Annotated in this window: 51 protein-coding genes and 1 tRNA gene (2 of these 52 cut by a window edge); 23 read left to right on the forward strand and 29 right to left on the reverse strand. The window is 32.8% G+C overall.

All coding sequences use genetic code 11. The annotated features are described in order from the left end of the window. The 5 genes from BLV91_RS12560 to dcm all read right to left on the reverse strand — a co-directional run. Nucleotides 1-423: the 5' portion of a S1 domain-containing protein gene (locus BLV91_RS12560; protein ID WP_091433845.1), read on the reverse strand. It extends 198 nt beyond the left edge of the window; the window shows 423 of its 621 coding nt (coding positions 1-423); it begins with the start codon at nucleotides 421-423; its stop codon lies off the left edge, out of view. Nucleotides 424-630: 207 nt separating this feature from the next. Next, nucleotides 631-1,632, reverse strand: a complete 1,002-nt coding sequence (locus BLV91_RS12565) for a hypothetical protein (RefSeq protein WP_091433847.1) — start codon at nucleotides 1,630-1,632, stop codon at nucleotides 631-633. 185 nt (nucleotides 1,633-1,817) lie between these two features. Continuing rightward, nucleotides 1,818-3,215 (reverse strand): Sau3AI family type II restriction endonuclease, encoded by a 1,398-nt coding sequence (locus tag BLV91_RS12570; protein WP_091433849.1) that lies wholly within the window; start codon nucleotides 3,213-3,215, stop codon nucleotides 1,818-1,820. Nucleotide 3,216: 1 nt separating this feature from the next. Beyond that, on the reverse strand, nucleotides 3,217-4,377 hold the full coding sequence (locus BLV91_RS12575) for a hypothetical protein (protein ID WP_091433851.1): 1,161 nt from the start codon (nucleotides 4,375-4,377) through the stop codon (nucleotides 3,217-3,219). Nucleotides 4,378-4,380: 3 nt separating this feature from the next. Beyond that, nucleotides 4,381-5,649 (reverse strand): DNA (cytosine-5-)-methyltransferase, encoded by a 1,269-nt coding sequence (gene dcm, locus BLV91_RS12580; RefSeq protein ID WP_091433853.1) that lies wholly within the window; start codon nucleotides 5,647-5,649, stop codon nucleotides 4,381-4,383. A 213-nt stretch (nucleotides 5,650-5,862) separates the two neighbouring features. Between dcm and BLV91_RS12585 the strand changes: the two genes are divergently transcribed. Together BLV91_RS12585 and BLV91_RS12590 are read left to right on the forward strand one after the other, a co-directional pair. Further along, nucleotides 5,863-6,105, forward strand: a complete 243-nt coding sequence (locus tag BLV91_RS12585) for a hypothetical protein (RefSeq protein ID WP_091433855.1) — start codon at nucleotides 5,863-5,865, stop codon at nucleotides 6,103-6,105. 3 nt (nucleotides 6,106-6,108) lie between these two features. Continuing rightward, nucleotides 6,109-6,366, forward strand: coding sequence for a helix-turn-helix transcriptional regulator (locus tag BLV91_RS12590; RefSeq protein ID WP_091433857.1), 258 nt, complete (start codon nucleotides 6,109-6,111; stop codon nucleotides 6,364-6,366). Between the two features lie 44 nt (nucleotides 6,367-6,410). Here BLV91_RS12590 and BLV91_RS17260 read toward each other — a convergent pair whose 3' ends face one another. The 3 genes from BLV91_RS17260 to BLV91_RS12600 form a co-directional block, all read right to left on the reverse strand. Then, complete coding sequence (locus BLV91_RS17260; protein ID WP_262488622.1) at nucleotides 6,411-6,542, reverse strand: hypothetical protein; 132 nt, start codon at nucleotides 6,540-6,542, stop codon at nucleotides 6,411-6,413. A 408-nt stretch (nucleotides 6,543-6,950) separates the two neighbouring features. Continuing rightward, nucleotides 6,951-8,762: a hypothetical protein gene (locus BLV91_RS12595; RefSeq protein ID WP_091433859.1), complete on the reverse strand. Its 1,812-nt coding sequence runs from the start codon at nucleotides 8,760-8,762 to the stop codon at nucleotides 6,951-6,953. Between the two features lie 180 nt (nucleotides 8,763-8,942). Then, complete coding sequence (locus BLV91_RS12600) at nucleotides 8,943-9,941, reverse strand: DNA cytosine methyltransferase (RefSeq protein WP_091433861.1); 999 nt, start codon at nucleotides 9,939-9,941, stop codon at nucleotides 8,943-8,945. Nucleotides 9,942-10,138: 197 nt separating this feature from the next. On the opposite strand from BLV91_RS12600, the gene BLV91_RS12605 reads away from it, so the two are divergent. Both BLV91_RS12605 and BLV91_RS12610 read left to right on the forward strand, forming a co-directional pair. Beyond that, entirely contained in the window at nucleotides 10,139-10,450 is a 312-nt protein-coding gene (locus BLV91_RS12605; protein WP_091433863.1) for a hypothetical protein, read from the forward strand. Nucleotides 10,451-10,604: 154 nt separating this feature from the next. Then, the gene (locus BLV91_RS12610) at nucleotides 10,605-11,234 is read left to right on the forward strand and encodes a recombinase family protein (protein ID WP_091433865.1); all 630 of its coding nucleotides are present in this window, start codon (nucleotides 10,605-10,607) and stop codon (nucleotides 11,232-11,234) included. A gap of 27 nt (nucleotides 11,235-11,261) precedes the next feature. On the opposite strand, the gene BLV91_RS12615 is transcribed toward BLV91_RS12610, so the two are convergent. Continuing rightward, nucleotides 11,262-12,635 (reverse strand): hypothetical protein, encoded by a 1,374-nt coding sequence (locus BLV91_RS12615; protein WP_091433888.1) that lies wholly within the window; start codon nucleotides 12,633-12,635, stop codon nucleotides 11,262-11,264. 375 nt (nucleotides 12,636-13,010) lie between these two features. On the opposite strand from BLV91_RS12615, the gene BLV91_RS12620 reads away from it, so the two are divergent. The 10 genes from BLV91_RS12620 (at nucleotide 13,011) to BLV91_RS12665 (ending at nucleotide 24,354) form a co-directional block, all read left to right on the forward strand. Then, nucleotides 13,011-13,481: a hypothetical protein gene (locus tag BLV91_RS12620; RefSeq protein WP_091433890.1), complete on the forward strand. Its 471-nt coding sequence runs from the start codon at nucleotides 13,011-13,013 to the stop codon at nucleotides 13,479-13,481. A gap of 213 nt (nucleotides 13,482-13,694) precedes the next feature. Beyond that, a complete protein-coding gene (locus BLV91_RS12625) occupies nucleotides 13,695-14,840 on the forward strand; it encodes a DUF5131 family protein (RefSeq protein ID WP_091433893.1) in 1,146 nt (381 codons plus the stop codon). A gap of 175 nt (nucleotides 14,841-15,015) precedes the next feature. Continuing rightward, complete coding sequence (locus BLV91_RS12630) at nucleotides 15,016-15,606, forward strand: hypothetical protein (protein WP_139262328.1); 591 nt, start codon at nucleotides 15,016-15,018, stop codon at nucleotides 15,604-15,606. Next, nucleotides 15,606-15,947, forward strand: coding sequence for a hypothetical protein (locus tag BLV91_RS12635; protein WP_091433898.1), 342 nt, complete (start codon nucleotides 15,606-15,608; stop codon nucleotides 15,945-15,947). Before BLV91_RS12630 ends, BLV91_RS12635 begins: the two co-directional genes overlap by 1 nt. A gap of 32 nt (nucleotides 15,948-15,979) precedes the next feature. After that, entirely contained in the window at nucleotides 15,980-17,257 is a 1,278-nt protein-coding gene (locus BLV91_RS12640) for a tyrosine-type recombinase/integrase (RefSeq protein ID WP_091433900.1), read from the forward strand. 187 nt (nucleotides 17,258-17,444) lie between these two features. Continuing rightward, the gene (locus BLV91_RS12645) at nucleotides 17,445-18,395 is read left to right on the forward strand and encodes a HamA C-terminal domain-containing protein (protein ID WP_091433902.1); all 951 of its coding nucleotides are present in this window, start codon (nucleotides 17,445-17,447) and stop codon (nucleotides 18,393-18,395) included. Beyond that, nucleotides 18,392-20,902 carry a DEAD/DEAH box helicase gene (locus tag BLV91_RS12650; RefSeq protein WP_091433904.1) on the forward strand — a complete coding sequence of 837 codons (2,511 nt, stop codon included), beginning with the start codon at nucleotides 18,392-18,394 and terminating at the stop codon, nucleotides 20,900-20,902. Before BLV91_RS12645 ends, BLV91_RS12650 begins: the two co-directional genes overlap by 4 nt. A 44-nt stretch (nucleotides 20,903-20,946) precedes the next feature. Further along, nucleotides 20,947-22,770, forward strand: coding sequence for a DUF262 domain-containing protein (locus tag BLV91_RS12655; protein ID WP_091433905.1), 1,824 nt, complete (start codon nucleotides 20,947-20,949; stop codon nucleotides 22,768-22,770). A 40-nt stretch (nucleotides 22,771-22,810) separates the two neighbouring features. Beyond that, nucleotides 22,811-23,911 carry a hypothetical protein gene (locus BLV91_RS12660; RefSeq protein ID WP_091433907.1) on the forward strand — a complete coding sequence of 367 codons (1,101 nt, stop codon included), beginning with the start codon at nucleotides 22,811-22,813 and terminating at the stop codon, nucleotides 23,909-23,911. 38 nt (nucleotides 23,912-23,949) lie between these two features. After that, nucleotides 23,950-24,354, forward strand: a complete 405-nt coding sequence (locus BLV91_RS12665; RefSeq protein WP_091433909.1) for a hypothetical protein — start codon at nucleotides 23,950-23,952, stop codon at nucleotides 24,352-24,354. A gap of 107 nt (nucleotides 24,355-24,461) precedes the next feature. Here BLV91_RS12665 and BLV91_RS12670 read toward each other — a convergent pair. Then, nucleotides 24,462-24,538: transfer RNA gene (locus tag BLV91_RS12670), tRNA-Ala, on the reverse strand. A 114-nt stretch (nucleotides 24,539-24,652) separates the two neighbouring features. On the opposite strand from BLV91_RS12670, the gene BLV91_RS12675 reads away from it, so the two are divergent. The 3 genes from BLV91_RS12675 to BLV91_RS12685 all read left to right on the forward strand — a co-directional run bounded on the left by BLV91_RS12675 (nucleotide 24,653) and on the right by BLV91_RS12685 (nucleotide 26,866). Further along, nucleotides 24,653-25,420: an enoyl-CoA hydratase/isomerase family protein gene (locus BLV91_RS12675; RefSeq protein WP_091433911.1), complete on the forward strand. Its 768-nt coding sequence runs from the start codon at nucleotides 24,653-24,655 to the stop codon at nucleotides 25,418-25,420. 210 nt (nucleotides 25,421-25,630) lie between these two features. Beyond that, nucleotides 25,631-26,083 (forward strand): 6-pyruvoyl trahydropterin synthase family protein, encoded by a 453-nt coding sequence (locus tag BLV91_RS12680; protein WP_091090936.1) that lies wholly within the window; start codon nucleotides 25,631-25,633, stop codon nucleotides 26,081-26,083. A 24-nt stretch (nucleotides 26,084-26,107) separates the two neighbouring features. Then, entirely contained in the window at nucleotides 26,108-26,866 is a 759-nt protein-coding gene (locus tag BLV91_RS12685; RefSeq protein ID WP_091433914.1) for a UDP-2,3-diacylglucosamine diphosphatase, read from the forward strand. Here the strand turns inward: BLV91_RS12685 and BLV91_RS12690 are convergent. The 6 genes from BLV91_RS12690 to BLV91_RS12715 form a co-directional block, all read right to left on the reverse strand. After that, nucleotides 26,863-27,219, reverse strand: a complete 357-nt coding sequence (locus BLV91_RS12690) for a hypothetical protein (protein WP_091433916.1) — start codon at nucleotides 27,217-27,219, stop codon at nucleotides 26,863-26,865. The genes BLV91_RS12685 and BLV91_RS12690 overlap by 4 nt on opposite strands. A 65-nt stretch (nucleotides 27,220-27,284) precedes the next feature. After that, entirely contained in the window at nucleotides 27,285-28,553 is a 1,269-nt protein-coding gene (locus tag BLV91_RS12695; RefSeq protein ID WP_091433918.1) for an MFS transporter, read from the reverse strand. A gap of 13 nt (nucleotides 28,554-28,566) precedes the next feature. Continuing rightward, nucleotides 28,567-30,255, reverse strand: a complete 1,689-nt coding sequence (gene recJ / locus BLV91_RS12700; protein WP_091433919.1) for a single-stranded-DNA-specific exonuclease RecJ — start codon at nucleotides 30,253-30,255, stop codon at nucleotides 28,567-28,569. A 109-nt stretch (nucleotides 30,256-30,364) separates the two neighbouring features. Next, complete coding sequence (locus tag BLV91_RS12705) at nucleotides 30,365-30,709, reverse strand: HopJ type III effector protein (RefSeq protein WP_091433921.1); 345 nt, start codon at nucleotides 30,707-30,709, stop codon at nucleotides 30,365-30,367. Nucleotides 30,710-30,719: 10 nt separating this feature from the next. Beyond that, nucleotides 30,720-31,442 carry a 16S rRNA (cytidine(1402)-2'-O)-methyltransferase gene (gene rsmI, locus BLV91_RS12710; protein ID WP_040473721.1) on the reverse strand — a complete coding sequence of 241 codons (723 nt, stop codon included), beginning with the start codon at nucleotides 31,440-31,442 and terminating at the stop codon, nucleotides 30,720-30,722. A gap of 100 nt (nucleotides 31,443-31,542) precedes the next feature. Further along, nucleotides 31,543-32,652, reverse strand: coding sequence for a hypothetical protein (locus tag BLV91_RS12715; RefSeq protein WP_091433923.1), 1,110 nt, complete (start codon nucleotides 32,650-32,652; stop codon nucleotides 31,543-31,545). 242 nt (nucleotides 32,653-32,894) lie between these two features. On the opposite strand from BLV91_RS12715, the gene BLV91_RS12720 reads away from it, so the two are divergent. Next, nucleotides 32,895-33,488, forward strand: a complete 594-nt coding sequence (locus BLV91_RS12720; protein WP_091433925.1) for a thymidine kinase — start codon at nucleotides 32,895-32,897, stop codon at nucleotides 33,486-33,488. A gap of 104 nt (nucleotides 33,489-33,592) precedes the next feature. Here the strand turns inward: BLV91_RS12720 and rpoN are convergent, their stop codons facing one another. Together rpoN and asnS are read right to left on the reverse strand one after the other, a co-directional pair. After that, on the reverse strand, nucleotides 33,593-35,059 hold the full coding sequence (rpoN, locus tag BLV91_RS12725; RefSeq protein WP_091433928.1) for an RNA polymerase factor sigma-54: 1,467 nt from the start codon (nucleotides 35,057-35,059) through the stop codon (nucleotides 33,593-33,595). Between the two features lie 91 nt (nucleotides 35,060-35,150). Beyond that, complete coding sequence (asnS, locus tag BLV91_RS12730) at nucleotides 35,151-36,587, reverse strand: asparagine--tRNA ligase (protein ID WP_091433930.1); 1,437 nt, start codon at nucleotides 36,585-36,587, stop codon at nucleotides 35,151-35,153. Nucleotides 36,588-36,900: 313 nt separating this feature from the next. On the opposite strand from asnS, the gene BLV91_RS12735 reads away from it, so the two are divergent. Both BLV91_RS12735 and BLV91_RS12740 read left to right on the forward strand, forming a co-directional pair. Next, entirely contained in the window at nucleotides 36,901-37,359 is a 459-nt protein-coding gene (locus BLV91_RS12735) for an RNA methyltransferase (protein WP_091433932.1), read from the forward strand. A gap of 32 nt (nucleotides 37,360-37,391) precedes the next feature. After that, nucleotides 37,392-38,165, forward strand: a complete 774-nt coding sequence (locus BLV91_RS12740; RefSeq protein ID WP_091433934.1) for a TlpA family protein disulfide reductase — start codon at nucleotides 37,392-37,394, stop codon at nucleotides 38,163-38,165. 81 nt (nucleotides 38,166-38,246) lie between these two features. Here the strand turns inward: BLV91_RS12740 and BLV91_RS12745 are convergent, their stop codons facing one another. The 3 genes from BLV91_RS12745 to BLV91_RS12755 form a co-directional block, all read right to left on the reverse strand. After that, entirely contained in the window at nucleotides 38,247-40,877 is a 2,631-nt protein-coding gene (locus BLV91_RS12745; protein WP_091433936.1) for an MGH1-like glycoside hydrolase domain-containing protein, read from the reverse strand. 343 nt (nucleotides 40,878-41,220) lie between these two features. Continuing rightward, complete coding sequence (locus BLV91_RS12750; protein ID WP_091433938.1) at nucleotides 41,221-42,045, reverse strand: mechanosensitive ion channel family protein; 825 nt, start codon at nucleotides 42,043-42,045, stop codon at nucleotides 41,221-41,223. A 263-nt stretch (nucleotides 42,046-42,308) separates the two neighbouring features. Then, complete coding sequence (locus BLV91_RS12755) at nucleotides 42,309-44,723, reverse strand: efflux RND transporter permease subunit (RefSeq protein WP_091433939.1); 2,415 nt, start codon at nucleotides 44,721-44,723, stop codon at nucleotides 42,309-42,311. Between the two features lie 198 nt (nucleotides 44,724-44,921). Between BLV91_RS12755 and BLV91_RS12760 the strand changes: the two genes are divergently transcribed. Further along, a complete protein-coding gene (locus tag BLV91_RS12760) occupies nucleotides 44,922-47,192 on the forward strand; it encodes a cation:proton antiporter domain-containing protein (RefSeq protein WP_091433941.1) in 2,271 nt (756 codons plus the stop codon). A gap of 61 nt (nucleotides 47,193-47,253) precedes the next feature. Here the strand turns inward: BLV91_RS12760 and frr are convergent, their stop codons facing one another. The 3 genes from frr to BLV91_RS12775 all read right to left on the reverse strand — a co-directional run bounded on the left by frr (nucleotide 47,254) and on the right by BLV91_RS12775 (nucleotide 49,449). Further along, on the reverse strand, nucleotides 47,254-47,817 hold the full coding sequence (gene frr, locus BLV91_RS12765) for a ribosome recycling factor (RefSeq protein WP_091433943.1): 564 nt from the start codon (nucleotides 47,815-47,817) through the stop codon (nucleotides 47,254-47,256). 76 nt (nucleotides 47,818-47,893) lie between these two features. Beyond that, a complete protein-coding gene (gene pyrH / locus BLV91_RS12770; protein ID WP_091433945.1) occupies nucleotides 47,894-48,601 on the reverse strand; it encodes a UMP kinase in 708 nt (235 codons plus the stop codon). A 68-nt stretch (nucleotides 48,602-48,669) separates the two neighbouring features. Beyond that, nucleotides 48,670-49,449 (reverse strand): patatin-like phospholipase family protein, encoded by a 780-nt coding sequence (locus BLV91_RS12775; RefSeq protein ID WP_091433947.1) that lies wholly within the window; start codon nucleotides 49,447-49,449, stop codon nucleotides 48,670-48,672. A 110-nt stretch (nucleotides 49,450-49,559) separates the two neighbouring features. On the opposite strand from BLV91_RS12775, the gene BLV91_RS12780 reads away from it, so the two are divergent. Continuing rightward, nucleotides 49,560-50,177: a thioredoxin family protein gene (locus BLV91_RS12780; protein WP_091433949.1), complete on the forward strand. Its 618-nt coding sequence runs from the start codon at nucleotides 49,560-49,562 to the stop codon at nucleotides 50,175-50,177. Here BLV91_RS12780 and BLV91_RS12785 read toward each other — a convergent pair. The 5 genes from BLV91_RS12785 to BLV91_RS12805 form a co-directional block, all read right to left on the reverse strand. Further along, complete coding sequence (locus BLV91_RS12785) at nucleotides 50,174-50,704, reverse strand: hypothetical protein (protein ID WP_245709700.1); 531 nt, start codon at nucleotides 50,702-50,704, stop codon at nucleotides 50,174-50,176. The two genes, BLV91_RS12780 and BLV91_RS12785, sit on opposite strands and share 4 nt — an antisense overlap. A gap of 1,227 nt (nucleotides 50,705-51,931) precedes the next feature. Further along, complete coding sequence (truB, locus tag BLV91_RS12790) at nucleotides 51,932-52,630, reverse strand: tRNA pseudouridine(55) synthase TruB (protein ID WP_091433951.1); 699 nt, start codon at nucleotides 52,628-52,630, stop codon at nucleotides 51,932-51,934. Next, a complete protein-coding gene (locus tag BLV91_RS12795; RefSeq protein WP_091433953.1) occupies nucleotides 52,630-53,415 on the reverse strand; it encodes an undecaprenyl-diphosphate phosphatase in 786 nt (261 codons plus the stop codon). Before BLV91_RS12795 ends, truB begins: the two co-directional genes overlap by 1 nt. Beyond that, nucleotides 53,416-53,658: a DUF3098 domain-containing protein gene (locus BLV91_RS12800; protein WP_091433955.1), complete on the reverse strand. Its 243-nt coding sequence runs from the start codon at nucleotides 53,656-53,658 to the stop codon at nucleotides 53,416-53,418. A gap of 63 nt (nucleotides 53,659-53,721) precedes the next feature. Beyond that, nucleotides 53,722-54,597, reverse strand: coding sequence for a cell division protein FtsX (locus BLV91_RS12805; RefSeq protein WP_091433958.1), 876 nt, complete (start codon nucleotides 54,595-54,597; stop codon nucleotides 53,722-53,724). A 252-nt stretch (nucleotides 54,598-54,849) separates the two neighbouring features. Between BLV91_RS12805 and BLV91_RS12810 the strand changes: the two genes are divergently transcribed. Then, nucleotides 54,850-57,671: the 5' portion of a class I tRNA ligase family protein gene (locus tag BLV91_RS12810; protein WP_091433959.1), read on the forward strand. It continues 232 nt past the right edge of the window; only the first 2,822 of its 3,054 coding nucleotides appear in the window; it begins with the start codon at nucleotides 54,850-54,852; the stop codon falls past the right edge of the window.

Here is a 57,671-nt window from a genome sequence, read left to right on the forward strand (position 1 = left end):
ATTTAGTTCCCTTAACACCTCAGGATATCCGATTCTGTATGTTCCATTTCCACCATCAGTTGCTCCGAAAGGAACAGACATTCCATTTTTAATTCCCGATACTGTTCTAGTTAACGAGGTAGTATCATATTTTAAATCAATTATTTTTACTTTATAAACATCTTTTATTGACTTATCATTGAAAATTTGATTTGTCATGCTTATATCTATGGCATTGAAACCTTTTTCAGTTTCAATTACTTTAAAATCAATAACAAAACGATTTCTATCAACCCAATCTGTATAAAGATAATTTGTTACATTATTTAAAAATTTTTCTTTCTCTCTAAATTGTGAAATATGGAAAAAGCATCTATTTTCGTTTTCATCTTTTATGAATCCAAATCCTTTTTCTTGAATATAATCTATTATAATTCCTTTCATATAATGACTTACTGGATTGTTTATGGTAAAATAATATTTGCCTAATTTATAAAATATTAAAGCAAATATATAATTAAATCACATGGAAAATTATTGGTAGGTTTAACTGAAAACAAAAGCCATTTTAAATAAAATTTTTCGGAAGATAATTGGGAAATGATTCTCAAAATTTTTTACATTATTCAAAAATTCTCAAGTATAAAAAAATTATGCGTTGCGTAAATTCCATTTGTGCGTAGCTGTAGTATCTAGCTTATCATTTAATTCAACAAGCTCAAATAAATATGAAATAACTTGAGGTCTGTTTGCAGTAATATTTTCTCTGTATATAGAAACTGAATTGTTGTCAAAAAATTTATACTGTAATTCTTCCGCAATATTCATTGCTTGAATAAAAATATCTCCTTGGTCAGTTGTAAAGCCTCTGTTTTTTCCATCTAAAACTTGATTGCAATAATGTGTTAAAACTATGATGAAATTTGTTAATCGAATTGCTGGATGCGGATGAGTTTTTTCAGCGTAATATAGATTATCTGAATTTCCTTCAAAAGATAATAGATACAAAATTATTGGAACTGAGAACAATACAATCATAGCTTCAACCAAAGGCTTTGAAACTTCTTCACCGAATAACTTTTCAGAATATTGCATTATATGAGTTCCTAAACACAGAGCACTAAAAGTATCTGCATCGATTTCCATTAGATGTCTGTTAATGTCGAAAACTTCTATTGTTTCGGGATTCTCTTCTAAATTAAGTTCAAGGTAATCTGATTTTTGAATTAGATGAGCTAATTCATGATAAAAGGTAAAATGCAAACCAGCTTGATACATTAGATTATTTATAGGAGTATCTGTATAGGGAGCTAGTTTTTCAAATAAAAAAATATCGGATTCAATAATTAATGTTTCGTTAGTTTTAAAATTATTTATTAACCAATTTATGGTTCCCATGTAGATTCCAATAAGATAATAGCCATTGTCACTTAAACCAGCTTTAGCATTAATTGAGAAATTATTAATAAAATATAAATAAGCGGGCACAATCCCATAAACACTATTAATCTGTAATGTTTCTCGATAGAAACTGAAAACATTTAAAAACTCTGATTGATTAGGCGAAAATTCAAGGTCATAAAACTGACTTACATTGAACCCTAGGTCATTCATTATACTATCAATATTTTCATTATAATCCTGTAAAGTCATATTTTAAATTATTAAAAACAGATATAAAATAATAAGGCGATTTTTAATCTCTTAATTATAGATGGATAGCTTTGAGCAAGAAGTGAAAAGTATACTTTTCAGAACGAATAAAAAAAAGTTTAGTTTTATTTAAGCTTACCATCTCTTCCAATAATAATTGTTGGAGTTGAACCTTAATAATTGATTTACTTTTTCAAATAAATTTCATCTCGAATATAAGTATCATTTAGCCAAAAAGAATGTTTGGTATATCTATCAGATTTAGTAACAATGTCGATAACTGGTAATACATAAGTATCATGAGTAGTTACTGCATGAGGTCTTACGTGTGAAATATCATTCTCACTTTTCTTGGGAAAATTTGTATAGCGAATGCTATTTTTAATTTCTTTTACAATTTTTCCTGATGCAACTACTTCTTGTGTTTTGTCCCAAACAACTTTTACTTTTTCTATGTCTGAAACAGGCATGTTCCAAAACTTCGTCTTTCTTAGTATAATTTTGTTATTATCAAATTGAAAAAAAACAAATAGAAACTTACGTTCTAAAATTTCCCTAAATTCAGAATTTTCCCAATTATGAGATACAATTTCCATATATTCAAAAGCAGGAAAAGACATGTTTTCTTTTGGCAATGAATCTTCTCTTAATCTAACTGTCTTGATTTCGATGTCTGCTTTTGCAAATTCTTCGATTTCTTTATCTACTGCAATTCCTAAAATTAGTTTAGTAATACTTGAAAAATAATTTTTAGCTAACTTATTAAGTTCTACTCCAAATTCTGCTTGGATTTCATCAACACTTGCATTATAAAATTTACTGAATTTAGATAAAACTATTTGTTCAATTGTTAGCTCGATAGGCAGATTGCCTGGAATTATTTTCCCATAAACCTCGGTTGGCTCATTAGCAATTGAAGCAATTATATGGTTGACATATCCTTGTTTTAATGAATATGCTCTTTGTTTAGCTAAAGTGTCAACACCGAATTGTTTTCTTAGATTTCCACCTTTGCCTCCTTTTGTACAGGCGCCTAAATAAAACGTGTCTCCTTCGGATAATTCATGTGCATGACCTGAAGCAATTTTGTTGGTTATTATCTGCCAATCATTTTTTATTATCTCTAAATCATGAGCAGGAAAAGTCCATTCATTAACAAGCTTTATCATATAGTCTAAAATGTCTATTCCCTCTTCCCTAAAATAAAAAATTAAAAGGAGATGTGCATTTTTTTTCCAAAATGAACTCGTTTCGAATTTTTGAGTCGCAACTTCTAGGTAATTAATTATATTAAGTACTAATCGCTCTTTAGAGCGATATTCCTTATTACTTAGTTTCTTTAATGGAGAAGACTTCAATTCCATACCAATTTCCGCAAAATCTGGCAAAGCATCGGAATTGGGCTCATACATGAAATAAAATTTTTCCAAAATCTGACCAAAGTTACCTTTGCCTGTATAGCCGTGTTCAATTATCCCAACATCACATGATGTTCTCAATGAATTTCCTGCTAGTTTTTTAGCGTATTCTAATACAGAATCTTTGTCTTGCGGATTATACGGAAGGTTTTGGTTAGAGCTCATCTTAAATTATTTCATAAATTAAATTCTCTTTAGTGATATCAAAATTATAAGTAACTAATCTTACATTGTTCCATGTTTTAGAAACTGAAGGTCTTACTCCATTAATGTATTTTCTTTCAACAATATCCTGATAAGTATCTATTGCTTCTTGAGTATAACTATGCCCTAGTAAAAAGGCATTTATCATACTATAGTCTCCATATGTGTATTCATTTTTAATCCAATCCACATACTTCATTAATTGCATTACATCTTGAACTTCAACTTGACCTTTTTTTATTTCAATTACCAAGAAATTGGAAATTGTCGGTTTCTGATTTTTAATGTATTTGTATCCAAATATGTCCATTTTGTCCATGTAATCAATTGGTTTAAAAGGGGAAGCTATGATTTGATGGGTTAAGTAATCCCATTTTCCAAATACTTCGACTGCATTTTCTTCTAAGTTTGTTAATTGATGTATAAGTGAAGCTTCGATTGCCATCTCATGCTTTAAACTACCATTTGGATTGTTAATATTATTTAGAAAAGGTACTGTTGTTAATCTATAATCTGAATTATTTGATACTAAAGCTTCTATTTGTAAATGTGATTTGACAAAATCACTTTGAATAGTATTTATTATACTAGAATTATTAATTACTTCAATATTACGTCTCAATATTATATTTTTAAAAGCTTGATTTTCTTCATCAGAAAATTTTATAAAACTTAATTTCCAAAATGCACGTAAAATTTTAAATTGATTTGGTGCTGATGCTAAAGTCTCATCCATGTCTATACCATCTTTGAAAAAATATGGACTGGGTTTAAATGTGCAAACAAATCTATATTGTAAACTTTCTTTGCTGCCATTATCAAGTATTAACTTAGATTTAATAGTATCATAATCTGGAGTATCTGGGTAATTTGCTTTTGGATAATTTAGAAATTTACATTCGCCACTAATATTTATTAATATTCCGATGCCATAAATTTTTCTCTTTATGAAAAAATAAACATTATCTCCTTCTGCCATAGAACTGTAATCTGCAAAAGTACCTTCATGATGTATTTTCCACAATCCTCCTGACGGCAATGATAACCTGGTTGAATAGGTGCCTTTGTCAATACAATTCATTAAAGAATCTATACTGTCAAGGCTGAATAAATAGCCTGCCATAAATTAGGGGATGTTTATCTTGTTCTGTAATGAAATTCCAATTTTTTCTATAACTCCTACAACTAAAGCATTTCCCATGAAAAAAGCTCTTTTAGTATCTAAAATACCTTCAAGTTTTGTGTGATTATCTGGAAACATATTCAAGCGTTCAAGTTCAATTGGTGTTAGTCTTCTTAGGCCTTCTTTTGTTGCAATAACATGTTTGAATCTTGATGGGGATTTGCCACCCTCACCAGTAATTATCGTTCTCGAAGACTTATCTAATGGGTCTGGGAAATTCATACTTCCCTCACTATATTTGTATTCAAATCCTTCAGAATTTATTTTAGAATGACTTTTAGAACCTTTTAAATAGCTCCATTTGTCTAAGTCATTTTCGTTAATATAGAAGTCTTCATCAACTTTTCCAGACAACATTATATCTTTAATTGTTGTTTGTTTACCATCGTAACTTGGTATAGAATGAATAGTGGTGACCTCTCCATTTATCATTACTCCAGTATTTTCAAATAGACTTTTAGCGGTTCCTTTATTAAATTCATTTGAAATTTGCACAATATCATTATCCAACGTGAAGAATTTAAAATTGTTTACGTTTTCAACGGAAACAGGGAAAGCTTCTGCTATTGTACCATTATTAAGAACCCATTCTGTTGGGGTAGATTCAATTATTTGATTGAAAATTCTAGATGTGCTGTGGTATGCCAATATAAAAACTCTTCTTCGTCTTTGGGGTAATCCATATTCAGCAGCATTTATGACTCTCCATTCAACTGCATATCCTAATTCATTTAAACTTTGTAGTATAATTGCAAAATCTCGACCTCTTTGACCAGATGGGGATTTAAGTAATCGGTCAACATTTTCAAGAAATAAAAACCTTGGTTTATTTTCTTTTTCATTCAGAATCTTATGGATTGACCACCATAAAACACCTTTTTTACCAATTAATCCTTTTGAGTTTTTCAAAGTTGTAGCTACAGAATAATCTTGGCACGGAAATCCACCCACTAATAAATCATGGTCAGGAATCGTTTCAACATCTACTGATGCTATATCTTCATTGCTGTGATTTATTGTACCCCACCTATCTTCATAAACTTTTGAGGCGTGCTGAGCTTTTGTTGAAGGCTCCCACTGGTTACTCCATACTACTTCAAATTCAGAATTAAGGTCTTCGCTATATCCACTAGTAGCTGATTTATTATCCCATCCCTCTAATCCAAGCCTGAACCCTCCTACACCAGCAAATAATTCTGCAACTCTAGTCATTTTTATTCCTTTAGTATAAATTAATTTTAACTTTCTTCACAAAAGTATTCAATTAGAAATAAAATTATTGATTTAATTGGTATAAATATAGTGTTCAATATATTGCACATGTTTAATTGTTAACGTATATTTGTTTAGGACTTAGCAAGATAAATAAACCTTATTTTTTAATCCAAAGTAGAGTAATAAATAGCACATAATTTTATAATTATCATGAGCACATTCATAAATGAAGAAGAAAAACTAAAGCATCCATTTTATAAATTGATGGAATTAAGAGATAATGCTTTGGAATCAGAATTAAATTCATGGTCAAGATTAGATTTAATAGAATGGCTTTGTTGGAATGACCGAAATGGCGTTTACAGGGATGATGAATCGTTGCATGAGTTTGGCAATATAGTTAGTAAAGAAGAAGCTATTGAAATTATTACCAGACAAATAACGAAAGCGTAAATAATGGTAAATAGAGACTCTCAACTAGAAAAGGATTCAATTGAAAATTACATCCATAACAGTCGCTTAAAAATGGGACAGAATATTCGTGAAATCAGAGAAAAAAGAGGTTATAGTCAAGATGAGTTAGCAGAAATCATGGGTGTAAACCGAACTACAATTTCCAAAATAGAAAATGGAAAATTTAGTTTTAGTATTGATTACTTAGCCAAATTCTCTTTGTTTTTAGATTTTAATTTTTCAATAGTTGATAACAAGTGATTTAGGCTAGAGGTATTTTAATACTTTAGCTGTTAGATTCTAACTTAGTAAATTATTTTTTCTTTTTGATAAATCTTGCTCAATACTCCTCCAGTAGTTGAAATTACCTTCCCTTTTGGTACTCCTATTTTGTCAAGTAGCATAAGCATTTGTTTTGATGTTAGTTTTAGCTTCATATCTTTCTTTTAATGATAAATATCTCAGAATGCACCCAAACACCAATTAAAAAATAAATTATTCCGAAAAGTGAGGCTGTGCGCTCACACAACATAATGAATTCATAGCTTTTACTAGTGATTATTAAATAATTCAATAGAACAAATACAGGAGCGTCTGAGCCCAATAGGTACGGATAAACTATTGATTAATGCAAAAAATGGAACCAAATTTTCCCGTAAAATATTTTTTTCGATTTTGACCTCAACTAAAAAATAATTGCCTTTTTTCAGCCAGATATTTTTTTTGGATATCGATGGGGTCTATATATCGATATCCGAAAAAGCCACTAATAGTTAGCGAGTAACGGTTAACTTGATATTACATTAAACAACGGGGGAAGGGGCCTTCCTCCGTTGTTTATACATTTATGCAGAACCTAAAACATGGCTTTGAATAACATAGGTAGCTTTTGGGTTTAGCCTATCTCGAATCATTAAAACTTTGTCTTTAATAGTATCATTTTTTCCAAATACAATGGTGGCATCCACGAAATCCAATTGCTCACCATTATTGATTTTTTCCTGAAGCATTAATTTTACTCTATCGCTGAAATTTATAGCTTCTACATCTATCTCCAATAATGAAGTCTTTTCAACTTTTGGTACATGTTTCCTTTTGATTCCATTCAACACAACTTTGGTTTCTTTTAGACTATCCATGATTGGATTCTGTTTTTCTTCATTAGACAATTTTGCTATTGTCTTAATTCCATATTGCTGAATTACTGTATCCATAACTTCTTTTACTCTCTTTGCATAATCTGGATGAAAAAACAAAGCATCATACACGTACCCAACGAATATCCCTTCTTTATTCAGTTGCTGAATAACGGTTGTCATTACCTCAACTTCTTTTGCAAATAATCTACGTGAAGTAATCTTGTGTTTGTGCTGACTATTATATTTCTCGGAAATAACATTCTGAAGCATTCTCGGTTCATTTTGTTGATAATATGGATAAAGTGGAGATTGTTTCATTTGCCAAACTTCTTTATTAAAGAATGATAAATGTTCTTTTTTTACAGTCTTTACATCAATATTGAGCTCTAAACCTAAATCACCATGAGTTAAATAAGATGTGGACCCATCGTATAATGTAATTGTTATATTTGGATGCAGACAACTATAATCACTTTCTACAAGTGTTTTACCATTTACTAAAACCAAATTTCTTATCCAGCTCGGCATGAGGTCAAAAGAATCGACCACACGACCACCACTAGCCTCACCACCAACTGTGGGAATCAAAAGACCATTATCAGTTAAATATTCAAATATCTCAATAGCATCTTCCACAAAAGAAAGTTCTTTATGATTTTTATAATATGACCTAGCATGTTTATTCAGTTTTATCAGTTTCTTGTTCTTCTTTGTCACGTATCCTGAAGCAATTAACCTTTCTGCTTCCTTATTAATTTGGTCCATAGTTGGTAGGGTAATGTCCTGATAGAATCTGATGAGGTTCTCGCAGATTGGATTCTTTTTGGCTTCACCTAAAACTCTGTAATAATGCTTATTTAGAAGGCTCCTAGCTTCTTTTGTCTTAAGGTCATAACTTACTATACCTTTACCTAAATAAGGCGGTGTTAAGCGATAAAAATGATTCTTTTCACCTTTAATGCTGACATGGTCACATTCAAGTATAGCACCTCTTTTTAAAGGTTCTTCAAGTGCCATGATTACATTTTTATAGGTCATAGGAGACAGACTTAAAAAATCACGTAGATATTCGGCTCGAAGTGATTTCCATCCATTAGGTTGGCTTCCATTTTTGATGTCAAAATAAGTGGAATTTAATTGAGTACAAAATAACAAACACAATTCAATTGCTACATCAATATCCTTATGGATTTCTTTTAATAGTTTTCTCGAGACATATTTTCGGATTACATATTCTACTTTACTAGGTATCTTTATTCTATTATTATTGATTACGAATAGCGATAATTGAGCAGAAATATCAGTAGTGATATTGTCATCATTATAGGCTGTAACCCTTGGTATATCTAGTACTTCTTTATCTTTAGGTAATGTATTATCTAAAACATCATTAATGAATAGATAATATGAATGAAGATAGAATTTCCCTAGTAGTGACTTATAACTAAAGTTATCATGTAATTGGAAATTATTATCAAAAAAATATAAATTTGATAATAGGGATTGGTTTTGTAGCATGGTTTCATAATTATTCTGCTTTTATGTTATTTTTGGATTCTGCTTCTTTAAACTGGGGCAGAACCCAGATAGGAGCTTACTCTATCTGGACCCAGTAATTGCCTGCTACAGCAATATTAACAACGATACTTCTTTATATTGGAATAGTCAATAGGGAAATCATCTAAAACCATGTTTTTTTTAAATTTTCTTTAATGGAGAGACCAAATGAGCAATAACATCAACAGTCATTGCCAATCCAATTGCCTTTAGCTTATTAGTCTTGGAAACTTTTGGAACATCTGAAACATAACCATCAGGAATGGTCATAAGCCTTTCACTTTCTAATACACTAGGTAAACGATAACATCCATTTGGGAAATCATATTCATCAAAGCCTAAACGAGATTTTCCTATGTATCCTGATTTGTGAAGTATAAATGGATATTCTAGTAATTTTTGTTCAGTTGGTTGGTCTGCAAATTTTTTGTCCTTATATATAAGGTTTCCAATATTCATTTTGTAGTATCTAAAAATTCCATTGGTTAGGGTGCAATTACTTCCTAATAATACATTAGCCTTTTCTTTGTCAACATATCCATTGACTACAATGTCTTGATACTTGATTGGTTTTGGTTCTGGAACTCCAACATTAGGAATGTTGGTCCAGTAAAGTCTTCTTCTATTAGCTGGAGCCAAATCTGCTGAATTTATCTTCACTAATTTCACATCATAGAATATTTCTGAAAGTTCACTGGTAATTATGTCTCGGTCCTTTGCAGTCATACTTGCAACATTTTCCATTAGGAAGTATACTTTTTTCTTAATTGGTGCAAATAGATAGATGTCCCGAATGATTCTTTTTGCTTCATAAAACAATTTAGATTCTGTTCCTTCAAGTCCTCTTCTATCAACTGGATTAATGCTCGATAGATTTGTACATGGACTTCCAAAAACTATTAAGTCTATTTCACTTGCCAAGTCTATTCCTTCAATCTTGCAAACATCACCCAATTGGATAAAATTTGTATCACCAGAATAATGATGATTTTGGATTGCAAGAGCATGAGGACATATTTCGCTACTGTAGTATTTATTGATTTTAATTCCTGATTTTTCAAGTGCCAGTTTTGCACAACTTATTCCATCGAATAATGATAAGACATTTAGTCCTTCTTGGTTGGTTTGGGTTTGTTCCATAATATTTATCTGTTTTAGATAAATATTTCCCCATGTCAAAAAAGACTAAAAAAAAGCGGCCCATCATTTAATATTTTTAACAATCACAGTATTCACGGGGGTTAACACGTGAAAAAAAAATAAAATATTTTAATTATCCCTGGCGCAGGATGAAAATTCCTTGTACACTCGCAGTGTACAACTAAACAATTAGAAAAATGAGCACACAAACAAATACAATGGAAATAGCTAAAACAATATTGGAACAGATTCAATATGCGGACCGTTCTGCACTGATGGCTTGGGGAGCACAAAATTTCGCAGCGATTAGTGAATCAAAAGAATTTCAAGGTGGAGTCGCTTTTCAAGTAAATGGATTAACTCATCAAGGTTGGGTTAAAGTTTGCCTTCGTTGGGTAGATGATTATACGATTGTATTCATCAACAAAAAACGTGAAGTAGTAAAAACGTTTGACGGAGCTTATTGTGATATGTTAGTTCCTGTGATTGATTGGATAGAAGGAAAGTAATTCCTTTTTTTTGACTTGTCCGTTTTAGATATAGCCCATGGTTCTTTTCTAAAACGGAAGTTGAAAGTGAAAACCCAACAAAACCGTTAGAATGTTTTAAAACAATTCGGACTCTAAAACTGAAACAAAATTCAACCTAAAATACCTATATATTATGAAATATTATTTTTATTCTCGTACCTCAACTGTTCTTCAAAATTCTGCTAGACAAATTGAATCGTTTAAGTCTCATGAGGGATTTGATACTTCAAAATTGTATGTTGAACGAATTCAAGGAAATGTTCCGTTCATGGAAAGACCCGAAGCGGTTAAAATGTTTGATGAAATCACAAATCAATCTGAAAGATGCACTGTAGTTGTGGATTCGACCGACCGCTTGGGCAGAAATCTACTCGATATTTTAAATACAATATCTGTATTTAAAAAAAACCACATCAACTTAAAATCACTTAAAGAAGGATTTTCAACATTCTTGGATAATGGTGAAGAAAATCCAATGGCTAATCTTGTAATTTCTGTAATGGGTTCAATTGGAGAAATGAGTCGTAATCAAATAAAAACTCGTTCTATGGAAGGGATAAAAATCGCTCAGGCTCTTGGAAAATTCTCTGGAAGAAAAATTGGAGCGGTTCAAAGCGATGAAAAACTATTGGAGCGACACCAAACAGTAATGAAGAAATTGCAAAAAGGTTTAACTGTTCGTGAGATTACTGAGATTACAGGTGCGTCAAGTGCAACAATTATAAAAGTTAAGAAAGTTATGGTAAATCGAAAAATGATTTAGGGTAGTCCATTATATCATACTTCTAAATTAAAAATCGTAAAGAATACCTTCAAAAATATTTTTTCTAACTTTTCCTTTGAAATTGTAGATTTCCTTGTCTTTTTCTCTTGAGCCTGTAAGGTGCAAAAAGTCAAATAGTTCTTTTTTACTTTTAAAATTAAAATGTTCTTTCAATTTCTGAATGGTTGGTTTATGGTCTCCTTTAATTTCCATTATTCTTCTTCCGTACATTATAACGGTCGAAGTAGAAGTTACTTTTTCTGCGTGTGGAAATTTTAAATTCTGCAATGCCTTTTTTATTTCTCTCGATAAACTAGGTTGAGTAAGTGGATTGTATTTATTAGAGATAAATACATTATCCTCTAGATTAGGTATTGTAGAATAAGTTTTTCTGCCTCGAGATTTACTATAAAAAATTACATTTTGAGTAGTTTGCATGGTATGAACATAATGCTCTAAAAGATTTTTTCTGAATTCTGCGTAGATTTTTATCTTTTGATTTTCAAAAATAGGAGACTTTTTAATTTGAATTGTTCTCTCTTCTTGGTTTACATGAATAACTTCATGCCATTTTAAGCTAAGTAATCTAGATGGTCTAATACCATTATATAAACTGATTAACAATAATAAGCGTATACTATTAGTTACGGGGCCTTTATATGCAATGAGTTCAGATTCTAAAAATTTAGAAAATGCTGTAAATTTCTGAAAAGGATAACCATCATTGAAGTTTTTGTCTTCTAGTAAAATCAATGTTCCATTCGCATCCAAATTAATATTATTCAAACTGTATTGAATCTCATCTTTAGACCTATATCCAAGAAAAAAAAACAATTCTTTATTCGTGCGAAATTTGAAGTGTAGCTTAAGAAATTTACTTATATCATTTGTATAGCCATTAACAGCGAAAACCTTTCTACCGAATAGAATTTGCGAAAATATTTCAAAATTAAAGACATTCAAATGTTTAACATTTATTTTGTTAATTTCATTTAAATGGTCACTAGCTGAAGCTCTTAATATCCATTCAGAAAGTCTATCTGTGCCCAATCGTAATGGTATAGTATTTATAATTTCTAGTTCTAAACTTGGATAGTCTAACTTACAATATAAATCAGAAAGTAAAAATTTTACTTTAGGATGAATTGGTATATAGTATTTACGTACTCTTAATTCATCTTTCACAACTGCATTGTTTTCAGTACCTAACATTAATAATTCTTTCCATTTTATATTAAATACATATTTCATCTCTAATCCTGTCGCTAGGCTTAAGACTAAAATGATTCTGTGAATCATTAGGTCATTAGACCCCCTTATAACTTCTAAGTTTTGAAAACAGGAGTTAAAAGAATCATCAAAAGTTATAAACTCTTCAATTGGATGCGTGCTTTTGTACATAAAACGGATTTTATTATTTTTTTTATTGGCTAATTTATCACATAATTAGACATAAAACAAGACAAAAGCATTCGCGTGAAAAATAACCAAAAACGAAACAAATTTTATCACAATGTGCAAAAATCATACATTTGCTATATCAAAATCGGAATAACAAAATAAATTATTAATACAAACAACAAAAGCTATTATGAGAAATTAGAATTTTAATGTTACTTCAAATCTAAAGGTATAATGAAGGCATTAAGAAAACAATTAATTATCTAAGACTTTCTAATTCTAGAAAGCAAAAAAATCAAACAATTTATTACATCAAAAAAAATCTATTGCAATATGGACAGAATGTCTATTGCCTAAACTTTAAAAACAAAAAAAATGAAAAATTCAATGACAACAGCAGAAAACAATTCTATTAAAAGTAAATATATAGTAAGTGTAAACATCCTAAAAATGGATAAAAACGGTAATCATAAAAGTGAAAATTTGGAATATACTTTTGATGAAGGAGAATTATTGGAAAAAAGAAGAAGTGCAATTGAGAAAGCTCAGGAAATTACGGATTCTTTTAACCATGATGAAAGCTTCTCTTCTCCTTCTGAGGCTGAAGACAAAGGCTTTAGAAATTTCAAAGCTTATTCTGTTGATATCTATCTGATTATTGAGGATGAAGGAGAGGAATATGACTATAATATTTATGGAGATGAGGAACTCGTATTTGAATCCTTAGAGGTTGAAGCAAAATTTTTTAAAAAAGAGTGCGAAATCACTAAATTCATCAAAGTTCAAGATAATGAAGATGAAACAATTGAGGTTATAGAAGAAAATCTTTATTTTTTGCTTAGTTAACTAGAAAACAAAGTGTTTTTAAATCTACAGAAAACACTAAATACCTATTATCTAATCTAGTTACAAATATTAGTCGTTAACTAGATTGATTTCTTTCATTCCTGAAAAGAAATTCAAAAACAATTTTATCTAAATAATAATCTACCCAAAAATGGGTACAGGACCTCCTATGTCCTAAACAAATTACTATAAACAATTAAAATAATTAAAATCATGGCTGAAAATAGCAAAATTGAATGGACGCATCACACGGCAAATTTATGGTGGGGATGCACAAAAGTACACGCAGGATGTGACAACTGTTACGCATTAACCTTCGCAAAAAGAGTGGGAAATGATATCTGGGGAAATGACAAACCCCGAAGAATGATTAAAGATGTATGGTCAAAATTTAGAAAATTTCAAAAAGAAGCAGAAAAACAGAATGAGGTCCACAGAGTCTTTGTCGGTTCGATGATGGACATCTTCGAAAAACCAATGCCGTTAGTGGACCATGATGGCAATCCATATTCAGAAGGTGAAAGCGAATTTTGGAATACTGGACAGTTAAGAGATAAATTCTTTAATGAAGTTGTTCCGAATTCACCTAATCTGATGTTCCTGCTATTAACAAAAAGACCTTCGAATATCAATAAGTATATTCCTGAGAGTTGGAAAGAGAATCCTCCTAAAAATGTAATGTTTGGAACCTCACCTGTAAGCCAAGAAACCGCAAATAAGTTAATTCTTCAACTATCGGAAGTCAACGGGTTAAGGTTTCTTTCTGTAGAACCTCAACTAGAAAAAATCGATTTAATGACTATGGTTAATGATGAAACAGATAGGGTTTTATTGGACATGGTTGATTGGGTAATTCAAGGAGGTGAGTCTGGACATCACAGACGACCTTTTGATACAGATTGGGGTAGATTACTAAGAGATGATTGTAAAAAGAAAGGCGTTCCATTTTTCTTCAAACAGATAGATAAAAAGTTGGAAATACCTCAAGATTTATTGATTCGAGAATTTCCAACAACTAAAACCGAAATATTAAACTTGAAAAAAACCGAAATGAAAACAAAAATGAAAAAATTGAAGTGTGTAACAGTAGAAGAACTAAGAGTTATTAATGACAACTCTACTAAAGCTAAATTCAGTGCAACCTATGATATTGATGGCTTAATAAATGATGGAATACTAAGTGATATTCCAGATTTCGCATATAGTGTTCAACTTTGCATGGTTCACGAAAATCAAGATGGCAGTTCAGCAATGAGGGTATATGTAAGTACTAATACAAGATTCAAATCAATAATTTTGGATATGACTGAAAAAGATTATGATGGCTTGTTTAAAATGAAATTTAGAGTAGTCGCTTAATAAAAACGCAGTCTACTTAGGCTGTTTAATACGGGAGAATGGTGCACAATTCTCCAATTTAATCTATCTGGTTTCTGTTCAGAAATCAGTAAATCAAAGTAAAAAAAATGAAATTTTCAAACTCATGTTATTGGGTAAGGATTTCTATTGTTTAAAATTTAAAATAAATAAAAATATGAAAAAATTAGAAGTGTTAGCAGAGAATGAGTTTAATATGATTTGCGATTGTCTTAATGGGGTTGTTATTGATTTAGAACCGATAGAATGGAGAATTAACATAACGGATGATTTGATGGAAAGTGGTTATGCTTTAAAATCAGAATGGAATGTTGATATCGATGATTTAGAATATAAATTAGATAGTTTGTCTAATGTAGAATTCTTGAAATTATTAGTTAAGGTGGATTTGTTTTGGCAGACGGATGATAGTAATTATGAATCATTTAATAGAATTTCCCCAAAAGCAAAAATTTTAGAAATAACTGATGAAACAGAAAAGCATGTGCCAATCATTTGGAATTCTGAACGAGGTCCTCTAGATGATTTTTATATTGTCGCTTTAGGGCTTAATCTTGATTATATAATTTATGTTCATGATTTTGAAGGAGGTAATAAGAGTATTTGGGCTTCATCAGAAGCCGATTTATTGGAGTGTATGTTTAAAATTTCTGAATCTAGTTATTTTGGTAGTATTGATAGCTTACATAATTCTTTAAAAAAAGGAGATTGGTTTTATTTCAACGAAGAAAATAAAATAATTCAATAATGTTTTTTGCTTTACCTAGAATTTATTTGAATGAGATAACCAAGCAAATAAATAAGAAAGACATTCGAACGGCAAGAAAATGGTGTAAAGGAAATTTCCTAAAAGTATATAAGGATTCATCAGGAGAATTTGCGTATCAATACGAATTTGATTTAGTATTTAATATGCCATTGATAAAAGATTTAAAATTAAAGCATGGTGATAATTGGGAGGATTTTTACCATGCTTACAAAAAAAATGAATTGCACAAAATGATAGACTCAACTAAATCAGTTGAAAAAACGGGATATGTTCCAAAAGGTAAATTATCCTTAAAACTATTTGGTGGGTCACTTAAATAAATTACACTCGCATTAAATCTAATTTACAAACTATGAAAATATTGAAATACAAAAAATTTACTGGTTTGCATATTGTATGCAAGAAGTGCAACAAATTAATAGAGGTCTCGCAAGACACATATAAAGGCTGTAAGCATCCAATTGACAGGCAGAAGTATAAAGCGATACTAAGACAAGATGGAAGTCGAAAAACGAGGGATTTGAAGGCATTGGAGTATGATGATGCAATTAAAGAACTGCTTGAATTCAAACATGAATTGTCGAATCCAATTCGGTTTAGTGTTAAGGTTCCAAAAGTTGAGGTTAAAATAGAACTACTTAAGGATTGTATCATGATGTTTGCCGATTGGCTTGAAAATGTTGATGTCCCTAGGCATCAACAAAGACCTCGTTCAAGTGGCTATATAACAACGACAGTTCAGTATATTGTAAGATTTAGTAAGTTTCTAGAAAATAATAAATTCGACCTCAACAAGTTTAAAATCTATGATTTGAATGATGCTATCGTTGGGAAATACTATGATTATTTAGATGAGACATGCAAAATGGCATCTACTCACAATCACAATACTAAGGCATTAAAGAATTTTAATAATTTTTTAATTAACCATAAAGGCTTCAATATTCCAAATTATTTTGGTAAAATAAAATTGAAATATGAAAGTATGAATCCAACTAGCATTAAGGATGATGATTTCAAAAAATTATTAGGAGTGATATCATGTGAAAACTCTATTGAAATACATCCAAATGGACGAAGAAAAAACATGTACAGACCTTATACGAAAGATGCTATTGAGTTAGTTGCCTACACAGGAATGAGAATAGAAGAAACCATGGTTTTAAAGTTTTCCGATATCGTTTTGGATAATGATGGAAATATTCAACATTTAGTTGGAACAGATTTAAAATTTGAAAGGGCTCATAATTGGAATAATACCAAAGCCCCTAAAAAAGTTATGATTCCAACCTCAACTGAGTTAGAAAACTTATTGAATAGATTGGAGTATAAAAAACATTTAGGTGCTGATAAATATCTGATTGCCGATGATTATGATATTTCTAGAAAAACGCTGAAAACTCAAATAAGCCATTCGTTTACTTTTTTTAGAAAGAAAGCAGGACTTTCTGATGATTTTAGTATTAAGCATTTAAGAAAAACATTTTTAACTAAATTGCATACTAAAACTGGTTTCATTGAATCTCTGGGATATCAAAGGTCCGCTAAAGTAACGCTGAACAATTATATTGATAAAGTTCAGGTCGTAAAAGAGATTAATAGGATTGGGTTTGGCTATTTTGATAAATAATCTTTTCTGAGAATTAGAAATGGTTTTCATTTCTATTCCGTAGGAATTTTTAATATATTTGAAAAAAACATTGTGTGTTTAAAATATATTAAATCATTAATTTATTTTATATTTCGTAAGGTTTTTGAAATTGGTAGCTCTAGAGTTATTTATAAGATACAAAACAATTAAGAAATATGAAAACACTATGAGTTGGATTGAAGATTCTATTAAAAACTTACTCATAAAAGGAGAGGGCGAAATATTTTCCCGAATTGAAACTATAGGCATTAATCTTGATATCAGTGGCACGAATGCAAAAGCTTATTGTTATGGTCTAAAACTAGATGCGCAAGGCAACCCAAGAGTTAATGATTTAATAGAATTCGTAACAACAAAATTAATTGATTATTCTATACCCAAGAAATTGCAAGATGAAGCTAAAGAACAATTACTTAAAACAGGCTCGACTTCAAAAATCTTAGAACTTGGAAAAAGAGCAAAACTACTATTTACCGATTTAGAAAAAACAGGTGAATTTGGTGAGATGTTACTATATATATTGGTTCAAGAAATTTTGGAATTACCTCAACTAATAAGCAAAATGTCGTTAAAAACATCTGGGCAATTACATTATCAAGGGGCTGATGGAATTCATGTTAAATATGACAAATTGGATGACTCTTTATCTTTGTATTGGGGAGAATCCAAAATGGAACAAACAATGTATTCAGGTCTAAGAAATTGTTTTATAAGTTTAAAATCATTTTTACTAGACACTTATGGTCATGATTCAACGCAAACGAGGGATTTACATTTAATAACAAGTAATATTTCTGAGAATATTAATAATCCTGAACTTGAAGATATTTTGGTCAGATACTTTGATTTGAATGATGATTTATCAAATAAACTTAAATATAAAGGGGTTTGCTTTGTCGGATTTAATTCTTCTCATTATCCAACTTCTCCTTTGGAAAAAACGACAGAAGAACTAATCAAAACTTTTGAAAAAGAAGTTAGTAATTGGTTAGTCAGTTCAGGTACTCAAATTAAAAATCATGTTAATTTGGAAAAATTTGAAATTCATCTATTCTTAATTCCGTTTCCATCGGTACAGGATTTTAGAACTCATTTCCTAAAGGCTATAGCTAAATGATAGCTCATAAAATTTTTAATCTTGAAAGCTTTAAAAGGCAATACAGGGCTGTTTTAGCATTGTCAGTTTGCAATACGATAAAAAATCTAAAATGGGAAGAAGATGTTGAAGTAATAACTCAACAAATAAATTGGAATAATTTATTAGGTATAGCTAGTGTTTTGAGTTATTCAGATTCAAGTGAGCACCTAGAGGCGGCATTGAGAATCGCACAAACTTGTTTGAATACCAATCCAAATGAAAATCAAAAAACAGCATCTGTAATAATATTAGAAAACTTAACAAATATTCCAGCATTAAAGCTCGCAGTAAAAAGGGGCTTAATTAAAAGTAATTATGAAGATGATTTGCCTCTTCCGTTCAAATTACAAACCAACAAAATAAAAATTGAACATTCAATTTTAATAGACGAGAGTGTTATTTCTTTAAATAGATTTCAGAAAAAAGTTTTCGATTCGTCAAAAATTAATAATTCAATTAGTATTTCAGCACCTACATCTTCTGGCAAATCTTTTATTTTATATCAATTATTACTTGAAGAACTAAAAAGAAAGGGTGTTAATATTGTTTATATTGTTCCAACTAGGGCATTAATTAGTCAAGTAGAGGATGATTTGAGAATTCTTTTAAAAAAGAATAACATTGGAAACGTAAATTTAACAACTGTTCCTCTACAATCCGTTGAGAATGGAGAAACGAATCTTTATGTTTTTACACAGGAAAGACTTCATTGGTATCTTTTGCAATCTGAAAATACAAAAATTGATTTCTTACTTGTGGATGAGGCGCATAAAATTGATAATAGTAATAGAGGTATCCTATTACAAAGAAAAATTGAAGAAGTAATCGATTTAAACCCCGAAGTAAGATTATTCTTTTCGAGTCCATTCACTTCAAACCCTGAAATTCTTTTAGAAAACATCGGGACATCTCAATCAAAAGAAACTATTAATACTGAATTTGTAGCTGTTAATCAAAATTTACTTTATGTAACTCAATTAAAGGGAAAGCCCAAAGAATGGGAGATTGAGCTAATTTTAAAAGAGGATAAAATTAAAATTGGAGTAATAGAATTAGATGATAGGCCCACAAATGAAGCGAAGAAAATAGCATTAATTACTTCTGCTATTTCTAGCGGAAATAGCGGTAATTTAATTTATTCAAATGGTGCAGCAGAATCTGAAAAATTTGCAAAAATATTAACTGAATTAGTAGCTAAGGATTCTAGTAGTACAGAAGTCAAAGAGCTTATAAAACTCGTTAAAACTACAATTCATAGAGACTATGTATTAAGTAAGGTACTTGAATATAAAATAGCTTTCCATTACGGAAACATGCCTTTATTAGTTCGTCAAGAAATAGAGAGGCTTTTTAAAGAAAATGAAATAAAATATCTTGTTTGCACCTCAACTTTACTTGAAGGAGTTAATTTGCCTGCAACGGCAGTTTTTATTAGAAAGCCAACTAGAGGAAAGGGGAAACCATTAAATGAAAATGACTTTTGGAATTTAGCAGGAAGAGCAGGAAGATGGGGTAAAGAATTCAGCGGTAATATTATATGTATTGAACCTAATGAGTGGGGAATAAGACCGTCACCCGACAAAAAGAAGCAAAAAATTGAAAAGGCTCTAGATTTCTTGGAACAGCATAAAGCACCAGAATTATTAAAATATATTAAGGATGGTAGCCCTAGAGAAGAAGCGGAAAACAATCAAGAATTTGAATTTGCATTTAGTTACTATTATTCTAAATATCTGAAAGGAAAATTAATTGGCGACACCAATTTTAACTCAGAGTTGATTACTCAATTTGATTTAATAAGACAGTCCATAGAAATTCCGAACCAAATAATTTTTAGAAATCCTGGTATTTCACCAATTGCTCAGCAAGAGTTATTAGATTATTTCGAAACAAAAGTTAATGAATTAGAAGATTTAATACCAGTTTATCCCGAAGATGTTAATAGTTATGAAGAATATATTAAACTCATTGGGAGAATTGGAAAAACGTTAGCAGCATTCCCTCCTATATTGAATGCTTCTAGAGCTATTTTATTAATTAATTGGATGTCTGGAAAGCCACTTTCATATCTAATAAGCAGTTCTTACAATTCATATAGAAAAAAACAACCAAATATTTCTATTGATAAAGTTTGTCGGGACACAATGGAAGAAGTCGAAAATTTTGCAAGATTTAGATTTGCAAAAGAGTCAAGTTGTTATATTGACATTTTGAAATATTTTTTAAAATCTATTAATAGAGCAGATTTAATTGAAAGAATTCCCGATTTGAATTTATGGTTGGAATTTGGTGTCTCTCAAACAACTCAATTATCTCTTCTTTCACTAGGACTTAGTAGGAATACAGTAATTGCATTAACGGAATTTATCACTAATACTACTTTAAGTAAATTGGAAAGTTTGGAGTGGTTAAAAAATGCCGACTTAAATAAATTGGATTTATCCCCAATTATGATTCAGGATATTGAAAAAGTATTAGTGAAATAGCATTATACTTTTCAAGCGATAGTAATGACTAAACAACATATTAAATGACAAGTGGATTTGAAAAGGCAATAACAATTAAGAATGCCATTAATAAAATTGATAAACGTGAGTATTTATTGCCTGCGCTACAAAGACAGTTTGTTTGGGGGACTGAAAAAATTGAAGTACTGTTTGACAGTATTATGAGAGATTACCCTATCAACTCTTTTATGCTCTGGCAGGTTACAGAGCCTTCCATTAAAAACAATTTAAAATTTTATGAATTTCTTAGAAAGTATCGTCAAAAATATAATGAACTAAATCCTGAGTTCGAAACAAAAGGTCATGACGATTTCTTTGCTGTTATTGATGGACAACAAAGACTGACAAGTATTTATATTGGTCTCAAAGGTTCATATGCATACAAGGGATATAAGAAGTGGTGGAGAAATGATGAAGATTCTTTGCCTACAAGACATTTGTATTTAGACCTTAATTCAGAAATGCCTGAAGATAATGATAAGAAGATGAAATATGATTTTAAATTTTTAACACATTATGACATCCAATGGCACGCAAAGCATCAACCATTTCGGAAGTGGTATAAAGTTGGGGAAATAATGACTGTTAAAAACAGGAATGATTTAGACGACTATATTGAAACGAATGGTTGGTTAAGTGATAAATTCACAAAAGAAACAATTAGACAGCTATGGGCAGTAATCCATGAAAGACCATTAATTAACTATTACTTAGAATGTAATCAGGAATTATCGACAGTACTAGATATTTTTATACGAACAAATAGTGGTGGAGAAGCTCTCTCATTCTCTGATTTATTAATGTCAATTATCACTGCAAGTTGGAAAAAGCTTGATGCAAGAAAAGAGATACCAGACATCATAAATCAAGTATTTGCTGTAAGAGGAAGGGAATTTCAAATTAATAAAGATTTTGTACTTAAAACTTGTTTGGTTCTGTTAAATGATAATATCAAGTTTCAAATCAAAAATTTTGATAAAGCTAATGTCATAAATTTTGAAGAACATTGGCCTGATATCAAGAGAGCAATCATTGCAGGTTTTGAGCTCATTGCTAATCTTGGCTTGAGTAATTATACATTAAGAGCCAAAAATGCAATGATACCAATTATTTACTTCATTTATCAAAAACGAATTACGGACGAAATTAATCATCCACTCAAACATAAAGAAGATAAAGCATTAATTCAGAAATGGCTTCATATTTCTTTATTGAAAGGTGTTTTTGGAGGTCAATCTGATAATGTATTGACAAAAATTAGAAAAGTTATACACAAAAAAACCGAAAAAATAATTTTGCTATTGCAAAACCCATTAACATCAGTAAATGAGAAAAGGAAATTACTCAATTCCTTGAAGACAGTTTCTTTTCCTTTTGATGAAATCGTTGGAGAATTTGCAAAAGACCCCTCTAAAAATTTAACTTTTGACGATGCTTTTATTGATGAACTACTCAAAACGCAGTATGAATCTAATGAAGCTTTTTTAATACTATCATTGTTATATCCTCATTTAGATTATTTCAATCAAGATACACATAAAGACCATCTGCATAATGCTGATTTTTTTAGAAAAATTGATAAAAATATTTCAGTAATTCCACCAGCTGATTTGGACTTCTTTAAAGATGCAAATAATTGGAATAGCATATTAAATTTACAAATGCTAAATAGCACCTTAAATGGAAGTAAAAATGCAAAGCTATTGAAAGATTGGGTGATTGCAAATCATATTGATTTGCAATCTCATATTATTCCTCAAGGAATTAGTTTAGATGTTTCCAACTTTAAGCAATTTATTACTAAGCGTAAAATTGAATTATCATTAAAAATTAAGCAGATTACGTAAGTTAACTATCTCAATTATTATTTTGACAAATAAATATCCTATGAAATATACATTAGAAGAAATTTATGTTTTGGTTGGAAGAGGAGATAAAACTGCTACAGTTACATTCCATCCTGAATCAGAATCATTTAAGACCTATGGAAGACATGTTACTGTAGTATTCACTTATACCCAAAAAGAACGTTTAGCGTTAGATAAATTAATATCGGAAGGAGAGTTTAATACAAGTGGTTTTGCCAAAGCTAAATTTTTGGGATTAGAATTATCTGATGATAAAATTAAAAAACTTAATTCAGAGGGAATAAATTCTGATGACATTTTGGAAATACTATATTTTAATCATGAGAGAGCTAATACTTTTCATTCAAAAGAAATTCGAGAAATAAAAAAGACTTCTATACCAATGAAAACGCACTCAAAGGGACGTGATTTTGATTGGATGTACGGTTTTACAAAGCGTTTAGTTAGAGATAATATAGGAATTACTCCTTATGAACGAAACTTCTATTTAGGAGGGAAGCTTTATTATGAACCCGATGAATTAACCGAAGATGAAGTTAATGAAATTTACGAAGGAGGAATGACTTTAAAAGAAGAAGTTGAATATCAATTTCTTTTTATAAAAATGATGCGGGAAGAAATTAATGAAGAAGAGAAAAAACAATTAGGATTATTGATTAGTAAAAAGCATAAAAGAAATTTTGATATTTTGGATACCTATTTACAGCAAGCAGGTAGTAGTATAAAAAAACTTGCTGAACTAAATATTGGTAAAGCCGTTGAGTTATTTGCTAAAGTAGATGGCTTTACTGACAGGAAACTAAGTCACAATACTGCTAAAATCATTTATATTGACATTGACGGTTTTTTACACATTTATATGAGACACGTTGAAGAAATGAAAATAAATAAGCATTTTGAACATAAAGACAATTTTCAGTGGAAAGAAGAGGATGTTTTTTTAGTAATAAAAAATGTTATTGAACAAGTGGATAAGGAAATACAGGATTTCTTTGTGAAAAATCCTGATGGGCGATATAGTCGTTATGGTGATAAAAGTCTATATTTTGAAGGAGATTATTATACTTTTCATATCGAGAAAAATGGTAGGTTAAGTACATTTCATAAAAATAAAAAGTAATATTTTTTGAAGACAATTATAAAACACACTACACAAACATGAAGCTGACAGAAGATGAGACTATAAAAATATTAATATCACATCTTGAAAAGAATGGTTGGAAGATAGAAAGTTATTGTTTGGGACAAACACGAGGTTGCGACATTGTTTCTGTAAAAGATGATGAGAAACTTTATATTGAAGTCAAAGGTGCACGTGCTAATGATGATTCTCCAACGAAAAGAAGAACATTTTTCGATAGTGGACAAATTAAAACTCATTTCGGAAAGGCAATAGTGAAAATTCTAGATGATAAATATCGACATCCAAAATCTAATTTTGCAATTGCACACCCTGATGATTTTGAAATTAAAAGGGCTATTGGAAATTTAACGCCATTTTTAAAAGGCTTAGGCATAAGACATTTTTGGGTTTCAATAAATGGAAATGTAGAAGAGGACTAATTAAGGGATTGAGTATAATAATTTTAAAAAATTATTTAAAAGTGCACTCTAAAAGAGCACTTAGATAAAATAAAAAAGCCTTACATTTCTGTAAGGCTTGATTTTACTGGTGGAGAATACGAGATTCGAACTCGTCACCTCTTGCCTGCCAGGCAAGCACTCTAGCCAAATGAGCTAATCCCCCAGAAGTGTCGCAAATATAGTATAAAAAAGAGATGTTTCTAAAAACAATCTTCAAATTGTGCAAAAATGTACCGTTTCCTATTTATATTTTTAACTTTACATAAAAACTACTAAAATGGCAGCACAAGACCCAAATGGTTCACTCACTATTACAATCCAAAATAAAATTGCTACCGTTGAATTCGGACATCCAGCCAGCAATTCATTTCCACGTAATTTATTAGATTCCTTGACCTCTGAAATTAATATTTTGAGTGGTAATGGTGACGTTTCAGTAATCGTTTTGCGAAGTATAGGTACAGGAGCATTTTGTGCAGGAGCGTCTTTTGATGAGCTTTTGGCCGTGTCTAACCAAGAGGAAGGGACTGTTTTTTTCTCCGGTTTTGCTAATTTGATTAATGCCATGCGTAAGTGTTCAAAAATAATTGTGGGTCGCATCCACGGAAAAGCTGTCGGAGGAGGTGTCGGTATTGCCGCTGCCTGCGATTACGCTTTTGCAACGGTCAATAGCTCAATAAAACTTTCAGAATTAGCAATAGGGATTGGGCCCTTTGTGATTGAGCCTGCCGTAAGTCGTAAAATAGGGAAAAGCGCTATGTCCGAAATGACCTTGGCTGCACACGAATGGAAAGATAGCAATTGGGCCCAGCAAAAAGGACTTTACGCCAAAGTGCTGCAAGACCAAGTAGAAATGGATATTGATTTGGCCCATTTCACAAATAAATTGGCGTCCTATAACCCGCATGCCCTTGATGAAATGAAAAGAGTGATTTGGGAAGGAACAGATCATTGGGACAGTCTTTTATTGGAAAGAGCCGCCGTATCAGGACAATTAGTACTGTCTGACTTTTGTAAAAATGCATTGGCACAATTCAAAAAGTAATTTTTAAAGCTTATTCCATTTTTTTTAAGGAGCTAATCCTGCTATCCGCTATATTCCCGATATAGAAAAACTACGGCTAAAAAGCCTTGTTTTTCTTATCGGGAGATGCCGCTGCTATCAGGGCTAAAAATCAGAGGTAGCAGGAAAGACGATATTTCCAATTCATTTGTCATGTCAATTTACTAAATTTGCAGACAAAATTATATCTCGATGAGCAATATCAGAATTACAAAAAAATTTAGTTTCGAAACCGGTCACGCCTTATATGGTTATGATGGGAAATGTAAAAATGTTCACGGACATAGTTATAAATTGTCAGTAACCGTTATAGGAAGTCCAATCGAGAATCGAAATGATGTTAAATTTGGAATGGTTATCGATTTTACGGACTTGAAAAAAATAGTAAAAGAAGAAATTGTAGATCAATTTGATCATGCAACTGTTTTTAACGAAACCACACCGCATGTGGAATTGGCGCACGAATTAAAGAACCGAGGACACCATGTAATCTTGGTAGATTACCAGCCTACAAGCGAAAATATGGTAATTGATTTTGCCCAAAGAATAATTGGTAGATTACCGGCAGATATCAGACTTTTTTCTTTAAAATTGCAAGAAACAGATTCGTCTTTTGCCGAATGGTACGCTAGCGACAATTTGTAAATTCACAACCCATACTTTAGCTTCATGCAATTACCTAATAATAAAAAAATATACTTTGCCTCCGATCAGCATTTTGGTGCGCCAACGGCTGAGTTGAGTCTTCCAAGAGAGAAAAAATTTGTCGCTTGGCTTGACGAAGTAAAAGTAGATGCCGAAGCTATTTTTCTATTAGGTGATTTATTCGACTTTTGGTTCGAATATAAAACAGTAGTTCCCAAAGGATTTATTAGGGTTTTAGGCAAGCTTGCCGAAATTCGTGATTGCGGAATTCCTATTTATTTTTTTGTAGGGAACCATGATTTGTGGATGGAAGACTATTTCGAGAAAGAATTAAACATTCCTGTTTTTCATGATAACCAGGAATATACTTTTGCAGATAAGACTTTTTTAGTAGGACATGGGGATGGAAAAGGACCTGGTGATATGGGTTACAAACGCATGAAAAAAGTATTTACAAATCCATTCTCAAAATGGCTTTTTAGATGGCTACATCCAGATATTGGAGTAGGACTGGCACAATATCTTTCAGTGAAAAACAAATTGATTTCTGGTGATGAAGACATTACCTTTCTTGGCGAAGACAATGAATGGTTGATTCTATACTCCAAAAGAAAATTGGAAACAAAACATTACAATTACCTTGTTTTTGGTCATCGTCATCTACCTATGAAAGTAACCGTAGGAGAAAACTCCGAGTATGTCAATCTTGGCGACTGGATCAATTATTTCACTTATGGGGTTTTCGATGGTGAAACTTTCGAGATCAAAAAGTACGAGAATTAATTCATTCCTTCACCGTTCAAATAATCATCTAGATTAATTTTAAACAAAGTACCTTCTACTAGGTCTTTTACCGAGTTTAGCTCTTCCATGGAAACGGCTAAATCAATTTGGGAACAAGGTGTTTTTAGTAAAAATTTGTGGCATTCATTTTTTAGGACGCAATCATCACAACAGTTATTAAGAATGTAACTTTCTTGAATACAACACTGAAACAGTTTCAGTTCGTGTCGACTGAAATAGAAACCAGTTTCTCTAAAAATCAATTGGACTTTATCTGTTAATACTTCGTTCTCTTTTCTCCAGTAGAAAGAAGTACCTGCATCATTATAATATATCTGTTTCATTTCTTGCATCGTAATTCGTTTGAAACAAATATAATAATTATTTAGATTTATTCTAAATAAAAACCAATTATAATTTACTCCTGATTCTCGTGTTCTTCCAGGTCTTTGGTCAAGTCCAGTTTTCTGAACGTAGGGGAGATTATCCCGGTTGTCAATACTACGAATAGCGTCATGCTTCCTCCAAAGACAACTGCAGTTACCGTTCCCATTAGTTTTGCCGTAAGTCCACTTTCAAAAGCGCCTAATTCGTTTGAAGAACCCACAAACATAGAGTTTACTGCCGAGACTCTGCCTCGCATGTGGTCTGGAGTTTTAAGTTGTAAAATGGTTTGGCGAATTACTACCGAAATACCATCGAAAACTCCACTAAGGAACAAGGCTGCAAGCGATACCCAAAAAATGGTGGAAAGACCAAAAACAATAATACAGATTCCAAATGCGAATATGGCAGACAATAATTTCATTCCTGCATTTTTACTCACCGGAACGTAGGCGGTAATCAACATGGTGATAAAAGCACCAACTGCCGGAGCAGCTCTTAAAAAACCAAAGCCTTCGGGGCCTACTTTTAGGATGTCTTGTGCAAAAATGGGCAACAGTGCCACTGCTCCTCCAAAAAGGACTGCCACCATGTCTAATGTTATAGCTCCTAAAACGGTTTTGTTATTGAATACAAACTTTAACCCTTCAGATAAACTTTGCATTACCGGTTCCCCTATTTTCGGATTCATAATCGGCTTTTTCTCAATTTGAGATAAAAAAAGCATCGCAAAAATAGAACAGGCGAAAACAGAACACATAGACCAATGTACGCCAATCAAAGTAATGGAAAAACCGGCTACGGCAGGTCCCGCCACTGAAGCTATTTGCCAAACGGAACTACTCCAGGTAGCCGCATTTGGATAAACTTTCTTTGGGACCAATAGTGATAAAAAGGAAAAAATAGTTGGCCCTAGGAAAGCTCGTACTAATCCTCCCAAGAAAACCAATATATAAATAGAATACAAAATAGTTTTAGTAGCATAATCTTGCACGACCGCAGGCCAAGTCAAAAGAAAAAGGCCAAAACTGATAACCGAAAAAGCCAAAATGCATTTTAGCAACAGCCCTTTCTTCTCTTTTTGGTCGACAATGTGTCCAGCAAATAATGCCATAGATACTGCTGGAATTACTTCCATTAAACCAATAAGTCCTAGTGAAAGAGGATCTTTAGTGATGCTGTACACCTGCCATTCGATTACGATAAACTGCATAGACCAGGCGAAAACCATGGCAAAACGCAACAATAAAAAAGTATTAAATTCTTTGTAACGTAAAGCTGCGTACGGATCTTTCTTTGTCATTTTTTCAAGCTAATTATCTAATATTTTTTAATCTCAATTGGATGGATATTTTTCCGTTCCATTCATTTTCGTCTATACAATACACGGCTTCAAATGGTTTTTGATTCGTGGTTAAATCCATCTTGTCTCCCAATCCAAATCCTATTGCCGGAATCCCTTCGGAATTATTTTGTTTCACAAACAGTTTCAAATGTTCGTCTTCAGCACCCATTTTCTTTACATAGCCCGTATCTTTAACGTTCTTCGTCAAAAATACTGGTGTCATATTTTGGGGGCCAAAAGGTTCAAATTGTTTTAAGATTCGGGTTAGTTTTGGAGTGATATCTGCAAAATCTATTTCAGCATCAATCTCGATTTCCGGAATTAGCATATCAGGATGTATCGTTTCCTGAACTTGTTTTTCAAAGGCTTCTTTAAAAACAGAATAATTTTCTTCTTTTAAAGTCATTCCCGCAGCATACATATGTCCTCCAAATTGCTCTAAATGTTGAGAACAAGCTTCTAGTGCATTATAAACATCAAAACCTTTGACTGATCGTGCAGAAGCTGCATATTTATCACCACTTTTTGTAAAAACAAGAGTAGGGCGATAGTAAGTTTCAATCAATCGAGAAGCTACAATCCCAATAACGCCTTTATGCCAATCTTCCTGATATAAAACAGTGGTGAAACGATCTTTCTCGCCATTATTTTCAATTTGCAATAATCCTTCTTTGGTGATTTGTTTGTCTAGTTCTTTACGGTCAGAATTATATTGTTCAATTTCAGAGGCAAATTGTTGTGCTTGCTCAAAATCAAATTCGGTTAATAACTCCACTGCATGATTCCCATGTTTAATTCGTCCGGCTGCGTTAATTCGCGGTGCGATGATAAAAACGACATCTGTAATATCTAAGGTCTGTTTTTTTATTTGGTGAATCAAAGCTTTAATTCCTGGTCTGGGATTGCTATTGATGACATGTAAGCCGTAATAGGCGAGGACACGATTTTCGCCCGTCATTGGTACAATATCAGCAGCAATTGCTGTTGCTACGAGGTCTAAGTACGGAATGAAATCATCAATAGTTTGATTTCTTTTACTTCCTAAAGCTTGTATTAGTTTGAAACCGACACCACAACCGCATAGTTCGTCATAAGGATAGAAACAATCGTTTCTTTTTGGATCGAGAACAGCTACGGCTTCGGGTAAAAATTCCCCTGGTCTATGGTGGTCACAAATGATAAAGTCGATGTTTCGTTCTTTTGCGTAAGCGACATGATCAATGGATTTAATACCGCAATCTAAGGCAATAATCAGCGTAAAACCATTGTCATCTGCAAAGTCAATCCCTTTAAATGAGATGCCATATCCTTCAAGATATCGATCAGGAATATAAGTGGCAACATTAGGGTAATATGATTTTAAATAGGCAGAAACAAGCGAAACCGCTGTTGTCCCATCAACATCATAATCACCAAAAACAAGAATATTCTCTTGGTTTTCAATTGCAAGTTCGATTCTTGCAACCGCTTTTTCCATATCTTTCATCAAGAATGGATCGTGTAAATGGTCTAATGAAGGGCGGAAAAAATTCTTGGCATCATCAAAAGTTTCGATGCCTCGTTGAACCAATAAGGTGGCGACAAAATCTTCTACATTCAAAGCTTGCGCCAGATTTTTTATCTTTTCCTCTGAAGGCTTTGGTTTAATAGTCCAACGCATATTAATATGGATTATACTGTTTTTGAAATTTATTAAGTAAAAAATAGAATTACCGCAAATTCGCTAATTATTACTGTTTGTAAATTTGCGAATTTGCGGTTAAAATTTTTTATTTCAAATCTAAGGCATCTACTTCAAATCGAATTCCATTCCATCCGGTTGTCATGAAGTTGCGAATATTCTGATGGTCTGTCCCTTTTGGATTTTTCAAAACGTCTTCAAAATAATACGCGCCAAAACAAGCTAATGTTTCGTCTTTTGATAAGTTTTGCAATTTGGCGAAAGCAAATAATTTGCAAGAGCCAGAATTTTCGCCAGCAGTATTTAGTTGATTTCCGTTTTGAAAAGTAGTAGGAGTAAAATGGTAATTTTCCTCAATTACAGCGATTGTTTCCGGGAATGTTATTTCTTCGGGAGTATTTTTTAATTTGGATAAAAAAGATGCTAAGGTCATAGTCTTGTATTTATTCTTGGTCTTCGTCTTTTGAGAATTTACTCTTTTTAACTTCTTTAACGATTGGTTTTCCGCCAACCACCACAACAATTTCTCCTCGCGGCGCTGTTTTTTCAAAATGGGTTAAAACTTCACGAGTGGTTCCTCTTACATTTTCTTCGTGTAATTTAGATAATTCTCTAGATACGCAAATGGGTCTGTCTTCGCCAAAGTAGGTGATGAACTCAGCCAATGTTTTCACTAGTTTATGAGGAGAAACATATAGAATCATAGTTCTTGTTTCTTCAGCAAGTTCTAAATATCGAGTTTGACGTCCTTTTTTTTCTGGTAAAAAACCTTCAAAAACAAATTTGTCATTGGGTAAACCGCTATTGACCAATGCAGGAACAAAAGCCGTTGCACCAGGCAAACATTCGACAGTTATTCCGTTTTCGACACAAGCGCGAGTCAACAGGAAACCTGGATCAGAAATCGCTGGAGTTCCGGCATCAGAAATCAAGGCAATAGTTTCACCTGCTTTCATTCTTGAAATTAAATTCTCAACCGTTTTGTGCTCGTTGTGCATATGATGGCTGTGCATATGTGTGCCAATCTCAAAATGCTTTAAGAGTTTTCCGCTGGTGCGAGTGTCTTCGGCCAGAATCAAATCGACTTCTTTTAGAATTCGGATTGCTCTAAACGTCATGTCTTCGAGATTTCCTATGGGTGTGGGAACTATATATAATTTTGACATAAAATGGGATGCGAGTATTCTATTTAGTTTTGGAAAAAAACAAAAAACGGTTCTTTGATTTTAGTTTGTTTTTATCGTGATTTATGAAATTCAAATTTGTCTAAAGGAATTTCTTCTCAATGATATCCATGAAGCGTTCTGCATAATCATCTTTTCCTTTCCAATAATTATAATCAGGTTTTACCATCTCTTCTATAAAGTTTTTTGTTTCATAAAAGTTGTCAAAGGTGATTAGTTGATTTAGAACGCGGTTGTAATCTTCGGTGCTATTGCCAAAAAGATGTTTTACAAATGCGATTCTATCGTTCAAATCAATATCTATTCCTTTTGATAGTTTGTCATTTAGAGATACATTTTTTGTTTGTGCAGTTTCAGGTTTAGTTTCCGCTATATTAACTGGAGCTTTTTCTTTTGGAGCTTCAAATTCTGTTATTGGAGGTAATGCTTCAACATCATCTACTTTTACAAAATGCGGTTCACTATAATTGCCACCTAATAAATCAGCAAATGATATCTGCATCGTTTCTGCCTGTTTCGGAACTTCCAATTCAGTGTCTTCCGTTAGTTCAAAAGCGGCTTTAAACGCTGGCGGAGTTTCTTCTTCAGATACTACATCTTCTTCAGTTGTATTTTCTTGACTTTCCTCTTCTGGTAAATCATTTTCTTCTGTGTCAGGCTGTAGCTCCTGTATATCTGCTTTAAATTCTTCAATAACTGTTGTTTCCTCCTCTGAATTTTCAGATACTTCCTCTTCATTAATTTGAGGAATTTCTTCAGCAACTACTTCTTCTTCAGAACTTTCATCGATTTCAGATTCAGTGATTTCTGGAATTTCTTCAGTAGCTATTTCTTCGTCTAGACTTTCAACTTCTGTAGTTTCTTCAATCGGAATGCTTTCTTCTGCAACTGTTTCTTCCGCAACCGTTTCTTCTGAAGCTTCAGGAAAAACGTTGCTTTCCGTCATTTCAATAACGGTTTCAACAGGCAATTCGGCATTACGATCATATAGATCTTCAATTTCTTTCTGCATTTCTGCATAATCAATCGTTGGTTTGGTCGTGCCATAATTTTCTTCTATAAATCGCAAAACGGAAAGTTTCTCATATAATTTTTGAGTTTCCAAATACAATTGATTGATATCAGATTTATTCTTTATTTTTAAAATTCTATGTGCAATGCTGATTAAGTCGGCTTCCAATCTTTTTTTCATAACGTTTTAGATTATAGTATGTATGGCGTATGTATTTGTGTTTTTTGTCTAATTGTATTTTGCCTAAGAAATTTAAGACCTTTTATGTAGAACATTTTATTGTTTAAATAAGCGTTCACAGATTCCCGAATTGATAAAATTTTTCTACATTTGAGACAACGTAAAAGTATAAAATCTTAAGCGGGTTTATTACAGTACAAAGTAATAAAAACTATTCATTTTTTAAGTTAGAAAAATACGAAATGTTTCTCGAAAATACAGTAAATCATAAAGAACAATTTGGTTGGATTGAAGTTATATGCGGTTCAATGTTTTCGGGTAAAACCGAAGAGTTAATTCGCCGCCTCAAAAGAGCACAATTTGCCAAACAAAAAGTCGAAATATTCAAACCTGCAATTGACACTCGCTATCATAATGATATGGTTGTCTCTCACGATGCTAATGAAATTCGCTCTACAGCGGTTCCTGCAGCAGCTAACATTGCTATTTTAGCTCAAGGTTGTGACGTAGTAGGAATTGATGAAGCACAATTTTTTGATGACGAGATTGTCAAAATTTGTAATGATCTTGCTAATCAAGGTATTCGTGTTATTGTTGCCGGATTAGACATGGATTTTAAGGGAAATCCTTTTGGACCTATGCCTGCATTAATGGCAACGGCTGAATATGTTACTAAAGTACATGCTGTGTGTACCCGCACAGGAAACCTTGCTAATTATAGTTTCCGTAAAACCGACAATGACAAACTAGTTATGTTAGGCGAAACTGAGGAATACGAGCCGTTAAGTCGTGCGGCGTATTATCATGCCATGCGGAAAGATGAGGAGGAGAAATAATTTATTTAAAGGAATAAATAAAAAACCATTAAGAAATTAAGAGAGGTTAAGGAAAAACTTAATTAACTCAATTTCTTAATGGTTTTATAAAATTAGGTCATGATTTAGATCTTCTTTCTCATTCTTGCCACAGGAATATCCAGTTGCTCTCTGTATTTAGCAATGGTTCTTCTGGCTATAGGATAGCCTTTTTCTTTTAGCAATTCAGCTAATTGATCATCTGGATATGGTTTTTTCTTGTCTTCTTCCTCGATAATATTTTGCAATATTTTTTTAATTTCAAGTGTCGAAACATCTTCACCTTGATCATTTTTCATAGCTTCAGAGAAGAACTCTTTTATCAGTTTCGTTCCATAGGGCGTTTCTACATATTTACTGTTTGCTACACGAGAAACAGTCGATATATCGAGTCCAACTAAATCCGCGATGTCTTTCAAAATCATCGGTTTCAATTTGGTTTCGTCTCCTTCTAAGAAATATTCTTCCTGGTAATGCATGATGGCATTCATCGTCACAAATAAGGTTTCTTGGCGTTGGCGTATTGCATCAATAAACCATTTTGCCGAGTCTAGTTTTTGTTTGATAAACTGAACTGCATCTTTCTGTGAGCCAGATTTGTCTTTTGACTCTTTATAGGTCTGCATCATTTCCTGATAATCTTTGGAAACATGTAGGGAAGGAGCATTTCTACCATTTAAGGTTAATTCCAGTTCACCTTCTACAATTCTAATAGCAAAATCAGGAACTACATTCTCGGTGATTTTATTATTCCCAGTAAATCCTCCACCTGGTTTTGGGTTGAGTCTTTCTATTTCATGAACTGCCTTTTTTAGCTGCTCATTCGAAATGTTATATTTCTGGATTAACTTGTCGTAATGTTTTTTTGTAAAAGCATCAAATTGATTTTCGATAATATCGGTAGCCAATTCTACGTACTCTGATGGAGTTTTGTGTTTTAATTGCAATAACAAACATTCCTGTAAATCTCTAGCGCCCACTCCTGATGGTTCTAGTTCATGTATTACTTGCAACATGCGCTCTACGGTCGCTTCATCAGTATAAATACCTTGAGTAAACGCCATATCGTCAACTATATCTGGAATACTTCTACGAATGTAACCCATGTCATCAATGCTTCCAACAAGAAATTCAGCGATATCGCGTTCGTCGTCATTCAAAATGAAAGTATTCAACTGGTTGATTAAATCTTGGTGAAAACTTACAGGTGCCGCTAATGGAGATTCACGCTCGTCATCGTCATCACTATAATTATTCGCTTGAGTTTTATAATCGGGAGTATCGTCACTACTTAAATATTCGTCTATGTTGATATCCTCAGCATCATTTCTGTCTGATTCTGCATCGTCATAATCGTCATAATCTTCGTTTTCGAATTCGTCTTTCTCGTATTCATCCTCTTCACTTCCGGCTTCAAGAGCTGGATTCTCATTCATTTCTTCTAATAAACGTTGCTCAAAGGCTTGCGTAGGCAATTGAATTAACTTCATCAACTGAATTTGTTGAGGAGATAATTTCTGTGATAATTTTAAATTTAAGAATTGCTTTAGCATTTTATATTTTTTGTTTAAAAAGTTTAAGGTTTAAGGTTTAAAGTTATTCGTATAGTAAACAACTTTAAACTTTAAACAATTTAAACTATTCCTAGAACTCCGCATTCATTGGTGTTCTTGGAAAAGGAATTACATCACGTATGTTTGTCATTCCAGTTACAAATAACACTAATCTTTCAAATCCAAGACCAAAACCAGAGTGAACCGCTGAACCAAATCTTCTTGTGTCAAGGTACCACCATAATTCTTCTTCGTCGATTCCTAAAGCTTTCATTTTTTCGACCAATACGTCAAAACGCTCTTCTCTTTGAGAACCTCCTACGATTTCACCAATTCCAGGGAAAAGGATATCCATCGCACGAACTGTTTTTCCGTCTTCGTTCAAACGCATGTAAAATGCTTTGATATTTGCTGGGTAATCAAACAAGATTACTGGACATTTAAAGTGTTTTTCAACCAAGTAACGCTCATGCTCTGATTGTAAATCAGCACCCCATTCTTTAATGATATAGTTGAATTTTTTCTTTTTGTTTGGAGTACATTCTCTCAAAATGTCAATAGCTTCTGTATAAGATACGCGTTTGAAATTGTTTTCCAAAACAAAATTTAATTTGTCAAGCAAAGCCATTTCGCTTCTTTCCGCTTGTGGTTTTGATTTCTCTTCGTCTAACAATCTTCCCTCAAGAAATTTCAAATCTTCAGGACATTTGTCCAAAACATATTTAATTAGGTATTGAATAAAATCTTCAGCAAGATCCATGTTGTCATTCAAATCATTAAATGCAACCTCTGGCTCAATCATCCAAAATTCTGCAAGGTGACGTGAAGTATTTGAATTCTCTGCTCTAAACGTTGGTCCAAAAGTGTAAATCTGACCCAAAGCCATTGCAAAAGTCTCTCCTTCTAATTGACCTGAAACCGTTAGATTAGTCTCTTTTCCAAAGAAATCTTCTTTATAGTTTACTTTTCCATCTTCGGTTCTTGGCGTTCCGTCAAATGGTAAAGCGGTAACTTTAAACATTTCACCAGCACCTTCAGCATCTGATCCGGTGATGATAGGAGTATTTACATACACAAATCCTTTTTCTTGAAAATAGCTATGAACAGCAAACGATAGCACTGAACGTACACGCATAATCGCTCCGAACATATTCGTGCGAACACGTAAATGCGCATTCTCACGCAAGTAATCTAAGCTTGGTTTGTTTTTTGGTTGTATTGGGAATTTCTCTGCATCAGAGTCTCCTAATATTTCCAGCTTGTTCACTTGAATCTCAAATTTCTGTCCCGCACCTTTACTTTCTACCAAAGTTCCTGTTACTGAAATGGCAGCACCGGTAGTTATTCTCTTTAAAGTTTCATCTGGCGTGTTCTCAAAATCGACAACACATTGTATATTATTGATGGTTGAACCATCATTCAAAGCGATAAATTGATTGTTTCTAAAAGTTCTTACCCATCCTTTTGCATTTACCTCGTGTAGTGTCGTTGTACTGTTTAGTAAGTCTTTAACTTTTGTGTGTCTCATTTAATTATATAATTGATATTAAAAATTGTCTTTCAATCGGATTACAAATATAATCCATTTCTTTTAATTGTCATTGTTGTAATAGTGTATTCAGGAGCTATTTCCCGCTATTCGCTATATCTTTTATCCCAAAGCAAAATCGGGATAAAAGGATGCCGCTACTATCGGGGCTAAATTGTAGTGGAATTACAGGTTTTTAAATGAATTAAATGCCATTCTAACTGCGAAGTAGCTAATATCATAAATAAAAACAAGACATCTTTATATAAATTAAAAATTTGACAAACCTGATAACAGTTTGTATTTTTGCAGGATGAATGATAATTTTATAACTGAGTATTTCGGCATTGGAATACAAAATGGTAAAACTCCTGAGAACTTAGGCGTTTTATGGCGAACGGCACAAAACTTAGGTGCAAGCTATATTTTTACAATTGGGAATCGCTATGCTAAACAAGCTTGTGATACCCACAATGCAGTTAAATCGATTCCGTATTTTCATTATGAAACTTTTGAAGATTTCTATAAAAACTTGCCTAAAGGCGCACGATTAGTCGGAGTTGAATTAGATGATAATGCAACTGATTTAGAAGTATTCGAACATCCAAGACGCTGTGTTTATTTATTAGGCGCAGAAGACAATGGACTATCAAAAAAAGCAATCGAAAAATGTCATTACCTAGTCAAATTCAAATCTGAAAAAAGCTTAAATGTATCTGTTGCAGGAAGTATTGTACTCTACGATAGAGGTCTTAACAAACCCCGTTCTTAAAAAAAAACTTAGTATTCAAATATTTAATTAGAATGAAAAAACTCTTTTATACGCTTTCTTTCGCCTTGGTTTTTGCATCATGTACAGGTCAAACTAAATTTGGGGAACCAGATATAAATCCTCTTCAAGTTCAAAAAAGCTATGATGATTGGTATAAATATCAAAAAGAGCACATCATGCTTTCTACAGACTTTGTAGCATTAGATTCTAATTCTAATACAATTGCTAAAGTAGCGTTCCTTCAGGAATTAACAGAAGGAAATTACATTCCTATTCGACTGGAGTCTGACACAGCTAGTTTGTATTACCAACTTTATAAAATACAACCCAAGTCTGATTCAAGTATAAAAGCATCTATTGCTGAAACGGCATTCAATGAAATTCAAAATTATCAAAAAGAAGGCGAACCATTTCCCGCATTTTCATTCAAAGATTTAAACGGAAATTTAATTACAAATGAAAATCTAAAAGGAAAGTTTGTCGTAATAAAATGCTGGTACATTCATTGTGCAGCCTGCCTTAAAGAATTTCCTGATGTCAATCAATTAGCAAGTAAGTATAAAGATAGAAATGACATTGTTTTCCTAAGTCTAGCCGAAGATAGTCCTGAGCAATTAAAACCTTTTTTAGCGAGAAAACCACTTTCTTATGCTGTGGTTCCTAATATGAAAACCTATATGAATTTGACCTTGCAACTCAATGCTTTTCCCACCCATTTCATCATTAATAAGGAAGGGTTTATAGTGAAAGTAGTGTCAGACTATAAAAGTCTAGAGGTTGCTTTAGATAAAGTAAGTAGGAAATAAATTCATTGTTTAACTTGTCAGATCGTTTTTAAACATAAAAATTCCCGTCGTTGCAGACGGGAATTTTAATAGATTTTATATTTATTTATTCTCCTCCATTTCCAGGATTAAATTGGCAATAAGTGCAGTCCATCCCGTTTGGTGTGAAGCGCCAAGTCCTTTTCCGTTATCACCATCAAAAAATTCATAAAATAAATGCTGACCTTTAAAATGCTCGTCTTTTGAGAAAACATGGTTATGATCATCAGAATGGTATTGAAATTTACCTTCGTTATTTCGTTCAAAAAGTTTAATTAGTCTTTTTGTTAATTCGTTAGCAATTTCATTTAAATTCAGTTTTTTTCCTGAGCCAGTAGGGAATTCATACACATAAGTAGGTCCGTAAAATGTATAATATTTACGTAACGACTGGATAATCATATAATTCAATGGCATCCAGATAGGACCACGCCAATTTGAATTTCCACCAAACATACCCGAACGGCTTTCGCCAGGTTCATATTGAATTTGGTGATGGCCTTCATCTCCAAAAACAAAAGGATGATCTTTATGGTATTTAGAAAGAGAACGAATCCCGTAATCAGAAAGAAATTCGTCTTCATCTAATAAGCGCTTCAAAAGATGTTCTAATCTAAAACCACGCATAATCGAGAATAGAAAATTACCGTCTTCATTAGCATTCTCTATATTTGAAATTAAGGATGCCAGATCTGGACGAGTTCTTATGATTTCCTTTGCTCGTCTTTGAAAGTCTTTTAACTCTTCGAATAAATCGATATTCATAATTTCGACAGCAAACATTGGAATAACACCAACTAATGAACGTACTTTTAATCGTTCCGTACTTCCGTCAGACATTTCAACAACATCATAATAGAAATTGTCTTGGTCATCCCAAAGCGAAAGATCTTTTTTTCCAATATGGTGCATTGCCCAAGCGATATTTAAAAAATGCCTGAAAAATTTAGCCGATATTTCTTCGTAAATTTTGTTGGTTTTTGCTAATTCAAGTGACATGCGCAACATGTTTAAAGAGAACATCGCCATCCAACTCGTTGCATCTGCCTGTTGCATTTTTTTAATTCCCTCCGGCATATGGTTGCGGTCAAAAACCCCAATGTTGTCTAAACCTAAAAATCCTCCTTCAAATAAATCGGTACCACTAGTGTCTTTTTGGTTTACCCACCACGTAAAATTGATAAGAAGTTTTTGAAATGCTTTTTCTAGAAATGGAGTGTCAGCTTTGCCTGTTCGCTTTCTATCTTTTTCATAAACAGTCCAGACTGCCCAGGAGTGAACCGGCGGGTTTACATCACTAAAGTTCCATTCATAAGCTGGAATTTGACCATTGGGATGCATATAGCTTTCTTGTAAAACTAATAGAAGTTGTTGCTTAGCAAAAGAAGGGTCTATTTCTACAAAGGATGCCATATGGAAAGCTAAATCCCAAGCGGCGTACCAAGGGTATTCCCATTTATCAGGCATAGAAATAACATGTCTGTTATTAAGGTGTTGCCAGCTAAAATTGCGGGAGTCAGTTCTTCTGTTAGCTGCTGTTTCATCAGTGCCACCAAATATCCATTTGTGAACATTGTAGTAATAAAACTGCTTGGTCCATAACAGTCCTGAAAAAGCACTTTTTGCAATAGCTTGATGTTCTTTTGGAATGTCTTCGCTTATAATTTCGTTATAGAATGTTTCGCATTCTGTTTTTCTTAAATCAAATATCGTATCAAAATTTTCCCAAGGATTTTCTAAAGCGACATTACTTAAACGTATGTTGACACTTTTTTCTTCGCCTCCTTTTAAATTAAATTGATGCCAAATAGCAGCTTTGGTACCAAATTTCTCCGGATTTACAGTTGGTTCTCCGTTTATAACATGGTTGTTAATTCCGTCTTTAACATACTCATATTCATTAGGGGAATTATAAATGCGCTCGTTGTTTGTTTCGTTTTCGCAGAATAATTGCTCACCTTCATTATGATAAAGATAGTAGTCGTCACTTCGGCTACTTTTAGAAACAATCGTGTCCTTAGAAACAGATTCCATATTAGGACGTGGATGTCTGTTGTTGTGTTTCCAGAAATTTCGAAACCAAAGATGGGGGAGTACATGAATTTCAGCTGTCTCTTTTCCTCTATTGACTACGGTAACTTTCATCAGGATATCATCAATATCCCCTTTTGCATATTCGATATAACAATCAAAATAAGCATTGTCTTTGAAGCTATCAGTGTCTAATAGTTCAAATTCTGTTTCTTCTCTACTTCGGTGACTGTTGGTTCTTATTATTTCCTCATAAGGAAATTCATTATGAGGATATTTATAGAGGTATTTATTATAGGAGTGGGAAGGTGTTGAAACTTGATGAAAATAAAGTTCTTTAACATCTTCCCCGTGATTTCCTTGATTATTAGTGAGCCCAAATAAGCGTTCTTTTAAAATAGGATCTTTTCCGTTCCAAAAAGCGGGAGCCAAACACAAAATCTCACGAGAATCACAAAAACCACCAATTCCTTCCTCACCCCAGCGATACGCATTACTACGTGCTTTGTCGTGATTAATAAATTCCCATGCATCTCCATTTTCACTGTAATCCTCACGAACGGTTCCCCATTGTCTTTCGGCTAAATAAGGGCCCCATTTTTTCCAATTTTTGTAATTATTGGAAACGGCTAATTTTTCTGCCTCAGAAATTTGATGAGTCATATATTGTAGTGTAATAATTAATTTCTTAGGCTTAAAAAGATCAAGCCTTTATTGTAAAGCGAACAGCTAGAACGTTAAAATATTCTAATCAGTTCTTTTCTTTAAAGTGTGTGGGCAAAAATAAGATTTATTTTTAATAAGTAGTTAAGCAATAGGTTACTATTGCTTAATTGTTAGCTATTGTGAGGATTCGTTTAGTATCTCGTAAAAATAAATAGTATTAATTGTCGAACTCACACTGATGTTTTTTCCGATTATGCATAAAAAAAACTCCCGTCTTTAATGACGGAAGTTTTAATTGTTTGGTAAAACTAAGGACTCTAAGTCCGTTGTGATTTATTTATTATTTCTGAACATGAACATCCATTTGTGGAAAAGGAATGTTGAGGTCGTAATCTGGGAATTTAGTATATACTTTCTCGTTCATATCAAAGAATACTCCCCAATAGTCAGGGCTATCAACCCATACGCGTACAGCAAAATTTACAGAACTATCTGCGAGTTCAGATAAACCGATAAAACCTGCAGGGTCTTTTAAAATACGGTCATCCTCAGAAATAAATTGAGTAATGGCTTTTTTAAAATTCTCAACATCATCGCCATATGCAATACCAAATGTCCAGTCTACTCTTCGTAATGGTTCAGCGGAATAATTGATAAGTGCTCCCGTGGATAGTGGTCCATTAGGAATAATCACTAATTTCTTGTCTGGTGTGTTCAGCATAGTCGAAAAAATGCTGATTTCCTTTACGGTTCCTGAAAAGCCTTGTGCTTCTATAAAATCGCCAATTTTAAACGGTTTCAAAATCAAGATAATTACACCACCCGAAAAGTTTTGTAATGTTCCTGATAATGCCAATCCAACGGCTAAACCTGCAGCACCAATAATTGCAACAAATGAGGTCATTTCAATACCAATCATTCCCATTACAGTAATGATAACTAAGGCTTTTAGTATGATGTTTGTCAAGCTTTTTAAAAACGGCACAAGTGATTGGTCGATTGATGATTTTGCTAACGATTTTCCAACTCCTTTTGTAATTAATTTAGTGATCCATAACCCAACAAAAAGAACGATTAGTCCTCCTATTAATTTGGGTGCATATTCAAAACCAAAATCGGTTATTTTTTTTAGATAATCGTCTACAGCTATAACTTGTTGCTCCATTTTTTTATTTTTTATTTTCTCTACTCTTTAGGCTTTTCGATTTCTCCCCGTTTTTTATTTAGTGGTGACTGGACTCCATTTTAGGGTAAAAAACAAGGAATTGTCCTCGTTTTACTAGATTTATTTACTTTTAGTGTCATTATTCCAAATATACATGATTTAAAAATAAACCACAAAAAGTTCTGGTTTTAGGTATAAAAAAATCCCGCCTAAAAAGACGGGAAAGTTTATAATTGCTACAAATATTTTTTTAAGAGTGGGTTTTACTGTTTTAAATGTTCGTCTTCCTCTTCGGTCGGTTTGCTTAAAACATCAATTTTTGGCTCGATGAATTCCTGTTTGTTGGCTAGTGATTTATTCAATGTCAATACTAAGCATGGCAACAACATAAGGTTTGATAACATTCCGAAAATTAAGGTAACTGCAATCAATCCTCCAAGTGCTACTGTACCTCCAAAATCAGATAACATAAACACAGAGAATCCAGCAAATAAAACTACTGAAGTATAAAACATACTGATTCCGGACTCTTTTATAGTTGCAAAAACTGATTTTTTAATCTTCCAGTTGTTGTTTGTCAATTCTTGTCGGTATTGTGCTAGAAAGTGAATGGTGTCATCGACTGAAAGCCCAAACGCAATACTAAATACCAATATAGTCGATGGCTTTAGTGGTATTCCGAAATAGCCCATCAGTCCAGCAGTGATCATCAATGGCAGTAAATTTGGAATTAAAGAAACGACTACCATTTTGAAAGAGCGAAACATGAAAACCATCAACAGCGAGATCAATAAAACGGCAAAAAGCAATGAAGTGATCAAGTTGTCAAGTAAGTATTTTGTTCCTTTTTCAAAAACTAATGCTTTTCCTGTCATCACCACTTTATAGCGATCAGCGGGAAATACTTTGTTGATTTTAGTCCAAAGCTTGGTCTCAATTTTCTTCATGTTCCCAGTCTCAATGTCTCTCATGAAAGTAGTAATACGAGCTACTTGTCCAGTACTGTCAACATAACTTTTCATGATGTTATTCTTGCTGTCTTTGGTCGCATTTTTAGCGTAACCTAAAATAAAGCTTTGTTCTTGAGAAGTAGGTAGATCGTAATATTCAGGATTACCATTATAGTAGGCCTGTTTTGAATATTTAACCAAGTTAAGAATAGAAATAGGCTTAGAAAGTTCAGGGATTTCCTCAATTGTTTTTTGGAGTTCATCCATCTTTTTCAAGGTTGAGAGCTTCATGACCCCTTTTTTTCTTTTGGTGTCAATAGTAATTTCAAGAGGCATTATTCCTTCAAATTCTTTTTCAAAGAAAAGAATATCTTTAAAGAAGCCAGTATTTTTTGGCATGTCTTCAATCAAACTACCTGATGTTTTAATTTTAAAAGCACCAATGCTACTAACTAAAAACAAAAATATCGCGACAACATATACATAACGTCGGTTGTATTTTACTGTTTTTTCTATCCAAGAAATGAACACTTTCGTATAATTACGGCTTAAGTGTCTCAAGTGTTTTTCTTTTGGAATAGGTTGGTAGCTATAATAAATAGGGATAATGATAAGACATAAAAAGAACAATGCAATAATACTCAGAGAGGATATGATACCAAATTCTCTTAATAACTCACTTTGGGTAATGATAAAAGTGGCAAACCCGGCTGCAGTAGTCAAGTTCGTCATCAGAGTCGCAGTTCCTACTTTTGTAATTACTCTTTGCAGGGCACGTGCTTTGTTTCCGTGCGCAATGAATTCCTGCTGGTATTTATTAGTTAGGAAAATGCAATTGGGGATCCCAATAACAATGACAAGTGAAGGTACAAGAGCGGTCAGTACTGTAATCTCAAAATGGAATAATCCAAGAAGCCCAAAAGTCCACATTACGCCAATTATGACTATAATTATAGAAATTAATGTCGCTCGAAAGGAACGAAAAAAGAAAAAGAAAATAAGAGAAGTGATTAATAAAGAGGCACCTATAAACAGACTAATCTCGTCAGTAATACTTCTTGCATTCAATGTTCTTATATACGGCATTCCAGAAACCTTTAAATCGATGCCCGTTTCTTTTTCAAAAGCTTCAATTTTCGGGATAAAATCATTGATTATGTAATCCTTACGGTGTAGTGTGTTTACAATCTCCTTATCTAAGTAAATTGCTGATCGAATGGTTCCATTCTTTTTATTGAAAAGTAATCCTTCGTAAAAAGGCATTTTTTCAAGCAACTCTTTTTTTATTGATGTAAGATACTCTTGGTTTATAGTCTTACTTTGATCTACAAAAGGAACTAATTCAAAAGTTTGAAGGCTGTCGTTTTTTTGAAGTTTCTTCAAGTCACTGATGGAAACGATTAAATCTATTTCTTTTTGAGACTTGATATCATTCATTAATTTATCCCAGGCAGCAAATGCTTTTGGAGTAAAAAAAGTATCGTCCTTAACTCCTACGACAATTAAATTCCCCTCTTCGCCAAACATATCCAAAAAGGCATTGTATTCTTTATTTACAATGTGAGTATCAGGAAGTAAATTAGCTTCTGTAAAAGAAAACCGAATGTTTTTCCATTGCAAGGCCAAAAAGATGGTTATTAAAACAATAATACCAAGTATAACGATTCTGTTTTTAAGCACTATTCTGGCGATAAGTTCCCAAAAACCTGCTTTTAATTTCTTTTTCATAAATGTTTTAAAATGGGTGCAAATGTAGTGAAAACGAGTGCTAAACATGAAATTTCTTCAAAGTTTTTTGTGCCATTTTAAAGCTAAAGACTTGTTTTTTAATTTCATGAAAAAGTTAATTTGAGTGTTGTAAAAGATATGTTAGAATTTCACATCTTTGTGTGGGTTTTAAAATGACTTAGCTATAATAAAAGGAATATGAGAAAATATAAAAACACCTTGTTTTATTTTAGTGTAACCGGTGGATTCACCGTTTTAATTTATTGGATACTCACAAGAGGGAAACAACTTGAAAGAGGGAAAATTGCGACTGCTTCAGATGCTGGGAGTAGCACTTGGAATGAATTCGTGACATCACTTCAGCATAACTTTCAAGATCCATTAGCCATACTTTTGGCACAGATTGTAATGATAATTTTAGTGGCCAGACTTTTTGGATGGATTTTCAAAAAGATAGGACAGCCAACGGTTATTGGAGAAATTATTGCTGGAATTGTTCTCGGACCTTCTCTCGTAGGATTCTATTTTCCAGATTTTTCTGCGGCTTTGTTTCCAGTTGAATCGTTGGGGAATCTAAAATTCCTAAGTCAAATAGGATTGATTCTTTTCATGTTTGTGATTGGAATGGAGCTTGATATTAAAATTCTTAAAAATAAGGCTAGCGAAGCAATCGTAATTAGTCATGCTAGTATCGTGATTCCTTTTGCATTGGGAATTGGTCTGTCTTATTTCGTTTACAATAAGTTTGCTCCTGAAGGAGTAGAGTTTCTTTCCTTTAGTTTATTTATGGGAATCGCCATGAGTATAACCGCTTTTCCGGTATTGGCACGAATAGTTCAGGAAAGAGGGATTCATAAAACGAAATTGGGTGCAATAGTAATTACTTGTGCTGCGGCTGATGATATTACAGCTTGGTGTCTTCTGGCAGTAGTAATTGCGATAGTAAAAGCCGGAAATTTTCTAGGTTCTTTATATGTGATTTCGCTGGCGGTGCTTTATGTACTCGCCATGATTTTTATTGTAAAACCATTTTTGAAAAGAATTGGGGATTTATATGGTTCAAAAGATAGTATTGGGAAACCAGTAATGGCAATTTTCTTTTTGTTTTTAATTCTGTCATCTTATGCAACCGAAGTAATTGGGATTCATGCACTCTTTGGAGCTTTTATGATGGGATCTATTATGCCGGATGTTTCTAAATTCAGAATGATATTTATAGAAAAAGTAGAGGATGTTGCAGTTATTCTTTTGCTGCCTTTATTTTTTGTGTACACAGGATTACAAACAGAAATTGGACTTATCAATGATCCTTATTTATGGAAAATAACCGCAGCGATTATTGCAGTTGCAGTTGTTGGAAAATTTCTAGGTAGTGCATTGGCTGCAAGATTTGTGGGACAAAATTGGAAAGATAGTTTAACCATTGGTGCTTTAATGAATACAAGAGGACTTATGGAATTGATCGTGCTAAATATAGGATTGGAGCTAAAAGTTCTAACTCCAGAAGTGTTTGCGATGATGGTAATAATGGCATTAGTAACGACTTTTATGACGGGTCCAGCATTGGATTTTATCAATTTTATTTTTAAAAATAAAGATGTCATAGAACCCGAAGAAGTTGCGACTCACAAAAAATATCGAATACTGATTTCATTTGGAAATAATGAGAAAGGTAAATCGTTACTGCGATTGGCGAATAGTTTGACAAAAAAACAAAAAAACAGTTCTGACATAACTGCGATGCATTTATCAGTGAGTGATGAGTTGCATTCTTTCAATATGGAGGAAAAAGAAAAAAGCAGTTTTGAGCCTATTTTTGAAGAATCAAAGGAGTTAAACCTAAATATTTCAACAATTTTTAAGGTCACCAATGATATAGAAACTGAAATTGTAGATGTTGCCAATCATGGGGATTATGATTTGTTATTGGTAGGCTTGGGTAAATCTATTTTTGAAGGAACATTACTGGGTAGAGTAGTAGGATTTACTACTAGAATTATTAATCCGGATCGCTTGATTGATAAATTCACGGGAAAGGAAGGTCTATTTGAAAATTCTCCTTTTGATGAAAGAACCAGGCAAATTGTAGCCAAAACAAAATTGCCATTGGGAATCTTGATTGATAAAGAATTTCAGGAAATAGACCGGGTTTTTATTCCCGTTTTTAAATCGGAGGATGCTTTCTTAATTGATTACGCTCAAAAATTAATTAATAACAACAATTCTAAGGTTGTGATTTTAGATGCCAATAATCATGTTCAAAATAATTTTGTATTGCAGAGCGCTGTTAATTCATTAGAACAAAAACATGCTAGTAACATTGAAGTAATAAGTGACAAAACGGTAAGTTTAGCGTTCTTAGAAAAACAAGATTTAATGCTAATAAGCCTTGAAAGTTGGAAAACTTTGTTGGATTCTGATAGTGACTGGTTGATTGGAGTGCCTTCAGTATTGATTCTAAAATCGTAATAAAAAAAATATCCGTCTCATTATTTAAACGAGACGGATATTAATTCTAAATTTAAGAAAGTTAAACCTTCATGATGTCTGCTTCTTTCGCAACAAGAAGTTCATCTACTTTCCTGATGAAACTGTTAGTTAAATTTTGAACTTCGTCTTCGGCACTTTTGCAAATGTCTTCAGATGTTCCGTCTTTTTCTAATTTTTTAATCTCTGTATTCGCATCTTTACGAGCGTTTCTGATACCAACTTTAGCATCTTCTGATTCTACTTTAGCTTGTTTTGCAAGATCACGTCTTCTTTCCTCAGTCAATGCAGGAACACTTATGATAATTACGTCACCATTGTTCATTGGATTAAAGCCAATGTTTGCTATCATAATTGCTTTTTCGATAGGGTGTAGCATATTTTTTTCAAATGGCTGCAAAGTTATCGTTCTTGCGTCAGGAACGCTGATTTTAGAAACTTGCGAAAGCGGCGTAGCCGAACCGTAATAATCTACAAAAACACTTCCTAGCATTGCTGGAGATGCTTTTCCTGCACGAATATTTAAAAATTCTTTTTCTAAGTGAGCAATTGAACCATTCATTGATTCTTTGGTGCTATCTAATATAAATTCAATTTCTTCAGTCATAACTTTTTATTTAGTGGTCAGCGGTCAGTTCGTAGTGATCAGTTTTTACTGCAAAGTGAACACTGAATGCTGCTAACTATATATTTACTACGGTTCCTATGTTTTCTCCTTCACAGATTTTCTCAAGGTTTCCTTGTTTATTCATGTCGAAAATTACAATAGGCAATTTGTTTTCTTGGCTTAAAGTGAAAGCAGTCGAGTCCATTACGTTTAATCCTTTTTTAATTACGTCTTCAAATGAAATGAAGTCGAATTTTACTGCAGTCGCATTTTTCTCTGGGTCTGAATCATAAACACCATCTACTCTGGTTCCTTTCAAAATCACATCAGCATGAATTTCAACACCACGTAAAACGGCTGCTGTATCTGTTGTGAAATAAGGGTTTCCGGTTCCAGCTCCAAAAATCACGATTCTACCTTTTTCAAGGTGGCGAACTGCTCTTCTTTTTATATAAGGTTCAGCAATAGCTTCAATTTTTAACGCAGTTTGCAAACGAGTAAGCATTCCTTTGTCTTCAAGTGCTCCTTGTAAAGCCATTCCGTTAATAACAGTGGCAAGCATTCCCATATAATCTCCTTGTACTCTATCCATTCCGTTGCTGGCACCAGCAACTCCTCTGAAAATATTTCCACCACCTATCACAATGGCTATTTCTACCCCTTTGTCGTGAATCTTTTTGATTTCTTCGGCATATTCAGCTAATCTCACCGGGTCAATTCCGTATTGTCTATCGCCCATTAAAGCTTCGCCACTTAATTTCAGAAGAATTCTTTTATATTTCATGTGTTTGTTGAGTTGTTTCGTGCAAATATAGTCATATTCTTTTTTTTTGAAATAGTGTCGCCTAAATTTTATAGATTAAGTTTTTCATAGGAGCTTTTGGCTGCCTCGTATCCAATGTTGAAAATAGCATCCATTTTAAGTTTATTCATTTCAAATGTGCTGTAAAGGCTCAACTCTTTTGGTTCAATAAGCCAATCGCAGATGTTGAATTTCTGTAAATTTGTATTTGCCGAAAGAATATCAAAAGCTCTGGAGGTAACTGCCCTTATTGAATTTAAGTCTTTGGCTTCTATTTTTTGAATGGGACTTACGTAAACACCAATTATGGTTTCGCATTGACCTTGTAGAATATCTGTTGGAAAATGATTTAAAATTCCACCGTCACTATAATGTTCTCCTGCTATTTCAAAAGGAGAGATTACTCCAGGAAATGCTGAAGAGGCTAGAAGAGCATCAATGATTTTTGTGTCGGAGTCAAAAATTTTTAGTCTTCCTCTGACCATATCTGTTGCAGTAATAAGTGTAGGGATACTTAATTCTCCAATTACCGCATCCTTAAAAATAGCGTGGAAATTATGTTTAAATGAATCTGAATCGATAAAACCAGCTTTTTTAAAAGTAAAATGTCTCCAATGGAAAAGATATATGGATTTAAAGAAATCTAATATTTCATCAGGCGTCTTACCCCAAGCATACAATGCGCCAACAATTGACCCAGCACTTGTTCCTGCAATGCGGCTTGGTCGAATATTTTTTTCTTCCAAGAATTTTATTGCTCCAGCGTGAGCTAAACCTTTCGATCCGCCACCAGAGAGCGCGAGACCAATCGATTTTGAAGTTAATTCCATCTTCAGTTGTTTGTTTTTTATAAAATTACACTTTTTCTTTATTTGGAACTGAGTTTTATCATATTTAAACCAACTAATTTGGTTTAACTTTACCTGAAAAAATAATAAATATGAAAATCGCAATCGGCAAAGCTTTATTTAAGAGTCATTCGTATTCAGAATACAGAAAACTGGTGTCTGATTTGTTACGAAGTGAGAAATCTACAGGAAAGGAACAATCACCAGAATTGACAAATTACAGTGGTTTAAACGAAACCCGTATGAATCGTTTGGAGAAAACAATGAAAATATCAGAAGGGATTGTTGAAAACTTGAAGTCCTTGAAAAACGAATACATATGGTTAGTTATTTCAGAAGGCTGGTGTGGTGATGCCGCGCAATTGCTGCCTATTTTTGATAAAATGGCTACTGCTTCTGAAGGTAAAATAGAGCTAAAAATTGTTTTGCGAGATGAAAATGAAGAGTTGATGAATTTGTTTTTAACAAATAAAGCAAAGGCCATTCCTAAGTTGATTGTTATAAATAGAGAAACGGGTGGAGCTCTTGCTCACTGGGGTCCAAGACCAAAGGGTGCTGCGGATTTAATTACTAATTATAAAAAGGAACATGGGGTAATTGATGAGACTGTAAAAACAGACCTACAATTGTGGTATTTGCATGATAAAGGTTTGTCTACCCAACTTGAAATTAACGAGATGATGCTTGATTTAGATTCGCAGGTTGATTAAAAACTGACTAAGGATAATCCAAGACCGATGCTTCCGGCTTCTTTTTGATTGTTTATGGGGATGCCAAAACCGCTAACCTCTATAAATAGCAAAAGGTCGTCGGAGGTTTGAAGTCCTAGGCTTATTTTTCTATACTCGCCGGTTAAGTCTCCTCGTCCTAATGCGATTGTTTTTCCTAATCCCAGTTGAAGAGTGATTCGGGTTTCTTCTCCTATTTTAGGACTAAGTCTAAAATTAGCAAAGATAGGTGCAATGACTAATTTATCAGTCCATTTCCATTCTAAGCCAGTATGAATACCAAGGCCAATCCATTTATGATAATGAATTCCGTAGCCTATTTTACTACCTATTCCGTTTGGTATAAACCAGTTTCCTTTTTCATTTGTATAAGGATCAATTTCGTCTCTATCTGGATTTCCTATTAAGGGAAGATTAATGTCAAATTGAAAGTAAGTGTTTTTGTTGTTTTGTGCATTAGCGACTGAACTGAAAAGAAAAAGGCATAAAACCAGTTTTAGTAATTTCACAATAGTAATTGTTTTAGTCTGTTTTTTTTAATAAGGCAATTTGGTCTAGTGTGTTTAAATTCATAAGTGGTTATATGTTTTGATTGAACTAATAAAACCAATGACGATAATACTCATATTTATTCTTAAAACACAATTCAAAGTATGAAGATAGCTACTTTTTGTAAACCAGTTTATTTTAAAATTAAGAAATCACTATAGGAATACTTCCTCAGTATAGCTTTGAGGGTGAAATTGTAGGCTATTGTGTTTGGTGTTTAAATCCCAAAGGTTAATATACGTTTAGTCGTAAGTTTCTTGTAGTTAGTCGATTAATTTTTATTTTTCAAAAATAAAACTGTAGGTTAGTAATAGTAAGTCAAACCAAGTCTACTATAATATAATTTCCTTTTTTATTGGTGTCTAGATATTATTTTACATTTCAATAAACGTCATTATGAAAAAGTTATTTAATAAGTTTTGTGATTTTTTAATGAATTTCCTATTTGAAGATGAAGATTATAGTATATATTAAACTCTTTGTTGTTAGAAATTTATAATTAAAAGTACTGTTGATTCAAAGAGAATTGATTTTGCTTTACAAATAAGTGATTAGAGATTGTTTAAGATGATCCATATTTAATTCTTAATAACTCCCAATCTGAGATTTTAGTTCGGTAGTAAAAATTGTCAGGAGGAAATCAGATTTACTTTAGCGTTCAAAATAGAATGTAAGGGAACGAGTATAAGTTGCATATAACACAAATATTCTTAAAGTCAAGTTGTCGGGCAATACTAGACGAGTAATTTTAAATTAGTAGCTGTTATTTTTTTTGTAGGGCTCATTTGTTCGTGCAAACGAACTCTGTTTTATTTATTTCTAAATTCTTAATTGAAACAGGTATTTAGAATAAGTTTCTATGCGTTAGTTAATTAAGTTTTGTTTTTTTAAAAAAAAAGTGTAATTTAGTGTCCGCCAACCACGTCTACTATTTTCTATTTGATTTACTTTTTTATTGGTGTTAATATATTGTTTCACAATTTAAAAAACATCACTATGAAAAAGCTATTTGAAAAGTTTTATGATTATTTGTCTAATTTCCTGTTTGGAGGTGAGAACATAAGTAATTATTAAACCAGTGGTGCACAGCCACATAGACAAAATGAATATGGTATAAAAATACTTTGATTAAAAAAAACACATTACAAATTCAGTTTTGAATTTTGTAATGTGTTTTTGCTTTTTGATTACTTAGTAGTGATTAGGCTTTGTTCGAATAGTTCTACATCTACAGCATCAGTTACATTATAATCTCCAATTTTTGTTCTTCTTAAAGCAGTCAGGTGCGAACCAGAGTTCATGGCAAGTCCAAAATCAAAGGCTAAAGAACGAATGTAAGTTCCTTTGCTACAAACAACCCTAAAGTCAATTTCAGGCAGCGCTATGCGGGTAATTTCAAATTCGTGAATGGTGGTTTTTCTAGTGGCTATTTCGACAGTCTCTCCGGCACGTGCATGTTCATATAAACGAACGCCATTTTTCTTTATAGCTGAAAAAATAGGTGGTTTTTGGTCGATTTCGCCTAAAAACTGTTTCACTGTTTCGTGAATTAAAGCTTCGTCTATATGTGCAGTTTCAAAAGTTTGATCAACTTCAGTTTCTAAATCATAAGAAGGTGTGGTGGCACCAATAAAAAAAGTTCCTGTGTACTCTTTTGCCTGGCCTTGAAGTTCTGTGATTCTCTTGGTGAATTTTCCAGTACATACTAAAAGTAAGCCTGTGGCTAGAGGATCTAAAGTTCCTGCATGACCAATTTTAAATTTTTTTGGAAGCCCTAAGTTGTTTATCAGGGCATATTTTAATTTGTTTACAGCTTGAAATGAACTCCACTTCAGGGGTTTGTCAATCAATAAAATTTGTCCGTCTAAGTAGTCTTCGTCTGTCATTAAATGATAGTCAGGGGATGAATGAAAAAATGAATAATCAGTAAAATGATTCCTGCAGCAATTCGGTAATAACCAAAAACTTTAAACCCCTTTTTACTTAAAAATTCGATAAAACTTTTGATAGCTAAAAGAGCTACGATAAAAGCAATGACATTACCAATAATCAATAAATTTATTTGGTCGTGTGTCAAGACAAAACCATCTTTATAATAGTCGTAACATTTTTTTGCTGTTGCACCAAACATAGTAGGAACGGCAAGAAAGAATGAAAATTCAGCTGCCGATGTTCGTGCTAATTTTTGGGACATTCCACCTACAATACTTGCGCCGCTTCGGGAAACTCCTGGAACCATTGCTAAACATTGGTATAACCCAATTTTAAATGCTTTTAGATAGCTGACTTTAGTGTCCTCTGAGTGATTAAACCAATCGTCTACTTTTAATAAAACGATACCACCAAGTAAAAGAGAAACAGCAACCGTGACAGGGCTTTCTAATAATTCATCTATCATATCGCTGAATAATAATCCTAGAACTACAGCAGGAATAAAAGCAACGAACAATTTAAAATAAAAGTCCCAAGTCTGAAAGAAACGTTTGAAATATAAAACAACGACCGAGAGGATAGCTCCAAGTTGAATTACAATTGTAAAAAGTTTTGTAAAATCATCACTTGCAATACCAAAAAAGGAAGAAGCGATAATCATGTGTCCAGTAGAAGAAACAGGTAGGAATTCAGTAATTCCTTCAATAATAGCAAGGACAATAGCTTGTAATGTATTCATTTAAACTTTTTTTGGATTCTTTAAAATGGCATAAACAGTAATTCCAAAACCAATTAAAACGGTAGTTGGTGCTAAGCGAATTCTTCTGAAACTGAAGATAGCGTCACTGTAAACGTTTGGGTCATCACTTCCTCCGCCTGACATTAGTATAAAGCCAAGAATGATTACTCCAATACCAATCAATAGAATTTTGTAGTTTATTTTACCAAAAAGGAATTCTGGATTTTGCTCGTTATTTTTCATTTATGCTGAATTTAGTTCAACATCAAAAAAATGCTGAATTATACTATCTTTTTAAATCGTAAATTAATAAAGGTCGTCTGTTCTTAAATTTAAGAATCGTTGTGTCGCAAAGTAGGTACTCAACCATGTAATCAAGATACCAAATCCTAATACGGCTAAAAGTACTACTGCAATTAGGAATTTGTCATTCAAGATTCCAAGATCAGGAAAGCTAGTTTCAACATATGCTAAAACACCTAGTAATGCAAGAATTGCTAATGCAGCACCAAGCATTCCTAACTTTACGCTACGCATCACAAATGGTTTTCTGATAAAAGCTTTCGTGGCGCCTACCATTTGCATGGTTTTTATGATAAATCGGTTAGAATGTATGGAAAGTCGTAATGAACTATTGATTAATAAAACGGCGATAAAAGTCAAAAAGCCGCTTATTATTAAAATCCACATACTTACTTTTTTGATGTTGTCATTCACCATGTTTACTAATTGTTTGTCATAAACAATATCTGAAATCATTGGGTTTGTTCGCAACTGCTTTTCAACTTTGGCTATGCTGTCTTTCTCTACATAGTCCGCTTTTAAATGGATGTCATAAGAGTTTTGTAATGGGTTTTCACCAAGGAAAGTTAAGAAATCTTCACCTATAATGTCAGTATGTTGTTTGGCTGCAGCTTCTTTTGAAACAAAAACAATAGATTTTGAGTATGGAGCTACTTTTAGCTGTTGTCCAAAACTCTTCAGAATAGAGTCGTTAGCCTCATTTTTGAAAAAGACCGTCATGGCAATTTTTTCCTTAAAATCGTTGGCTAGTTTTTGGGAATTTATGATGAATAGCCCTAAGATTCCTAATAGGAATAAAACTAAGAATACACTTAGTACTACCGAAAAATAAGAGGAAATTAACCTGCGTTTTTGAAACTTATCAAATGAAGAACTCATAGTTTACTTTAATTATGGGGTAAAAATAATAAAGAATTTCTTTATTTGAAGTTAATAACGTCCAAAGTTTCAACTTTCGTACAATAAACGTAAATTTGCCGCTTTATAATTCATTGTGAGAAAGCATATATGGCTTTGAACAGGAACGAATGATTGGAGTTTGCGAGAGCTTGACTTTGAAAAAAAACTTATAACATAGAATAAGCTGAGTTATCGAAAGAATGACTCCATTAAAAAACAATTAGAAAGGGAATGAAATACAATCCGAACGAAATAGAGGCCAAATGGCAAAAACATTGGGCAGAAAATCAAACTTTTGCCGCAGAAAACAATTCAGAAAAACCAAAATATTATGTGCTTGATATGTTTCCTTATCCTTCTGGAGCTGGATTGCACGTAGGGCATCCGTTGGGATACATTGCTTCAGATGTGTATGCAAGATACAAAAGACATCAAGGTTTTAATGTTTTGCATCCAATGGGATATGACAGTTTTGGATTGCCAGCAGAACAATATGCTATTCAAACGGGACAACGACCAGAAGATACTACCCGTGTAAATATTGACGGAGGTTTTGATAAGGAAGGCAATAAAATTGCAGGGTATAGAAAACAATTAGATAAAATTGGTTTTTCATTCGATTGGAGTAGAGAAGTGCGAACTTCAAATCCAGATTACTACAAGCATACACAATGGATTTTTATCCAACTTTTCAATTCCTGGTACAATAAAGACAGCGATAAATCAGAAGATATTTCGACATTAATTTCGATTTTTGAGAAAGAAGGAAATGCAAATGTAAATGCAGTTTGTGATGAGAAAATTATTTCTTTTTCAGCAACTGAATGGAATACTTTCGCAAAAGAAGAACAGGAAAAAATACTATTACAATATAGATTGACTTATTTGGCGGAGACCGAAGTAAACTGGTGTCCAGGATTGGGAACAGTTTTGGCCAATGACGAAATCGTAAATGGAGTTTCGGAGCGTGGTGGTTTTACCGTAGTTCGTAAAAAAATGACGCAATGGAGCATGCGAATTTCTGCTTATGCGGAGCGTTTGTTGCAAGGATTAAATGATATTGATTGGAGCGAAAGCATCAAAGAGAGTCAAAGAAACTGGATAGGAAAATCAGTTGGGGCAATGGTTTCTTTTAAGTTAAAAGGACATGACGCTAATATTGAAGTTTTTACTACAAGACCTGATACTATTTTTGGTGTGACTTTTATGACATTGGCTCCAGAGCATCCTTTGGTTCAAGAAATCACAACTCCAGAATATCAGGATAAAATAAACGATTATATTTTAGCGTCGTCAAAACGTTCTGAAAGAGAACGTATGGCTGATGTTAAAACCATTTCGGGTGTGTTTACTGGCGCTTATGCTGAGCATCCTTTTACTAAAGAGCCAGTTCCGGTTTGGATTGGGGATTATGTTTTGGCAGGATACGGAACAGGTGCTGTTATGGCGGTTCCTTGTGGAGATGAAAGAGATTATGCTTTTGCTAATTTCTTTAAAGGTCAAAGCGGAATGCTACCAATTAAAAATATTTTCGATAAAGATATTTCTGAAGCAGCGTTTGGTTCTAAAGATGGTTTTCAACTAGTAGATTCTGATTTCTTAACAGGATTAGGATATAAGGAAGGAACTAAAAAAGCGATTGAAGCTTTAGAGAAATTAAATCAAGGTTTCGGAAAAATCAATTACCGTTTGCGTGATGCTGTTTTCTCCAGACAAAGATATTGGGGAGAGCCATTTCCTGTTTATTATGTAAATGGTTTGCCGCAAATGATTGACACGCAGCATTTGCCAATTGTATTGCCTGAAGTAGAAAAATATTTGCCTACCGAAGACGGTTTGCCTCCTTTAGGGAACGCTTTAGTTTGGGCTTGGGATACAGCAGCTAATAAAGTGGTGAATACTGATTTAGTAGATCATAAAACGATTTTTCCTTTAGAATTGAACACGATGCCAGGTTGGGCGGGTTCTTCTTGGTACTGGATGCGTTATATGGATGCGAATAATGAAGGGGAATTTGCTTCGGCGGAAGCCTTGAAATATTGGGAATCTGTAGATTTATACATTGGTGGTAGCGAGCATGCAACCGGACATTTATTGTACTCAAGATTTTGGAATAAATTTCTTAAAGACAAAGGTTTTGCACCAACAGAAGAGCCATTCAAAAAACTAATCAATCAGGGAATGATCTTAGGGACTAGTGCGTTTGTTTATAGAGTAAACCCATTTTTTTTTATTGAAAGTTTAGATATTAGATTGATAGAAACAACATTGAAAATCCCTTCGTTTTTTATAACTTCAAAATATAAGGATGTAAATGATTTTAGAAATGTTATTGATGAAAGAGTTATTGCGAAAAGCTATGACCAAGTTAAAGTTTTTTTAATTGAAGAATATCCTAATTTAAAGAAAGAAATTGAAAGTTTACAAAAAAAGGATTTTACCCTGTTTAATATTTCAATTACTCCCATCCACGCCGATGTTTCCATGGTTAATTCATCAGATGAATTAGATATTGAAGCTTTTAAAAATTGGAGAGAGGATTATAAAGATGCTGAATTCATTTGTGAGGAAAATGGCAAATACATTGTAGGTCGCGAAGTAGAGAAAATGTCAAAATCAAAATACAACGTAGTTACTCCAGATGATATTTGTAATGAATATGGAGCAGATACTTTGCGTTTGTATGAAATGTTCTTAGGGCCATTAGAACAAGCGAAACCTTGGAATACAGCTGGTATTTCGGGGGTATTTGGTTTCTTGAAAAAACTATGTCGTTTGTATTTTGATGAACATAATATGATTGTCACTGATGAAGCGCCATCAAAAGACAACTTAAAAACTTTACACAAGACTATCAAGAAGGTGTCTGAGGATATTGAGAATTTTTCATTCAATACTTCGGTTTCACAATTTATGATTTGTGTGAATGAGCTATCAACTCAGGGTTGTCATTCTCGTGCGATATTAGAGCCATTAGCGATTGTGATTTCGCCTTATGCGCCACATATTGCTGAAGAATTATGGAGTTTGTTGGGAAATACAGGTTCTATTGC

Origin of the sequence: Flavobacterium degerlachei (assembly GCF_900106645.1) — a bacterium.
Classification (GTDB): Bacteria; Bacteroidota; Bacteroidia; order Flavobacteriales; family Flavobacteriaceae; genus Flavobacterium; species Flavobacterium degerlachei.

Bases quoted from the DNA above. Each gene is read 5' to 3' on its own strand.
- BLV91_RS12565 (WP_091433847.1), bottom strand. From the start codon at position 1,632: ATGACTTTACAGGATTATAATGAAAATATTGATAGTATAATGAATGAC.
- BLV91_RS12570 (WP_091433849.1), bottom strand. From the start codon at position 3,215: ATGAGCTCTAACCAAAACCTTCCGTATAATCCGCAAGACAAAGATTCT.
- BLV91_RS12575 (WP_091433851.1), bottom strand. From the start codon at position 4,377: ATGGCAGGCTATTTATTCAGCCTTGACAGTATAGATTCTTTAATGAAT.
- dcm (WP_091433853.1), bottom strand. From the start codon at position 5,649: ATGACTAGAGTTGCAGAATTATTTGCTGGTGTAGGAGGGTTCAGGCTT.
- BLV91_RS12585 (WP_091433855.1), top strand. From the start codon at position 5,863: ATGAGCACATTCATAAATGAAGAAGAAAAACTAAAGCATCCATTTTAT.
- BLV91_RS12590 (WP_091433857.1), top strand. From the start codon at position 6,109: ATGGTAAATAGAGACTCTCAACTAGAAAAGGATTCAATTGAAAATTAC.
- BLV91_RS17260 (WP_262488622.1), bottom strand. From the start codon at position 6,542: ATGAAGCTAAAACTAACATCAAAACAAATGCTTATGCTACTTGACAAA.
- BLV91_RS12595 (WP_091433859.1), bottom strand. From the start codon at position 8,762: ATGCTACAAAACCAATCCCTATTATCAAATTTATATTTTTTTGATAAT.
- BLV91_RS12600 (WP_091433861.1), bottom strand. From the start codon at position 9,941: ATGGAACAAACCCAAACCAACCAAGAAGGACTAAATGTCTTATCATTA.
- BLV91_RS12605 (WP_091433863.1), top strand. From the start codon at position 10,139: ATGAGCACACAAACAAATACAATGGAAATAGCTAAAACAATATTGGAA.
- BLV91_RS12610 (WP_091433865.1), top strand. From the start codon at position 10,605: ATGAAATATTATTTTTATTCTCGTACCTCAACTGTTCTTCAAAATTCT.
- BLV91_RS12615 (WP_091433888.1), bottom strand. From the start codon at position 12,635: ATGTACAAAAGCACGCATCCAATTGAAGAGTTTATAACTTTTGATGAT.
- BLV91_RS12620 (WP_091433890.1), top strand. From the start codon at position 13,011: ATGAAAAATTCAATGACAACAGCAGAAAACAATTCTATTAAAAGTAAA.
- BLV91_RS12625 (WP_091433893.1), top strand. From the start codon at position 13,695: ATGGCTGAAAATAGCAAAATTGAATGGACGCATCACACGGCAAATTTA.
- BLV91_RS12630 (WP_139262328.1), top strand. From the start codon at position 15,016: ATGAAAAAATTAGAAGTGTTAGCAGAGAATGAGTTTAATATGATTTGC.
- BLV91_RS12635 (WP_091433898.1), top strand. From the start codon at position 15,606: ATGTTTTTTGCTTTACCTAGAATTTATTTGAATGAGATAACCAAGCAA.
- BLV91_RS12640 (WP_091433900.1), top strand. From the start codon at position 15,980: ATGAAAATATTGAAATACAAAAAATTTACTGGTTTGCATATTGTATGC.
- BLV91_RS12645 (WP_091433902.1), top strand. From the start codon at position 17,445: ATGAGTTGGATTGAAGATTCTATTAAAAACTTACTCATAAAAGGAGAG.
- BLV91_RS12650 (WP_091433904.1), top strand. From the start codon at position 18,392: ATGATAGCTCATAAAATTTTTAATCTTGAAAGCTTTAAAAGGCAATAC.
- BLV91_RS12655 (WP_091433905.1), top strand. From the start codon at position 20,947: ATGACAAGTGGATTTGAAAAGGCAATAACAATTAAGAATGCCATTAAT.
- BLV91_RS12660 (WP_091433907.1), top strand. From the start codon at position 22,811: ATGAAATATACATTAGAAGAAATTTATGTTTTGGTTGGAAGAGGAGAT.
- BLV91_RS12665 (WP_091433909.1), top strand. From the start codon at position 23,950: ATGAAGCTGACAGAAGATGAGACTATAAAAATATTAATATCACATCTT.
- BLV91_RS12675 (WP_091433911.1), top strand. From the start codon at position 24,653: ATGGCAGCACAAGACCCAAATGGTTCACTCACTATTACAATCCAAAAT.
- BLV91_RS12680 (WP_091090936.1), top strand. From the start codon at position 25,631: ATGAGCAATATCAGAATTACAAAAAAATTTAGTTTCGAAACCGGTCAC.
- BLV91_RS12685 (WP_091433914.1), top strand. From the start codon at position 26,108: ATGCAATTACCTAATAATAAAAAAATATACTTTGCCTCCGATCAGCAT.
- BLV91_RS12690 (WP_091433916.1), bottom strand. From the start codon at position 27,219: ATGCAAGAAATGAAACAGATATATTATAATGATGCAGGTACTTCTTTC.
- BLV91_RS12695 (WP_091433918.1), bottom strand. From the start codon at position 28,553: ATGACAAAGAAAGATCCGTACGCAGCTTTACGTTACAAAGAATTTAAT.
- recJ (WP_091433919.1), bottom strand. From the start codon at position 30,255: ATGCGTTGGACTATTAAACCAAAGCCTTCAGAGGAAAAGATAAAAAAT.
- BLV91_RS12705 (WP_091433921.1), bottom strand. From the start codon at position 30,709: ATGACCTTAGCATCTTTTTTATCCAAATTAAAAAATACTCCCGAAGAA.
- rsmI (WP_040473721.1), bottom strand. From the start codon at position 31,442: ATGTCAAAATTATATATAGTTCCCACACCCATAGGAAATCTCGAAGAC.
- BLV91_RS12715 (WP_091433923.1), bottom strand. From the start codon at position 32,652: ATGAAAAAAAGATTGGAAGCCGACTTAATCAGCATTGCACATAGAATT.
- BLV91_RS12720 (WP_091433925.1), top strand. From the start codon at position 32,895: ATGTTTCTCGAAAATACAGTAAATCATAAAGAACAATTTGGTTGGATT.
- rpoN (WP_091433928.1), bottom strand. From the start codon at position 35,059: ATGCTAAAGCAATTCTTAAATTTAAAATTATCACAGAAATTATCTCCT.
- asnS (WP_091433930.1), bottom strand. From the start codon at position 36,587: ATGAGACACACAAAAGTTAAAGACTTACTAAACAGTACAACGACACTA.
- BLV91_RS12735 (WP_091433932.1), top strand. From the start codon at position 36,901: ATGAATGATAATTTTATAACTGAGTATTTCGGCATTGGAATACAAAAT.
- BLV91_RS12740 (WP_091433934.1), top strand. From the start codon at position 37,392: ATGAAAAAACTCTTTTATACGCTTTCTTTCGCCTTGGTTTTTGCATCA.
- BLV91_RS12745 (WP_091433936.1), bottom strand. From the start codon at position 40,877: ATGACTCATCAAATTTCTGAGGCAGAAAAATTAGCCGTTTCCAATAAT.
- BLV91_RS12750 (WP_091433938.1), bottom strand. From the start codon at position 42,045: ATGGAGCAACAAGTTATAGCTGTAGACGATTATCTAAAAAAAATAACC.
- BLV91_RS12755 (WP_091433939.1), bottom strand. From the start codon at position 44,723: ATGAAAAAGAAATTAAAAGCAGGTTTTTGGGAACTTATCGCCAGAATA.
- BLV91_RS12760 (WP_091433941.1), top strand. From the start codon at position 44,922: ATGAGAAAATATAAAAACACCTTGTTTTATTTTAGTGTAACCGGTGGA.
- frr (WP_091433943.1), bottom strand. From the start codon at position 47,817: ATGACTGAAGAAATTGAATTTATATTAGATAGCACCAAAGAATCAATG.
- pyrH (WP_091433945.1), bottom strand. From the start codon at position 48,601: ATGAAATATAAAAGAATTCTTCTGAAATTAAGTGGCGAAGCTTTAATG.
- BLV91_RS12775 (WP_091433947.1), bottom strand. From the start codon at position 49,449: ATGGAATTAACTTCAAAATCGATTGGTCTCGCGCTCTCTGGTGGCGGA.
- BLV91_RS12780 (WP_091433949.1), top strand. From the start codon at position 49,560: ATGAAAATCGCAATCGGCAAAGCTTTATTTAAGAGTCATTCGTATTCA.
- truB (WP_091433951.1), bottom strand. From the start codon at position 52,630: ATGACAGACGAAGACTACTTAGACGGACAAATTTTATTGATTGACAAA.
- BLV91_RS12795 (WP_091433953.1), bottom strand. From the start codon at position 53,415: ATGAATACATTACAAGCTATTGTCCTTGCTATTATTGAAGGAATTACT.
- BLV91_RS12800 (WP_091433955.1), bottom strand. From the start codon at position 53,658: ATGAAAAATAACGAGCAAAATCCAGAATTCCTTTTTGGTAAAATAAAC.
- BLV91_RS12805 (WP_091433958.1), bottom strand. From the start codon at position 54,597: ATGAGTTCTTCATTTGATAAGTTTCAAAAACGCAGGTTAATTTCCTCT.